General features: G+C 68.9%; 47 protein-coding genes, 3 tRNA genes and 3 pseudogenes (1 of these 53 only partly in view). 11 read left to right on the top strand and 42 right to left on the bottom strand.

Features of this window, described 5'->3' with window-relative positions:
• The 4 genes in view from AC1PK7_RS14455 to AC1PK7_RS14470 are tightly spaced (each overlapping or abutting the next) and all read right to left on the bottom strand, a layout consistent with a single transcriptional unit that may run on beyond the window.
• Nucleotides 1-1152, bottom strand: the 5' portion of a protein-coding gene (locus AC1PK7_RS14455) for an FAD-dependent oxidoreductase (protein WP_481098592.1). 219 nt of this gene lie to the left of the window's left edge; 1152 of the gene's 1371 nt are visible here — the first part of the coding sequence; it begins with the start codon at nt 1150-1152; its stop codon lies beyond the left edge, outside the window.
• Nucleotides 1145-1393 carry a (2Fe-2S)-binding protein gene (locus AC1PK7_RS14460; RefSeq protein WP_481098593.1) on the bottom strand — a complete coding sequence of 83 codons (249 nt, stop codon included), beginning with the start codon at nt 1391-1393 and terminating at the stop codon, nt 1145-1147. The genes AC1PK7_RS14455 and AC1PK7_RS14460 overlap by 8 nt, the downstream gene beginning before the upstream one ends.
• A complete protein-coding gene (locus AC1PK7_RS14465) occupies nt 1390-2490 on the bottom strand; it encodes an NAD(P)/FAD-dependent oxidoreductase (RefSeq protein ID WP_295861505.1) in 1101 nt (366 codons plus the stop codon). Before AC1PK7_RS14465 ends, AC1PK7_RS14460 begins: the two co-directional genes overlap by 4 nt.
• Nucleotides 2487-3428 carry a 4-hydroxyproline epimerase gene (locus AC1PK7_RS14470; RefSeq protein WP_481098594.1) on the bottom strand — a complete coding sequence of 314 codons (942 nt, stop codon included), beginning with the start codon at nt 3426-3428 and terminating at the stop codon, nt 2487-2489. The genes AC1PK7_RS14465 and AC1PK7_RS14470 overlap by 4 nt, the downstream gene beginning before the upstream one ends.
• Before the next feature lie 172 nt (nt 3429-3600).
• Between AC1PK7_RS14470 and AC1PK7_RS14475 the strand changes: the two genes are divergently transcribed.
• The 6 genes from AC1PK7_RS14475 (at nt 3601) to AC1PK7_RS14500 (ending at nt 8435) form a co-directional block, all read left to right on the top strand.
• The gene (locus AC1PK7_RS14475; protein ID WP_017911046.1) at nt 3601-4308 is read left to right on the top strand and encodes an AraC family transcriptional regulator; all 708 of its coding nucleotides are present in this window, start codon (nt 3601-3603) and stop codon (nt 4306-4308) included.
• Nucleotides 4309-4724: 416 nt separating this feature from the next.
• A complete protein-coding gene (gene ftsY / locus AC1PK7_RS14480; protein WP_481098595.1) occupies nt 4725-6092 on the top strand; it encodes a signal recognition particle-docking protein FtsY in 1368 nt (455 codons plus the stop codon).
• A 207-nt stretch (nt 6093-6299) separates the two neighbouring features.
• Nucleotides 6300-7358: an A/G-specific adenine glycosylase gene (mutY, locus tag AC1PK7_RS14485; RefSeq protein WP_481098596.1), complete on the top strand. Its 1059-nt coding sequence runs from the start codon at nt 6300-6302 to the stop codon at nt 7356-7358.
• Nucleotides 7359-7399: 41 nt separating this feature from the next.
• Complete coding sequence (locus AC1PK7_RS14490) at nt 7400-7678, top strand: oxidative damage protection protein (RefSeq protein ID WP_010344222.1); 279 nt, start codon at nt 7400-7402, stop codon at nt 7676-7678.
• A gap of 142 nt (nt 7679-7820) precedes the next feature.
• The gene (locus AC1PK7_RS14495; RefSeq protein WP_010344221.1) at nt 7821-8027 is read left to right on the top strand and encodes a CopG family transcriptional regulator; all 207 of its coding nucleotides are present in this window, start codon (nt 7821-7823) and stop codon (nt 8025-8027) included.
• 42 nt (nt 8028-8069) lie between these two features.
• Nucleotides 8070-8435, top strand: coding sequence for a hypothetical protein (locus AC1PK7_RS14500; protein ID WP_481098597.1), 366 nt, complete (start codon nt 8070-8072; stop codon nt 8433-8435).
• 27 nt (nt 8436-8462) lie between these two features.
• Here the strand turns inward: AC1PK7_RS14500 and AC1PK7_RS14505 are convergent, their stop codons facing one another.
• The 3 genes from AC1PK7_RS14505 to AC1PK7_RS14515 all read right to left on the bottom strand — a co-directional run bounded on the left by AC1PK7_RS14505 (nt 8463) and on the right by AC1PK7_RS14515 (nt 11847).
• Entirely contained in the window at nt 8463-8909 is a 447-nt protein-coding gene (locus AC1PK7_RS14505) for a DUF6491 family protein (protein ID WP_010344219.1), read from the bottom strand.
• Nucleotides 8910-9028: 119 nt separating this feature from the next.
• Nucleotides 9029-9937: a M48 family metallopeptidase gene (locus AC1PK7_RS14510; RefSeq protein ID WP_481098598.1), complete on the bottom strand. Its 909-nt coding sequence runs from the start codon at nt 9935-9937 to the stop codon at nt 9029-9031.
• A gap of 56 nt (nt 9938-9993) precedes the next feature.
• Complete coding sequence (locus AC1PK7_RS14515; protein WP_481100901.1) at nt 9994-11847, bottom strand: formylglycine-generating enzyme family protein; 1854 nt, start codon at nt 11845-11847, stop codon at nt 9994-9996.
• Nucleotides 11848-11998: 151 nt separating this feature from the next.
• On the opposite strand from AC1PK7_RS14515, the gene rnd reads away from it, so the two are divergent.
• A complete protein-coding gene (gene rnd / locus AC1PK7_RS14520; protein ID WP_481098599.1) occupies nt 11999-13084 on the top strand; it encodes a ribonuclease D in 1086 nt (361 codons plus the stop codon).
• Nucleotides 13085-13150: 66 nt separating this feature from the next.
• Here the strand turns inward: rnd and AC1PK7_RS14525 are convergent, their stop codons facing one another.
• A complete protein-coding gene (locus tag AC1PK7_RS14525; RefSeq protein WP_371184562.1) occupies nt 13151-13555 on the bottom strand; it encodes an H-NS histone family protein in 405 nt (134 codons plus the stop codon).
• A 235-nt stretch (nt 13556-13790) separates the two neighbouring features.
• On the opposite strand from AC1PK7_RS14525, the gene AC1PK7_RS14530 reads away from it, so the two are divergent.
• A tRNA-Ala gene (locus AC1PK7_RS14530) sits at nt 13791-13866 on the top strand.
• Between the two features lie 189 nt (nt 13867-14055).
• Here AC1PK7_RS14530 and AC1PK7_RS14535 read toward each other — a convergent pair.
• From AC1PK7_RS14535 to AC1PK7_RS14560, 6 genes and pseudogenes are all read right to left on the bottom strand, one after another.
• Nucleotides 14056-14238, bottom strand: a complete 183-nt coding sequence (locus tag AC1PK7_RS14535) for a hypothetical protein (RefSeq protein WP_010344214.1) — start codon at nt 14236-14238, stop codon at nt 14056-14058.
• Between the two features lie 84 nt (nt 14239-14322).
• Nucleotides 14323-14844 carry a chemotaxis protein CheW gene (locus AC1PK7_RS14540; protein WP_420007436.1) on the bottom strand — a complete coding sequence of 174 codons (522 nt, stop codon included), beginning with the start codon at nt 14842-14844 and terminating at the stop codon, nt 14323-14325.
• Nucleotides 14845-14855: 11 nt separating this feature from the next.
• Nucleotides 14856-15773 (bottom strand): annotated as a pseudogene (locus tag AC1PK7_RS14545) (methyl-accepting chemotaxis protein); the annotation flags it as partial.
• A gap of 279 nt (nt 15774-16052) precedes the next feature.
• Nucleotides 16053-16697 (bottom strand): annotated as a pseudogene (locus tag AC1PK7_RS14550) (CHASE3 domain-containing protein); the annotation flags it as partial.
• Nucleotides 16621-18288: a methyl-accepting chemotaxis protein gene (locus tag AC1PK7_RS14555; RefSeq protein WP_481098600.1), complete on the bottom strand. Its 1668-nt coding sequence runs from the start codon at nt 18286-18288 to the stop codon at nt 16621-16623. The pseudogene AC1PK7_RS14550 and the gene AC1PK7_RS14555, both read right to left, overlap by 77 nt.
• 465 nt (nt 18289-18753) lie before the next feature.
• Nucleotides 18754-23067 (bottom strand): annotated as a pseudogene (locus tag AC1PK7_RS14560) (DEAD/DEAH box helicase); the annotation flags it as partial.
• 541 nt (nt 23068-23608) lie between these two features.
• Between AC1PK7_RS14560 and AC1PK7_RS14565 the strand changes: the two are divergent.
• On the top strand, nt 23609-23929 hold the full coding sequence (locus AC1PK7_RS14565; protein WP_481098601.1) for a DUF3175 domain-containing protein: 321 nt from the start codon (nt 23609-23611) through the stop codon (nt 23927-23929).
• Between the two features lie 108 nt (nt 23930-24037).
• Nucleotides 24038-25381: a sensor domain-containing phosphodiesterase gene (locus AC1PK7_RS14570; protein ID WP_481098602.1), complete on the top strand. Its 1344-nt coding sequence runs from the start codon at nt 24038-24040 to the stop codon at nt 25379-25381.
• 363 nt (nt 25382-25744) lie between these two features.
• Here the strand turns inward: AC1PK7_RS14570 and pnp are convergent, their stop codons facing one another.
• The 25 genes from pnp to tpiA all read right to left on the bottom strand — a co-directional run bounded on the left by pnp (nt 25745) and on the right by tpiA (nt 51938).
• Complete coding sequence (gene pnp / locus AC1PK7_RS14575) at nt 25745-27853, bottom strand: polyribonucleotide nucleotidyltransferase (protein ID WP_019799235.1); 2109 nt, start codon at nt 27851-27853, stop codon at nt 25745-25747.
• Nucleotides 27854-28017: 164 nt separating this feature from the next.
• On the bottom strand, nt 28018-28278 hold the full coding sequence (gene rpsO / locus AC1PK7_RS14580; protein ID WP_003467392.1) for a 30S ribosomal protein S15: 261 nt from the start codon (nt 28276-28278) through the stop codon (nt 28018-28020).
• A gap of 203 nt (nt 28279-28481) precedes the next feature.
• Nucleotides 28482-29408 (bottom strand): tRNA pseudouridine(55) synthase TruB, encoded by a 927-nt coding sequence (gene truB, locus AC1PK7_RS14585; RefSeq protein ID WP_010344205.1) that lies wholly within the window; start codon nt 29406-29408, stop codon nt 28482-28484.
• 209 nt (nt 29409-29617) lie between these two features.
• Complete coding sequence (gene rbfA, locus AC1PK7_RS14590; protein ID WP_481098603.1) at nt 29618-30043, bottom strand: 30S ribosome-binding factor RbfA; 426 nt, start codon at nt 30041-30043, stop codon at nt 29618-29620.
• A gap of 112 nt (nt 30044-30155) precedes the next feature.
• On the bottom strand, nt 30156-32864 hold the full coding sequence (gene infB / locus AC1PK7_RS14595) for a translation initiation factor IF-2 (RefSeq protein WP_481098604.1): 2709 nt from the start codon (nt 32862-32864) through the stop codon (nt 30156-30158).
• 95 nt (nt 32865-32959) lie between these two features.
• A complete protein-coding gene (nusA, locus tag AC1PK7_RS14600; RefSeq protein ID WP_010343021.1) occupies nt 32960-34471 on the bottom strand; it encodes a transcription termination factor NusA in 1512 nt (503 codons plus the stop codon).
• A complete protein-coding gene (gene rimP / locus AC1PK7_RS14605) occupies nt 34468-35073 on the bottom strand; it encodes a ribosome maturation factor RimP (RefSeq protein WP_019799025.1) in 606 nt (201 codons plus the stop codon). Before rimP ends, nusA begins: the two co-directional genes overlap by 4 nt.
• A gap of 206 nt (nt 35074-35279) precedes the next feature.
• Nucleotides 35280-35356 (bottom strand) — tRNA-Met (locus AC1PK7_RS14610).
• A 208-nt stretch (nt 35357-35564) separates the two neighbouring features.
• Nucleotides 35565-37040, bottom strand: a complete 1476-nt coding sequence (gene nuoN, locus AC1PK7_RS14615; RefSeq protein ID WP_019799026.1) for an NADH-quinone oxidoreductase subunit NuoN — start codon at nt 37038-37040, stop codon at nt 35565-35567.
• Nucleotides 37041-37076: 36 nt separating this feature from the next.
• Entirely contained in the window at nt 37077-38579 is a 1503-nt protein-coding gene (locus tag AC1PK7_RS14620; protein WP_010343018.1) for an NADH-quinone oxidoreductase subunit M, read from the bottom strand.
• 20 nt (nt 38580-38599) lie between these two features.
• Nucleotides 38600-40792: an NADH-quinone oxidoreductase subunit L gene (gene nuoL, locus AC1PK7_RS14625; RefSeq protein WP_481098605.1), complete on the bottom strand. Its 2193-nt coding sequence runs from the start codon at nt 40790-40792 to the stop codon at nt 38600-38602.
• Nucleotides 40793-40799: 7 nt separating this feature from the next.
• Nucleotides 40800-41105, bottom strand: coding sequence for an NADH-quinone oxidoreductase subunit NuoK (gene nuoK, locus AC1PK7_RS14630; protein WP_017908131.1), 306 nt, complete (start codon nt 41103-41105; stop codon nt 40800-40802).
• Nucleotides 41102-41749: an NADH-quinone oxidoreductase subunit J gene (locus tag AC1PK7_RS14635; RefSeq protein WP_019799028.1), complete on the bottom strand. Its 648-nt coding sequence runs from the start codon at nt 41747-41749 to the stop codon at nt 41102-41104. The genes nuoK and AC1PK7_RS14635 overlap by 4 nt, the downstream gene beginning before the upstream one ends.
• Nucleotides 41750-41758: 9 nt before the next feature.
• Nucleotides 41759-42247: an NADH-quinone oxidoreductase subunit NuoI gene (gene nuoI, locus AC1PK7_RS14640; protein ID WP_010343013.1), complete on the bottom strand. Its 489-nt coding sequence runs from the start codon at nt 42245-42247 to the stop codon at nt 41759-41761.
• 3 nt (nt 42248-42250) lie between these two features.
• On the bottom strand, nt 42251-43342 hold the full coding sequence (gene nuoH / locus AC1PK7_RS14645; RefSeq protein WP_010343012.1) for an NADH-quinone oxidoreductase subunit NuoH: 1092 nt from the start codon (nt 43340-43342) through the stop codon (nt 42251-42253).
• Nucleotides 43339-45588 (bottom strand): NADH-quinone oxidoreductase subunit NuoG, encoded by a 2250-nt coding sequence (nuoG, locus tag AC1PK7_RS14650; protein ID WP_481098606.1) that lies wholly within the window; start codon nt 45586-45588, stop codon nt 43339-43341. The genes nuoH and nuoG overlap by 4 nt, the downstream gene beginning before the upstream one ends.
• Complete coding sequence (nuoF, locus tag AC1PK7_RS14655; protein WP_481098607.1) at nt 45585-46928, bottom strand: NADH-quinone oxidoreductase subunit NuoF; 1344 nt, start codon at nt 46926-46928, stop codon at nt 45585-45587. Before nuoF ends, nuoG begins: the two co-directional genes overlap by 4 nt.
• A gap of 5 nt (nt 46929-46933) precedes the next feature.
• Nucleotides 46934-47461, bottom strand: a complete 528-nt coding sequence (nuoE, locus tag AC1PK7_RS14660; protein ID WP_010343009.1) for an NADH-quinone oxidoreductase subunit NuoE — start codon at nt 47459-47461, stop codon at nt 46934-46936.
• Complete coding sequence (locus tag AC1PK7_RS14665) at nt 47458-48765, bottom strand: NADH-quinone oxidoreductase subunit D (protein WP_481098608.1); 1308 nt, start codon at nt 48763-48765, stop codon at nt 47458-47460. Before AC1PK7_RS14665 ends, nuoE begins: the two co-directional genes overlap by 4 nt.
• Nucleotides 48762-49511, bottom strand: coding sequence for an NADH-quinone oxidoreductase subunit C (locus AC1PK7_RS14670; RefSeq protein WP_481098609.1), 750 nt, complete (start codon nt 49509-49511; stop codon nt 48762-48764). Before AC1PK7_RS14670 ends, AC1PK7_RS14665 begins: the two co-directional genes overlap by 4 nt.
• Before the next feature lie 33 nt (nt 49512-49544).
• Entirely contained in the window at nt 49545-50099 is a 555-nt protein-coding gene (locus AC1PK7_RS14675) for a NuoB/complex I 20 kDa subunit family protein (protein ID WP_010343006.1), read from the bottom strand.
• Nucleotides 50090-50446: an NADH-quinone oxidoreductase subunit A gene (locus tag AC1PK7_RS14680; RefSeq protein ID WP_010343005.1), complete on the bottom strand. Its 357-nt coding sequence runs from the start codon at nt 50444-50446 to the stop codon at nt 50090-50092. The genes AC1PK7_RS14675 and AC1PK7_RS14680 overlap by 10 nt, the downstream gene beginning before the upstream one ends.
• Before the next feature lie 107 nt (nt 50447-50553).
• Nucleotides 50554-50638: transfer RNA gene (locus tag AC1PK7_RS14685), tRNA-Leu, on the bottom strand.
• Between the two features lie 50 nt (nt 50639-50688).
• A complete protein-coding gene (gene secG / locus AC1PK7_RS14690) occupies nt 50689-51114 on the bottom strand; it encodes a preprotein translocase subunit SecG (RefSeq protein WP_010343004.1) in 426 nt (141 codons plus the stop codon).
• A gap of 62 nt (nt 51115-51176) precedes the next feature.
• On the bottom strand, nt 51177-51938 hold the full coding sequence (tpiA, locus tag AC1PK7_RS14695) for a triose-phosphate isomerase (protein WP_481098610.1): 762 nt from the start codon (nt 51936-51938) through the stop codon (nt 51177-51179).
• A 112-nt stretch (nt 51939-52050) separates the two neighbouring features.
• Here tpiA and AC1PK7_RS14700 point away from each other — a divergent pair, with 112 nt between their 5' ends.
• Nucleotides 52051-52860, top strand: coding sequence for an SDR family NAD(P)-dependent oxidoreductase (locus AC1PK7_RS14700; protein ID WP_481098611.1), 810 nt, complete (start codon nt 52051-52053; stop codon nt 52858-52860).
• A 97-nt stretch (nt 52861-52957) separates the two neighbouring features.
• Here the strand turns inward: AC1PK7_RS14700 and AC1PK7_RS14705 are convergent, their stop codons facing one another.
• The 3 genes from AC1PK7_RS14705 to accD form a co-directional block, all read right to left on the bottom strand.
• Complete coding sequence (locus AC1PK7_RS14705) at nt 52958-53896, bottom strand: isopenicillin N synthase family dioxygenase (protein WP_152239671.1); 939 nt, start codon at nt 53894-53896, stop codon at nt 52958-52960.
• 117 nt (nt 53897-54013) lie between these two features.
• Nucleotides 54014-55357, bottom strand: a complete 1344-nt coding sequence (glmM, locus tag AC1PK7_RS14710) for a phosphoglucosamine mutase (RefSeq protein WP_152239672.1) — start codon at nt 55355-55357, stop codon at nt 54014-54016.
• Between the two features lie 145 nt (nt 55358-55502).
• A complete protein-coding gene (gene accD, locus AC1PK7_RS14715) occupies nt 55503-56393 on the bottom strand; it encodes an acetyl-CoA carboxylase, carboxyltransferase subunit beta (protein ID WP_010342997.1) in 891 nt (296 codons plus the stop codon).
• Between the last annotated feature and the right edge of the window lie 219 nt (nt 56394-56612).

A 56612-nucleotide genomic window follows, 5' to 3' on the forward strand; every position in this document is an offset into this window, starting at 1 on the left:
CATGCCGCAGCGCGAGGCCAGCTTGGCGTCGCGCAGGTCGGCATGGCCCTGCAGCGCGGACAGCGGCACGTCCTCGCAGCGGCACACCAGCGTGTCCGGCGTGGCCAGCGCATGGATGCGTGGGTCCAGCGCGAACTGCCGCTGCAGCAGCGCGGCGAAGGCACGCGCGCGGCGTCGCTGCGGTTGCAGCGCCTGCGCAGCTGCGTCCTGGCCGGCGGCCAGGTGGCCGGCGATGGCGCCTTCCACCCGCGCGCAATCGCGCCCGCCGATGCCCAGCGCCTCGCCCGCGGCGTACACGCCGTCGACGCTGGTGCGCAGTTGGGCATCCACCGCCACGCACGGATGCGCGCCGCTGCGGCCCAGCCGGCAGCCCAGCAGTTGCGCCAGTTCCACGTTCGGCACCAGGCCGTAGCCCACCGCCAGTTGATCGCAGGCGAGACGGCGGCGGCCGCGAGGGCCGTCGATCTCCACCTCTTGCACGCGGCCCTCGCCATACGCGGCCAGCACCACGCTGCCGGCGTGGTAGCCGACCCCGGCCAGTTGCGTGCGCAACGCCAGCGCCTGCAGCGCCTTGTCCGGCCAACGCAGCGGCAGCTGCGCGGTGAACGCGGCCAGCGCGCGCCACGGCGCCTGTTCGACGATGCCCAGCACCTGCGCGCCGTGGCGATGCAGCGTCGCCGCCGAGGCCAGCAGCAGCGGCCCGCTGCCGGCGACCAGCACGCGCCGCCCGGTCAGCGGCCAGCCCTGCTTGGCCAGCGCCTGGGCGCCGCCGGCGCCGGTGACTCCGGGCAGGGTCCAGCCCGGGAACGGCAACAGCAATTCGCGCGCGCCGGTGGCCAGCACCAGCGCGTCGTAGCCCAGCCAGCGCGGGCCATCGGAGCCATCGGTGAGCAGTTGCCGGTCCTGCGCCAGCAGCACCTGGGTCTGCGGCAGGAAGGTCACCGCGCTCGCTGCCAGTTGCGCCAGCGTGCGCGCGGCCAGGCGCGGCGGCGCCTGGGCGACGTCGTGGCGCCAGATCTGCCCGCCGGCACGCGCCTGCAGATCGACCAGGCCGACCCGGCGGCCATGCCCTGCCGCGGCCAGCGCCGCCGCCAGCCCGGCCGGGCCGGCGCCGATCACCAGCACGTCGTAATGGGCGCGCGACTCAACCATCGGTCCACACCTGCATGCCCTCGCGCGCCGGCGTGATGCAGGCGCGCAACTGGCCGACGCGGTCGATGCGCACCCGGCACTCGGCGCACACGCCCATGCCGCACAGCGGCGCGCGCGGTTGACCGCTGCGCGAGCGGCGGAAATGCGTGGCGACCTGCGCCACCGCCGCGGCCACGCTGCTGCCGTCGAGCACCTCGACATCGCGGCCGTCGACCTGCAGGCGCAGCATGCGCGCGCTCATGCCAGCGCCCGCGCCGGCGCGTACGGCGCCGGGTCGATGGCCGCAGGCCGCTGCAGCAACTGGTCCAGCAGCAGGCGCGCACTGCCGAGCGCGGTGGTCACGCCCAGGCCCTCGTGGCCGGCCGCGACCCACACGTCGCGCCGCTCCGGCACCGCGCCCAGATATGGGCGCCCGTCCGGCGTGGCCGGGCGCAGGCCGGTCCACACCCGGATCGCCTGCAGTTGCCGCAGGCCCGGCAGGAACGCGAAGGCGCGCTCCAGCATCCGCTGCAGCATCGGCATCGACACCGTACGGTCGGTCGCATCGAATTCGCGCGAGGAGCCGATCAGGATCTGCCCGGTCGGCCGCGGCTGCACGTTGAACGCCACGCTGCTGCCGTCGCTGCCATGCGCGCTGTCGGCATAACCCAATTCCAGCAATTGATGGGCGACGAAACCCGGATAGCGGTCGGTGATCACCAGTTGCCCCTTGCGCGCGCGCATCGGCAGTTCCGGCAACAGCTCCGGCACCGCGCAGCCGGTGGCGACCAATACCGGGCCATGCAGCGCGCTGCCGTCGTCCAGGCGCACGCCGGCATCGGCCAGCGCAGTGGCGCGACGCCCGGCGTACAGCTGCGCGCCGGCGGCGCAGGCGCGCTCGACAAGGTAGCGCGCCATCCGCGGCGGATACACCACCGCCTCGGCGGCCACGCGCATGCCGCCGGCCAGGCCCGGCACCAGCGCCGGCTCCAATTGATACAAGCGCTGCGCATCGAGCGCTTCGGCGTGCACGCCGGCCGCGGCCAGGCGCTGGATCTTGGCCGGAATCGCCTCCAGTTCGCGCGCCTCGCGCGCCACCCACAGCGTGCCGCAGCGGCTGAACTCGGCCTCCGGCAGCGGCGCGAATTCTTCCCACAACCGCAGCGAGTACGCCGACAGCGCCAGTTCCGCCGGATCGTCGTCCATCGCCACCAGATGCCCCATCGCCGCGGCGGTGGAACCGCCGCCGATGCTGCCCGACTCGACGATCGCCACGCGCAGGCCGGCGGCCGCCGCCGCATCGGCGCAGGCCGCGCCGACGATGCCGGCGCCGACGACGATCAGGTCGAAACCGCTCATGCGGCGCCGATGCCCCAGGCGAACGGATCCTGCGGATCGATCAGCAACTGCGCGCGCGCAGTGATGTAGGCCTGCCCGGTGATGCGCGGCAGTACCCCGCGCGCACCGGCCGTGTAGCTGCCCTCGAACGCGCTGCCGAGGATGCCCTGCTGGCGCCACACCTGTCCCGGCGCCAGCTTGCCGTCGGCGGCCAGGCACGCCAGCTTGGCGCTGGTGCCGGTGCCGCAGGGCGACCGGTCGTAGGCCAGGCCCGGACACAGCACGAAGTTGCGCGCATCGGCGCTGGCGTCCGGCGCCGGCCCGTTGATCTCGATGTGATCGATCTCGCCACCGTCGGCGCCGCGGATGCCCGCCGCCTCCAGCGCCAGCCGCACCGCCTCGGTGTAGGCGGTCAGCGCGCGCTGGTGGCACAGTTCCAGCGCGCACGGCGTCTGTTCGGTGATGAAGAACCAGTTGCCGCCCCAGGCCACGTCGCCACGCACACGCCCGTACTCGGGCACCTGCACTTCGACGCCGGTGGCATGGCGGTAGCTCTCGACGTTGTCGACCGAGACGCGGCCGTCGGCATGCAGTTCCACGCCGACCGTGCCCACCGGCGTCTCGATGCGGTGCGTGCCCGCGCTCAGCCGACCCAGCTCGGCCAGCGTGCGTACCAGGCCGATGGTGCCGTGGCCGCACATGCCCAGGTAGCCGACGTTGTTGAAGAAGATCACCGCCGCGCAGGCATCGGCGGCCACCGGCGGCAGCAGCAGCGCGCCGACCATGGTGTCCGAGCCGCGCGGCTCGCAGGCGATGGCGCTGCGCCAGGCGTCGAAGCGCGTGCGGAACAGCTCCCGGCGCTCGGCCAGGGAACCGGTTCCCAGATCGGGGAAGCCGGAGACGACGACACGGGTCGGTTCGCCGGCGCTGTGCGAGTCGATGACATCGAGTGTATGCATGGAGCCATGCTCACATTCGGCACCGCCGCCGGCTAGCAGCGTTTGCCTGTCGCCAATGCGGAAGTTCGCACAACCCGGCGACGCCCGCCGGTGCCGACTTAGGCTAGCATCGGCATTCGGGGGACGCGCGGCGGCGCGCCCGCACCGCCGCCCACTTCCGCAGGTGAACGCCATGGACACTCTGATTTCGGCACTGGAACTGCAGACGCTGTTCGACGCCCTGCCGGACGTGGTGTTCTTCGTGAAGGACCGCGACGGCCGCTACACCCATGTCAACCTGACCCTGGTGCGGCGGCTGGGCAAGAAATACCGCGCCGACCTGATCGGCAAGTCGGCCGCGGACGTGTTCCCGCTGCCGCTGGGCGGCAGCTACCTGATGCAGGACCGGCGCGTGCTGTGCGGCGAGGTGATCGAGAACCAACTGGAAGTGCACCTGTTCCCGAACCGCACCCCCGGCTGGTGCCTGACCTTCAAGCGCCCGCTGTGCGAGGGCGAGGAGGTGATCGGCGTGGTCGGCATCTCCCGCGACCTGGGCCAGCCGGACAGCCGCCATTCCGCCTACGAGCGCATCAGCCGCGCCATGGAACACATGCAGGCGCACTACGGCGACAACCTGCGCGTGCAGACCCTGGCCGACCTGGCCGAGCTGTCGGTGGCGCAACTGGAGCGGCACTTCCGCCGCGTGTTCCAGCTGACCCCGCAGCAACTGCTGACCAAGATGCGCATCGAAGCGGCGATGCGCCTGCTGCACGGCGACGACAGCATCGCCAGCATCGGCCAGCTTTGCGGCTTCGCCGACCAGAGCGCCTTCGCCCGCCAGTTCAAGGCCACCGTCGGCATGACCCCGCGCGACTACCGGTCGATGAAGGGCAAGCTGTGAAAGGCCGGGATTGGGGATTCGGGATTGGGGATTCGTTTTTTGCTGAATGCGGGCGTTGGGATCGCGACGCTGCGGATGCGGAGCCCCTCTCCCTTCGGGGCGAAAGGGCACGGTTTGCGCGCCACTGGCGCGCGTGCCCTTGAGCGCCCGCGCCGCAAGCGCGGGCCGGGGCGCGGAGCGGGGGTTGGGGTGAGGGTCCGGCGCAGCCATTGCCTCGAAACACCATGACAAATCCGCGCTTGCCCTGAGAGGGTGGCTTCACCGGGAGCGCCCGATCGCGACTGAAGAAACGCGCCTACCTGCACGCGTTCACGACCCACAAATCCCACCCCGCCAACCATCCCGGCCCGCCCCTCTGCACCGGCCGCTCAGGTCGCAAGTGGTAGCATTCTTCGTTTCCGGTCCACGCGTCATCCATGGTCAGCCTATTCCGCCGCAACAAGCCCCAGGACAACGCCGGCGAGAGCCGCACCCAGCGCTACAGCATCGAGGAACTGGCGGCCGCCTTCCCCAAGCCGGCAAGCGCCGAGCCCGCTGCGCCTGCGCCGTCGGCGCCGCCTGCCGCTGAGGCCGCACCCGCCGCTCCCGTACCCGCCGCCCCCCCGGAGCCGACGCCCGCGCCGGTCGCCGAACATCCCGTGCAGGCGCCGGCCCCGGTCGCGGTCCCGCAGCCGCAACCGACGCCGCTGCCGCCCGCAGCGCCCACGCCGCCGCCGCAGGCCTATGTGCCGGCGCCGGCCTCCGCGCCGGCACCGAGCGTGCCGACGCCAACGCCCTCTCCGGCGGCTCCAGCACCGGCCACCGCGTCCGTGCCCGCGGCCGACGCCGACCTGGTCCGCAGCGACGCGCTGCCCGCCGCGCCGGCCGGCAAGCCCGGTTGGCGCGAGCGGCTGCGCAACAGCAGCTTCGCGCGCAGCGTCGGCAGCCTTTTCTCGCGCAATCCCAAGCTCGACGACGACCTGCTCGACGAGATCGAGACCGCACTGATCACCGCCGACGTCGGCATTCCCGCCACCACCGCGCTGATCGAGAGCCTGCGCAAGCGTATGAAGGCGCGCGAGTTCGCCGATGCCAGGGCGCTGCAGCAGGCGCTGCGCGCCGACCTGCTGGCGATCCTGCAGCCGGTGGCCAGGCCGCTGCAGATCGACCGCAACGCCAAGCCCTTCGTGGTGCTGACCGTCGGCGTCAACGGCGTCGGCAAGACCACCACCATCGGCAAGCTGGCCAAGCGCTTCAAGGACGAGGGCCACAGCCTGATGCTGGCCGCCGGCGACACCTTCCGCGCCGCCGCGGTGGCGCAGTTGCAGGCCTGGGGCGAGCGCAACGGCGTCACCGTGATCGCGCAGGGCCAGAACGCCGACGCCGCCTCGGTGGCCTTCGATGCGCTGCAGGCCGGCAAGGCGCGCGGCACCGAGGTGCTGATCGCCGACACCGCCGGCCGCCTGCACACCCAGACCGGGCTGATGAACGAGTTGGGCAAGATCCGCCGCGTGCTCGGCAAGCTCGACCCCAGCGCCCCGCACGAAGTGCTGATGGTCATCGACGGCACCACCGGCCAGAACGCGCTGTCGCAGTTGCGCCAGTTCCACGCCGCGGTCGGCGTCACCGGCCTGGTGGTGACCAAGCTCGATGGCACCGCCAAGGGCGGCGTGGTGTTCGCCCTGGCCCGCGAGTTCGGCATCCCGATCCGCTTCGCCGGCATCGGCGAGCGCCCCGAAGACCTGCGCGTGTTCGACGCCGAGGCCTTCGTCGACGCGTTGCTGCCAGAGGCGCTGGGCGGCTGAGATTGAAGCCCCTCTCCCTCCGGGAGAGGGGTTGGGGTGAGGGTGCGGCGCGAAGCGTCTCGCGGAATCAGGTTCCCGAGGCTTCGGCCGTACCCTCATCCGCCCCTCCGGGGCACCTTCTCCCGGTGGGAGAAGGAACAACCTTACCCTCATCCGCCCCTTCGGGGCACCTTCTCCCGGAGGGAGAAGGAACGAGTTCCTGCCAGCATGCGCCAGCCCGACACCTTCCCCGCCCGCCTGCTCGCCTGGTTCGACCGCCACGGGCGCCATGACCTGCCCTGGCAGCATCCGCGCAGTCCGTACCGGGTGTGGCTGTCGGAGATCATGCTGCAGCAGACCCAGGTGGCGGTGGTCATCCCCTACTTCCTGCGTTTCCTGCAGCACTTTCCGACCCTGCCGGCACTGGCCGCCGCCGACAACGACGCGGTGATGGCGCAATGGGCCGGGCTGGGCTACTACGCCCGTGCGCGCAACCTGCATGCCGCCGCCAAGCGCTGCGTGGAACTGCACGATGGCGACCTGCCGCGCGATTTCGATGCCCTGCACGCGCTGCCCGGCATCGGCCGCAGCACCGCCGGCGCGATCCTCAGCCAGGCCTGGAACGATCGCTTCCCGATCCTCGACGGCAACGTCAAGCGCGTGCTGACCCGCTACCACGGCATCGCCGGCTATCCCGGCCTGCCGGCGGTGGAAAAGCCGCTGTGGGCGCTCGCGCACGACCACGTGGCCGCCGTGCCGGACGGGCGCATGGCCGACTACACCCAGGCGCAGATGGATTTCGGCGCCACCCTGTGCACCCGCGCCAACCCGGCCTGCGTGCTGTGCCCGCTGCAGGACGACTGCGTGGCGCGCCGCGAGGGCCTGGTCGAGGCGCTGCCCACGCCCAAGCCGGGCAAGACCCTGCCCGAGCGCGAAGCACTGGCGCTGTTGCTGGAGAACGCCGCCGGCGAGTTGCTGCTGCAGCGGCGACCGCCGACCGGCATCTGGGCCTCGCTGTGGACCCTGCCGCAGGCCGAGACCGACAGCGAACTGCGCGCCTGGTACGCGCGCTGGATGCGCGGGCGCGCCTACGACGACGCCGAAGCGCTGCCGCCGATCGTGCACACCTTCAGCCATTACCGCCTGCACCTGCAGCCGCTGCGCCTGCGCAAGGTCGCCATGGGCGATGCCCTGGGCGACAATGCCGACCTGCGCTGGGTGGCGCGCGCCGACCTGTCGGCGCTGGGCCTGCCCGCACCGATCCGCAAACTGCTCGACGGCCTCTAGCGCGCCAGCGCGCGCCGTCGCACGCACCGCCAGGAATTGCCATGTCCCGCACCGTCTTCTGCCAGTACCAGCAACGCGACGCCGAAGGGCTCGATTACGTGCCGTATCCCGGCGAGCTCGGCAAGCGCGTGTTCGCGCACATCGGCAAGGCCGGCTGGCAGGCCTGGCTGGCGCACCAGACCATGCTGATCAACGAGAACCGGCTGTCGCCGCGCGATCCCAAGCACCGTGCGTTCCTGGAAACGGAACTGGAGAAGTTCCTGTTCCAGGGCGGCGCCGACAAGCCCGACGGCTACGTGGCGCCCGACCCGCAGGGCTGAACGAGCGCCGCGCAAGGCCCGACGCGGTGACCCGCGGCCAGGCCGGCGTCCCCGCTCCCCGTTCATGCCGCATATGGTTGAAATACGGCATTTCGCCACCTACGATGTCCGGGACACCCCGTCATCGGCGTGCGGAACGACCATGAGCGACTTCAAGAAAATCACCGTCAACCTGCCGACCGAGCAGGTCGAGTTCCTGCAGCAGCTCGCGACCAAGGAAAAAGTCTCCGTGGTGGACGTGCTGCGCCGGGCGATCAACGCGGAGAAGTTCTTCGCCGACAACGAGGCGGCCAACCGCAAAATCCTGATCGAGGACGGCAGCCGGATCCGGGAAGTCATCCGCAGATAGGCCCCACGCGACCATCGCTGACGCCGCACAAGGAAGCGCACCATGTCAGACCCGCAACGCCAGGACGCGGCAGCGCAAGACCGTCCTTCCGCACAGGCGGTCCCGGCCATGCCGGAGGCCAGCAGCGACACGCTGGATCTGACCGATCCCGACGCAGGCGACACCGCGGTCGTGGCGCCACGACTGGGCAACGACTACGACCCGCGCCCGCACGAGGACCAGGCCAGGCGCCACATCGCCTACCTGCTGATCGGCCTGCTGTGGATCGTGGTCGCCGGCCTGCTGATCCTGGTCGCCTGGGGCGGCATCCAGGTGCAGGACATCAAGGACTTCGCCGTGCTGCTCGGCCCGGTGGTCACCCTGGTCTCGGCCGCCACCGGCTTCTACTACGGCACCAAGTCGAAATAGGGCCAGGCCGGCGCAGCCGCGCCCAGCTCATCCACCGGCGCGCTCCTGCACCTTGGCCTCGCGCAGCTCCTTCTCCGAGGTGCGCAGCGCCTTGACGTCGAGCGGGCGAATGCTGTCGATGCGGCACGGCAGGCGAATCGCGCCGGGGCCGCCGCCGAGCACCAGCACGTCGTCGAACTTCGCCGAGACCTGGCTGCCGAAATGGGTGATGGCGATGCTGGGGGCGAAATCCAGGTCCTGGCACGGGCCGGCGAATTCCAGCAGATAGGCCTGGTTCGGCCGCGTCCATACCGCCAGTGCGCTGTCGCCGAGCGCAGTCCAGCCGCTGAGCCGGTTGAAGTACTGGAAGTCGCGCACCGGCGCACCGGCGTGGGCGCGGTACAGGGTCAGGCGTTCGTCGTCGCTGAGGCGATTGGTGGCGCAGCCGGCCAGCATGGCCGTGGCGAGGAGAGAGGACAGCAGCAGGCGTTTCATGACAGCGCTCCTGATGGTGTGGAGCGCATCATGCGCCCGCTGCCGTGCACGCGAGCACACGCGCACGCACGGCGTTCAGCGCCAAGGCAGCCAACGCCGCGTAGTGACGGCGCGCACCGTCACTGCGCGGCGCTGCGCGCCGATTCGCAGAAGCGCTGCCGGTACTCCAGCGCCTTGGGCATCAGCGCCTGCAGGTTCTGGATGCGGGTGCCCGGATTGGGATGGGTGGAGGCGAACTCCGGCGGCGCCTGGCCGCCGCTGCTGGCGCTCATCCGTTCCCACAACGGCACCGCCTCGCGCGGGTCGAAACAGGCCGCCGCGGCCAGCATCAAGCCCACTTCGTCGGCCTGGGTCTCGTGGCTGCGCGCGTAGGGCAGCAGGTAGCCGTAGCCCATCGCCGCCATCGCCATCTGCTGCTGTTGCGGGTCCAGGCCGCCGGCGGCGCCGGCCATCTGCCCGATCCGGGTCAGCTTCTGCTGGGCCATGCGCTGCGCGCCATGCCGCAACAATGCGTGCGCGATCTCGTGGCCCATCACCACCGCCATCGCATCGGCGTTGCCGGCGACCGGGAACAGGCCGGTGTAGACCGCCATCTTGCCGCCGGGCAGGCAGAACGCGTTGGCCTGTTCGGACGGGATCACGTTGACGTCCCAGTCGAAGCTGCGCGCCGCATGCTGCGCCTGCATGCCGTGTTCGGCAGCCAGCGCGTCTTCCACCACATCGACCTTGGCGATCAGCCGTTGCGCGATCGCCCGCACCTGCTGCGCCTGCGGCGCCTGCGGGTCCAATGGCCGTTCCTGCGCCAGGATCTCCCGATAGGCCTGCAGGCCGAGTGCTTTCTCGTCCTCCACGTTCAACGAGCGGTCGATCAGCACCTGCTCGCCGGTGTACGGATCCTCGCTGCGGTTGGAGAACCAGTAGTACCCCGCATAGACCGCAAAGCCCAGCAGCACCAGCCAGCGCACCCCACCCAGCGGCCCACGGCGGCCGCCCGGTTCGCCGCCCTGGCGGCCGAAGACGTCATTCATCCCACTCCCCTCGCTGACTGGTGAGGCAATCTAGCGTCGGCGCCGACGCGGCCGCGTCAAATGCCGCGGACCAGGCGGAAACCGACACGCGCGCTGGTGCTGTCCGAATCCTGCATCAGCCGCCACGCCGCGCGGGTCTGCTCGGGCGCGTTGGCCCAGTTGCCGCCGCGCACCACCCGCGAGCGGCAGCCCGGGTTGTACCAGGCCGCGCCGTCGGCCGGCGCGCGCCGGTAGCTGGCATGCCAGCAGTCGGCGACCCATTCGCTGAGGTTGCCGGCCATGTCGTGCAGGCCCCAGGCGTTGGCGGAAAAACTGGCGACCGGGGCCGGCCCCCAGAAGCCGTCGGTGTAGCCGACGAAGGCATTGCGCCAGTGCCGACCGCTGGGCGAGACGTCGCCGCCGCCGGTGAAGTTGCCGCTGCCGCGCGGCGGCGTACCGGCATTGCCCCAGGGATAACGGCCACGGCTGCCGGCGCGCAGGGCGTACTCGAACTCGGCCTCGCTGGGCAGCCGGTAATGGCGCCCGGTCTGCTGCGACAGCCAGGCCGCATAGGCCTCGGCGTCGCGCACGCTGACGTGCATGACCGGGCTGTTCGGCGCCGCCCGCGCGCCCTGGTAGTCGGACTGCCAGTCCACCCCGTTGCGGCGCACGAAGTTGCCGCTGCGCTCGTCGTAGACGGTGGAATGGCCGCGCCGGGTGGCGCGCGGACGCGCATTGGTGGCCTCCACGAAGCGGCGGAACTCGGCCACGGTGACTTCGGTGATCGACATGGCGAAACCGCGGTCGAAGCGCACGTAATGCTGCGGCATCTCCGCCGGCGAGGCGCCGGGCTCGGTCTCGGCCGCGCCCATGCGGAAGCCGCCGTGCGGCACCACGATCATCTGCGGGCCGCGCCCGCCGTCGTGCATGCCGTCGGTGAACACCTGGCCGGGGCGGAAACTGCCGTAGTGGGTGGCCAGGTCGATGCGTTCGCGCAGCATCGCCGCCACCGGGTCGCCGGGATCGGCGATGCGCAGCACGTCGCCCAGGCGCTCGCGCGCCGATTTCAATCCCGCCGGCGTGGCCAGATCGCGCAACCCTGCATCGCGCAAGGCGGCGATGCGCGCCACCCGCACCTGCTCCACCCGCACGCGCGCATCGCGCACCGTGGGCGCGTCCTCGCGAACCCGCGCCGCGCGTGCCAGCCAGCTGCCGGCAGCGGCGAAATCCGAGGCCGCCGCGGCCGTCTCGGCGCGGCGGATCAACGCGCTCTCCACCGCCGCCACGCCCTGCCGCGCGCGGTCGTCGTCCGCATCCAACTGCAGCGCATCGCGGAAATCGGCCAGGGCGCCGTTGCCGTCCTCGCCCAGGCGACCGCCACGCAGGTCTTCCTCGCCGGCGCGGTTGTAGGCCAGTACCCGCGCGGCGGTCTCCACCCGCTGCTGCAGGCGTCGCACCGCAGGATCCTCGGCATCCAGCCACAGCGCCACCATCGCGATGCGCGTGGCCCGCTCGAGCGTGCGTTCGGAAAGATCCGGATCGCCCAACGCCTGCGCACCGAGCTGCAGCAACCGCCGCCGCGCCTTGCGCAGGCCGTCCTGGGCGGCGCGATCGTTCGGCGCCAGGCTGCGGATCGCCAGGTACAGCGGAATCGCCGACTGCGCATCCTCGAACAGGCGATCCTCGGCCAGCGCGCGCGCCGCCTCGCGTCGTGCCTGCGGCAGGCCGCTGCGGCTCAGGCTCGGCAACGGCGGCTGCCAGTGCGCCACGGTCTCGGCCGCATCTTCGCCGCCGATGGTGACGCTGGGCGCCTGCACCGGCCTGGCCGGTGTCGACTGCGCCGGGGCGATGGCCGCGGCGGTCGCCGGCGCGGTCTCGGCGGCCGGCGCCGGCGGCTGCCGCGCACAGCCGACCAGCGCCGCCGCGAGCATGCTCCAGACCATCACAACGCCGCTGCTGCGCACTTTTCCTCCGAATCACGGCCCTGGCGACGTCGCCCCAGCCGGCGCGCCGTGCGGCCGGCGGAGCGACGTTAGGCTATTCTCGCCTGCCTGAGCAAACCCTGCAGTCAACGGAAATCACGTGCCTTATTGGATCAAGCAACCCGCCGAACTGAGCGAACGGCTGGCGCAGCGGCCGGCCCGCATCGGCCTGGATACCGAATTCGTCCGCGAACGGACCTACTGGCCGCAACTGGCGCTGGTGCAGATGGCGGTGGGCGACGAAATCCTGCTGATCGACCCGCTGATCCCGGGCATGCCGCAGGCGCTGGCGCCGTGGCTGAGCGATCCGGGCATCCTCAAGATCATGCACAGCGCCAGCGAAGACCTGGTCGCCTTCAAGTGCGCCTGCGGCACCCTGCCGCGGCCGCTGTTCGACACCCAGATCGCCGCCGGCCTGGCCGGGCTCGGCGCCGGCATGGGCTACCAGAAGCTGGTGCTGGAGATCACCGGCGTGCACCTGACCAAGGGCGAGACCCGCTCGGACTGGCTGCGCCGCCCGCTGTCGCCGGCGCAACTCGAATATGCCGCCGACGACGTGCGCCACCTGTTCGCCCTGCACGACGCGCTGCAGGCGCGGCTGCAGACCCTGGAGCGCAGCGACTGGCTGCACGAGGACGGCGAACGCCTGCTCGGCACCGTCGAACAGGACGACGGCGAGCGCTGGCCGCACCTGGGCATGCGCTCGGCGCAGTTCATGGACCGCCCGGCGCAACTGCGCCTGCTGCGTCTGTTGCGCTGGCGCGACGCGCAGGCCCGGCACAGCGACAAGCCGCGCAGCTGGATCCTGGACAACGAACTGGCCGCCACCCTGGCGCGGTTCCCGCCGCAGGACCCGCCGGCCATGCTGACGCTGTTCGACAAGCACCCCAAGGCGCCGCGCAAGCTCAGCGATGCGCTGTGGCAGGCGCTGACCACGCCGCTGGCCGACGAAGCCGACGCGCCGCAGGCGCTGGCCGCCAGCGACGACAACAAGGCCGCGCTGAAGCGGCTGCAGGACGCGGTGGCCGCACGCAGCGCCGAACTCGGCCTGCCCGACGGCCTGCTGGCCTCGCGCAAGCACCTGGAAGCCCTGCTGGAAAGCGCGCAATGGCCGCAGCCGCTGGCCGGCTGGCGCAGGCGCGAACTGGAACCGCGGCTGCAACCGCTGCTGGCGGCCGCGCGCTGAGCGGGTGAGCCCGGGCCGCGATCGGAAATGAAAAAAGGCCAGGAATTCCTGGCCTTTTTCGTTCGCTCAGTACTTGAAGAGCGGGAACTTCAGATCCGGGTGGCGCGCCTTCCATTCGTTGTAGGCGGCGGTGCCTTCCCAGGCGGCGAACGCCTTCGGGGTGCGACCGCGGCCGGACCAGGTTTCGCCGGTATGCGGCAACTGGTACTTCGGCTTGACCTCGCTGCGGCCACCGGCGGACTTGCTGCTGGCCTGCTTCGGCGCCGCGCTGGTCACGTAGGCGGCGATCTCGTTGCGCTGCTTGGCGCTGAAGAACTCGGCGAACTGCTCCAGCAGCGACAGCACGTTGGCATGCGCCGCATTGGTTTCGCCCTCGCGCGCCTGCCGCTCCTGCTCTTCCAGCTTGCGCATTTCTTCCTGCAGCTTGGCCTTGGCTTCGGCGATCTGTTGCAAGTTGCGAACTTCCGTCATGTGTAAAAGACCTGTCTTTAAGTAAAAAGTATGAGGCGGACGGTATATCGCGTCCGGAACGAAATCACTGCGGGAGATTTCGGCCGCCGAGTATATCGACTCCATGCGAGCGCTGTAGACAGCATGCTGAGCGCGTTTTCGATGGCGCCCGACCGGCAACTGCCCCGGCGCCGCCGATGTTGCATTGCCCCCTTGGCACGCGGCCCCGTGCCCAGTTACACTACGCGTCTGATGTGGGGCGGTAGCTCAGCTGGGAGAGCGTCGCGTTCGCAATGCGAAGGTCGAGGGTTCGATCCCCTTCCGCTCCACCATCTTGCCGTCTTCGACGGTGCAAACGAGGTCAGACAGCCATCAGGCTCTCTGGCCTTTTTTGTTGGCCGGTCCTGCACTTGGATGCGCTCGATCGCGCGGCGTCGGCCATGCGTCGTGTGGCCGGGAATCCCGAGCCTTCGTCCTGACGGACGGGAAGCGGGAGCACTGCGCTCCCGCCGCCACTTCGCTCAGTCCTGCGCGCCCTGCCCCGGCTCATCCTGGCCGGAACGCGGGCCGCGCTCGTGCGCCTCGCGCAGCTTCTGGTCTTCCAGGCCGGGCCGCTGCTTGGCGGTGTCGTCCTGGGCACGGTCCTGCCGGCCCTCGTGGATGCCCTGCTGCTTGCCGGACTGGGTGGTTTCGTCTTTTGCCATGGTCTGCACCTCGCTGGGGCGGATGCCCGTTTCAGGCCACCCTAACGAGGCCGCCGTGATGCATGGATCACGGCGTGGCGGGCGTCACGCCGCCAGCGCCGCTGTGCCGGCCTCGACGATGTCGTCGCTGCGCAGCAGCCGCGCCCGGTCCAGCAGGATCACCAGCCGATCCTCCAGCTTGCCCATGCCCTGCAGCAGGTCGCGGCGGATATCGCTGCCGAAGGCCGGCGGCGCCTCGATCTGCTGCGGCGGCAGTTCCAGCACCTCGTTGACCGCGTCCACCAGCAGGCCGAAGGACTGCGCGCCGCCGCCCTCGTCGGTGGCGGCGGTGGCGATGACGATGCAACTGCGCCGGGTGACCTGGCTGGGCGCGCGGCCGAGCCGCGACTGCAGGTCCACTACCGGCACCACCGCCCCACGCAGGTTGATCACCCCGCGCACGCAGGCCGGCATGGTCGGCACCGGGGTCGGCGTGCGGTACTCGATGATCTCGTGGATGCCGGCGATATTGAGCCCGAACAGCTCGCGATCCAGCTGGAAGGTCAGGAACTGGCAGCCGCCATGCGGCGAGTCCGCGGCCGCGCTCTCGTAGCGATCGTTGTGCATGGTGTTCCCCTTCAGAAGTTGACGAACTGGCCTTCGTCCGGCGCATCCGCCAGCGCGTAGGCCGGAACCGGCCGCGCGCGCGGGCGCAGGCCCTTGCCGGCGTTGCGCAGCGGCCGGGTGGCGGCCGGCCTGGGCGTCACCGGCGCAGCGCGGCGTGGCGCGGCCAGGTCCTGTTCGCGGTTGAGGCGGAAGAAGCCCATCGCCTGCTGCAACGATTCGGCCTGGGTGCTCATCTGTTCGGCGGTCGCCGCCAGTTGCTCGGAGGCCGCGGCGTTCTGCTGCGTGGCCTGGCTGAGCTGGGACACCGCCAGGTTGATCTGGGTGACGCCGGAGGACTGCTCCTGCGAGGCCGAGGCGATCTCCTGCACCAGATCCGAGGTCTTCTTGATGCTGGGCACGATGGTGCCGAGCAGGTTGCCGGCGCGATCGGCCAGGCCCACGCTGCTGGCGGCGACTTCGCCGATCTCCTGCGCAGCGACCTGGCTGCGCTCGGCCAGCTTGCGCACTTCCGCGGCGACCACGGCGAAACCCTTGCCGTGCTCGCCAGCGCGCGCGGCCTCGATCGCCGCGTTCAACGCCAGCAGATTGGTCTGGTAGGCGATGTCGTCGATGATGCTGATCTTCTGCGCGATCTGCTTCATCGCATGGGTCGAGGCCAGTACCGCCTCACCACCCTCCACCGCTTCCTTGGCCGCCTGCGCCGACATGCCCTCGGTGACCTTGGCATTGTCGGTGTTCTGCGCGATGGACGCGGTCATCTGCTCCAGCGACGCGCTGGTTTCCTCCACGCCCGAGGCCTGCTCGGTGGCGGCCTGGCTCAGCGACTGCGCGGTGGCGCTGACTTCCTCGGACGAACCGGCCAGCGACTGCGCACTGGCATTGACCTCGCCCACCACGTCCGCCAGGCGCTCGACCATCGTCTGCAGCGCCACCATCGCGCTGGTGCTGTCGTTGGGGCGGGTCGGCACCTGCACGGTGAGATCGCCGCGGGCGATCCGCGAGGCCACTTCCATCACCGTGCTCGGCTCGCCGCCGAGTTCGCTCATCAGCGACCGCGCGATCAGGAAACCGATCGCCGACGCGCACAGCGCCGCGATCAGGCTGCCGACGATCAGGGTGAGGTTGGTGCGCTGCTGCAGTTGCTCGGCCTCGGCCGCGCGCACGGCCAGCAACTCGCTCTCGGCGCGGCGCACTTCGGCCATGCGGTCGCGCATCGCGTCCATGTAGGCCTTGCCCTTGGAAGCGCGCACCGAGGCGGCCAAGGCCTCCATCGTCGCCTGGCCCTGGTTGACGTCCTTGCGCAGCGCGATCTGCGGATGCACCGCCTGGCTGAGCCATTGCGCCTGGGTCTGCTTCAGCGCATTCAGACGCTCCTGCTGCTTGGGATTGTCCGCGGTCAGTTCCTGGGCGGTGCGCAGGTGGCTGTCGAAGCTGGCGACGCCGTCGCGGTAGGGCTGCAGGAACGCGTCCTCGCCGGTCAGCGAGAAGCCGCGCGTGCCGGTCTCGATGTTGATCAGGCTGCTCAGCGCAGCATCGACTTCGGCGATCACCTTGTAGGTGTGGGTGTTCCAGTAATTGGCTTGCGACAACGCGGACACGTTGAAGTAGGCCACGCCGGCCAACGCCAGCAGGATGCACAGGACCACGGCGAAACCGCCGTAGAGTTTGGTGGCGATCTTGAGATTCTTCAGCACGGCACTCTCCCGACAATGGGGCAGTTGTGACAACGACAGCGACACGGAACTGGCGGCGCAACCGGCGCCGCCAGGGAATGGATCAGGCGCGGCCCAGCAGCGCTTCGCTGCGGTCGCGATTGCCTGCACCGGGACGGCGCGCGGCAGCGGAGGTGGCACGCGGCGCCCAGCGCGAACCGGCAGCGCGCAGCGGCAGCGGCGCTTCGCTTTCGTCCAGCGTCTGCGTGGCGCGGCGCGCGGCGGCGGACAACTGGAAGAAGGCCATGCTTTCCTGCAACTGCACGGCCTGCGTGCTCATCGATTCGGCGGTGGCGGCCAACTCTTCGGAGGCGGTGGCGTTCTGCTGGGTGATCTGGCTCAGCTGCACCACCGCCACATTGATCTGGGTGACGCCGGAGGACTGCTCCTGCGAAGCGGCAGCGATTTCCTGCACCAGGTCCGAGGTCTTCTTGATGCTCGGCACGATGGTCTCCAGCAAGTGCCCGGCGCGCTCGGCCAGCTCCACGCTGGAACCGGCGACCTCGCCGATCTCCTGCGCGGCGACCTGGCTGCGCTCGGCCAGCTTGCGCACTTCCGCGGCGACCACCGCAAAGCCCTTGCCGTGCTCGCCGGCGCGCGCGGCCTCGATCGCCGCATTCAACGCCAACAGGTTGGTCTGGTAGGCGATGTCGTCGATGATGCCGATCTTGTGCGCGATCTGCTTCATCGCCGCCACCGTGGCCACCACCGCCTCGCCGCCTTCCAGGGTCTCGCGGGCCGCCTGCGCGGCCATGCCGTCGGTGACCTTGGCGTTGTCGGTGTTCTGCGCGATCGAGGCGGTCATCTGCTCCAGCGAGGCGCTGGTCTCTTCGACGCTGGCCGCCTGCTCGGTCGAGGCCTGGCTCAGCGACTGCGCGGTGGCGCTGACTTCCTCCGACGCGCCAGCCAGGCTCTGCGCACTGGCGTTGACCTCGCCGACCACCTGCTGCAGTTTCTCGACCATGCGCTGCATCGCCAGCAGCAACTGCGCGGTCTCGTCGCGGCCGCGCACATCGATCGACATGCTCAGGTCGCCCTCGGACAGCGCATTGGCCACGCTGACCGCTTTGCCGATCGGCCGGGTCACGCTGCGGCTGATGAACACGCCCAGGCCCACGCCGAGCAGCACGCCGCCGATCACAATGGCGAGCATGGTGCGGGTGCTGCTGGCATAGATTTCGTCGGTGGCGTCGTTGGCCTTGGAGGCATTGGCCTCCTTGATCTCGCTCAGTTCCGACATCAGCGCATCCAGTTCGTCGGAGCTGCTGCGCACGCTCTTGGACAGTTCCGCCAGCTGCGCGTTGCCTTCCGGCAGCGGCTCGCGCATCACCGACTCGACGAACTGGCCGCGTCGCTCCAGGTAGGTCTTCCACACCTGGTCGAAGCGCGCCAGCTTGGCTTGCGTCGCTGGCTCGTCCAGCGACGTCTTGGCCTTGTCCATGTGCTCGACCACCTTGGCGGTGTACTTGTCGAGGCTGGCGACATGCTTGGCGCGGTCTTCCGCGGTGCTGGCCAACTGCAGGTTGGCACGCGCGCGGCCGGCATTGATCAGATTGATGTTGGCCTCTTTCAGGTGCGACAGGCCGAGCAGCTCGCGCTCGTACAGCGCGGTGGCGTAGTCGTTGATCCGGCCCGAGTTGCGGATGCCGACCCAGCCGATGCAGGCGCCGATCGCCGCCACGATCAGGAATGCCGCCGTCAGCCTGACCCCGATTTTCATATTGCCCAACATGGTGTGTACCCCGATTTGTGTGTGTCCGCCTGCGCCGGGCGATGCGTCCGGCTGCGTGTCGCGGCGCCTCGCGGAGCGATGCCTCTGGCTGAAGTCGCCAGAGGAACGCTGCGCTGCAACGTCATGCGTGAGGGCTATCGGCGCAATCGAGGGCGCCTTTAAATCGCGTGAAAATTGCGGAATCCCGCATAAGACAAGCGCTTTCGCGACATTCGTGAATGCGCAAGAGGCGTTGCGCTGCGGTGCTCGACGCGCAGCGGAGCAGGCGCGGCTCGCACCGCACCGATGCCGCACTTGTTCTGCAATGGCAGAACACCCCGGTTTTGCACCGGAGCCAAAGTGGGATACCAACCCCTTTAATTTGTAGACAGAATGTGAAAGCGGCGCCGATATGTCACAAGCACAATGGCGGCGGGCGGGCGCGGCGCATTGCCTTCACGCCATCTGTGGCGCCACAAGCGTGCGCCGTTCCGCGGCAGCGCCACCGCGCAACAGCCGCTGCGCATGCGCATGCTCCTCGGCATTCATGTCCTGCAGCGGCTCGAAGCGCTCGCCGACCCAGCTCGCCATCGGCACGCCATCGCGGTACAGCACGCGCGCACCCGCCACCCGTGGCACCCGCGTGCCGGGCAACACGCTGCCGAGCAGATTGGCCGGATCGGCGGCGGCCACGCACAGCCACTGGCCGTCACCGGGCTGGCGGCGGATCTGCCGCAGCAGGCCGATCGCCTCGGGCAGGGCGAACTGTTCGCCGGACAGGCCGTCGATGAAGCGCCCACCGCGGATCTCGCCGCGCGCCTCCAGCCGATGGTAGACGCGCAGCAGTTCGCGCCATGGCGGCAGCCACGCCGCCTCGCGCTCAAGCAGGCGCCAGCAGACCACACCGTAGCGGCGCAGCAGGGTCCGCGCGACGTGCTCGACCGCCTCGCTGCGTGCGGCCGGGTCGTCGGCCTCGGTGTCGGCACGCAGCACCGCCCAGCGTCCGGCGTCCTGGATGCCGCCGTACAGCGCCATGCGCGGCCGCCGCCGCGACAGCGCCGAGGGACGCTTCGAGGGCGGCACCAGCAGAGCGCGCAGGCCAGCGTAGCTGTCGCAATGGACCCGGCCTGCGGCGACCAGCTCGGCCAGCGCCGCCTCCAGTTCGGTGGACAGCAGGCGCGTCGCCTCGGCGATCTCGTCGAAGAACGAGGCGCCGTGCGCCTCGAGATGGTCGGCCACCTTGCGCGCGCGCGAGCCCAGCGCGCCGGCTTCCGGCGCTGGCGACAGCCGCGACCAGTGGCCGGCGCTGCGCCGCGGCAGCAGCAGGATCGGCGTGCTGCGCAAGGTCGGCGCCGCACCACCGGCGCCGGGGCGCAGCCGCGTCCACAGCGTGCGGCCGGCGCTGCAGGCCTCGTCCAGCCACGCCGGGCGGTAGTCGCGCACCCGCGCCGGCAACAGCTCCGCCTCCCACAGCGGCGCCGCGACCTCCACGCCCTCCAACTGTGCCAGTACCGCGCCCAGGGCCTCGGCGCCGGCGACCTGCCCCTCCGCGTCCAGATGCTGCCAGCGGAACAGGAAGCGCGCGTAGTCGCGCGGCGCCACCGGCTCGATCTCGCGGCGCAGGCGGCCAAGGGTGTAGCGGTGGATGCGCGCCAGCAGATGGCGCTCGCACCATTCCTCGGCGTCGGCATCGGCGCTGAAGCGCCCGCCCAACACATAGCCATCCTGCTGCAGCGCCAGCAATCCCGCCTGCACCTCGCGCAGCGGCAGCTGCAGTGGCGCTGTCAGCGCCGCCGCGGTGACCGGCCCCAGCCCCGCCAGGCGCCAGCGCAGCAGTTCGCGCACCGCGCTGTCGCGGTCCCAGTCGTCGACCGCATAGCCCGCGGGAACGGCGATGGCCGGCTGCGCACTGGCCTGCGGGTACAGCGGCGCCACCGCCGCCAGCGCCTCGGCCGCCACCCACAGCGCCGCCGTGGCGCCGTCGACGCCGTGCAGGCAGGTGGCGCGCGCGTCGGCGGCCAGTTCCTCCAGCCACTGCCGCCACTGCGGCTGCGTGGCGGCTTCGTCCGCGCTCACCACGCCGAGCGTGAGCAGCGCTTCGTGCATCTCGTCGCGGCTGCGCGGCTGCGGCCAGGCCTCCTCGCGCACCGCGGCGATCGCTTGCGGGTCCAACTGGCCGAGATCGTCGGCGCTGTCCGGATCCTGGTAGCGGCGGTTCTGCACCGCCTGGGTCCGTCGTTCCTCCAGCGGTGCGTCGTCGAGGAAGGCGTAGGGCCGCGCCTCCAGGGCCTCGGCCGCCAGCGGCGATGGCGCGGTCAGCTCGCGCGCCAGCACGCGCACGGCGCCGGCCTCGATGCCGTGCAGCAGCTGCAGCCAACCGGCGCTGTCCATCGCCTCGTCCAGGCAATCGCGCAGGGTCTGCGCCACCAGCGGATGCTCGGGAATCTCGCGCTCGCCGACCAGGTTCTCCGCGCAGGCCACCTGGTCGGGGAACACCGTGGCCAGCAAGTCCTCGGACTTCATCCGCTGCAGTTGCGGCGCGACCTTGCGCCCGCCGGTGAAGCGCGGCAGCGCCAGCGCGTTGGTGGCGTTCCAACGCCAGCGCACGCCGAACAACGGCGCGTCCAGCAGCGCCTGCACCAGCACGTCCAGCGCCGAGGCGGCGCGCAGGTAACGCGCCACCTCGTCCAGGGCGAAGCTGTGCCGGGTCGACAGCGACAGCACGATCGCGTCCTCGGTCGCCGCCGCCTGCAGTTCGAAATTGAAGGTACGGCAGAAGCGCTTGCGCAGGGCCAGGCCCCAGGCGCGGTTGATGCGGCTGCCGTAGACGCTGTGGATCACCAGCTGGGTGCCGCCGGTGGCATCGAAAAAGCGTTCCAGCACGATGCATTGCTGGGTCGGCAAGGCGCCCAGCGCCGCATGCGCGCGGCCCAGGTAATCGACGATCTGCTGCGCAGCGGCCGCGTCCAGCGCCAGCGGACCACACAGCCACTGCAGCGCCTGGGTCGCCCCGCCCTGCTGCAGCGCCTGTTCGAGTTCGGCACGCAGCCGCGACACGCCCAGCGACAGCGCGTCGCTGCGCCCGGGCGCTTCGCCGATCCAGAACGGGATATTGGGCGGCGCGCCGCGCGCGTCCTCCACCCGCACCCGCCCCGCTTCCACGCGCAGGATGCGGTAGCTGGCGTTGCCGAGCTGGAACACGTCGCCGCCCAGGCTCTCCACCGCGAAATCCTCGTTGACCGTGCCGATGGTCTGCGCCTGCGGCTCCAACACCACGCTGTAGTCGCCAGTCTCGGGAATGGTGCCGCCGGAAGTGAGCGCGGCCATCCGCGCACCGCGGCGCTGGCGCACGCGGCGATGCACCGCATCGCGATGCAGGTAGCCGGCGCGCGGCCCCAGGCGCGTGCTGAAGCCTTCGCTGAGCATGCGCAGCACCGCGTCGAACTGCGCGCGCGGCAGCGCCGCATACGGCCAGGCGCCACGCACCAGGGCGTACAGCGTGTCTTCTTCCCACTCCTGGCAGGCGACCTCGGCCACCAGTTGCTGGGCGAGCACGTCCAACGGCGCATCGAGCATGCGCAGCGCATCCAGTTCGCCGCGACGCACGCAATCCAGCAAGGCCGCGCACTCGACCAGGTCGTCGCGCGACTGCGGGAACAGCCGCGCCTTCGGCGTGCCGCCCACCGCATGTCCGGAGCGGCCGGCACGCTGCAGGAACGCGGCGATGGAGCGCGGCGAGCCGAGCTGGCAGACCAGGTCGACGTCGCCGATATCCAGCCCCAGTTCCAGCGACGCCGTGGCCACCAGCACCTGCAATTCGCCGGCCTTGAGCCGACGCTCGGCGAGCAGCCGGGTCTCGCGCGCCAGGCTGCCGTGATGCGCCGCCACCGCCTGCGTGCCGAGCAGTTCGCCGAGGTGCCGGGCGGTGCGCTCGGCCATGCGCCGGGTGTTGACGAACACCAGGGTGGTGCGGTGCGCGCGCACCAGCTCGGACAGGCGCGTATACACCTGCTGCCACTGGTCGGCGGACATGGTCGCGCTGAGCGGCGTCGGCGGCACCTCCAGCGCCAGGTCGCGGGCGCGCGCATAGCCGATGTCGACGATGGCGCAGTCGGCAACGCCGTCGTGCACCGCGGCGCTGCCGACCAGGAAACGCGCGACCGCCTCGATCGGCTTCTGCGTCGCCGAAAGGCCGATGCGCAGCGGCGGTACCTCGCACAGCTGCTGCAGGCGCTGCAGCGACAGCGCCAGGTGGCTGCCGCGCTTGTTCGCCGCCAGCGCGTGGATCTCGTCGACGATCACCGTGCGCACGTGGCGCAGCGTCTCGCGTCCGGACACCGAGCCAAGCAGCACGTACAGCGACTCCGGCGTGGTCACCAGCACGTGCGGTGGGCGCCGCCGCGCCTGCGCACGCTCGCGCTGCGGCGTGTCGCCGGTGCGCACCGCGGTGCGAATGGACACATCCGGCAAACCCAGCGCCGCCAGTTCGGCGCGGATGCCCTGCAGCGGCGCCTCGAGATTGAGCTGGATATCGTTTGAAAGCGCTTTCAGTGGCGATACGTACAGCACCTGGGTGCGGTCGGGCAGGCCACCTTCACGCAGGCCTTCGCGCACCAGCGCATCCAGCGCAGCGAGAAATGCAGTGAGGGTCTTGCCGGAGCCGGTCGGCGCAGCCACCAACGTATGCCGACCGGCCTGGATCGCCGGCCACGCCTGTTCCTGCGCCGGCGTGGGCGCAGCGAAACGCTGCTCGAACCAGCGTGCCACGGCGGGATGGAAGCGCGTTTGCGCCAACGACATGCGATCTCCTGGGCCACCGCCGCAACGCATGCGGGGCGAGCCGACGATGCCACCGCTGCATATTGTCCACGCGAATGTCTCGCGCCAGCGGCTCGACAAAGAAAATGGTGACGTTATCTGGGCAATCAAGCGCATTCACACGCGAGCGCTGTTTTTACGGGCTTTTCTATTAAGCGTTCATCGAACGACATAATGTCTACCACTCGCTCCGCAGAGCGCGGTTATGTTGTCGACGGCATCACGTATCCCGGCCTAGCGTTTGCGCATGACGCACGAGCTTCGCTTCTGGGAACGGAATGCGGCACGGCAACACCAACGAACAACGGCATCGCCCATCGCGCGCGCGGGACGCTCCACACCCCGCACACGCGATCGCGGCGGCGCGTGTTCGCGTCGCCTCCGCCTCCTTCCCTTCGATGTCGATCTGTCGTCGCCTTGCGGCGCGCGGCAGCGATGGCGGCGGCATCCGCCATCGGGTCCGGCCCTGCCGGATCGCGCATGCCTTGTCCCTTTCCATCGCCATCGCCAAGGAGCATCACCAATGGCACAGAGCAGCCAGTCCCTCTCCAGCAACGACCTCGGCCAGCGCCGCGGCAGCGACGCGCAACCGTCGCTCGGCGTTTCGCCGAACGTGTTCGAAGGCAACGACCCGGCCGCGATCGCACGCGCGCTCAAGCAGTCGGCCGACCTGCACGCACGCCGCCGCACCGGTCCGTATCGCTCGGCCATGTCGATGCTGACCTTCTACATCAATCGCGCCGGCGATCAGTTGCCGGAGCAGCGCCGCAAGATCCTGGAGCAGGCCAAGGACGAGCTGCGCAGCCTGTACGGCAAGCCGCGCAAGGATGGCGCCAGCGATTGAGCGCAGGCACGCGCGCAGCGTGATGGAGCGAGCAGTTCCGCACGCTGCCTACGCGAGGCGCGTGCCGCCCGATTGCCGTCCTCCAACGCAGTGCCACATGATGCGGACATGGCCAAGGCATCCGACATCTCGGACCTCATCCAGCACACTGCCGCCGCGACGCAGGACGACGCGGCGCTGCTGTCGCGCATCATCCTGGCGCAGGGCGAGATCGCCGCGGCCGGCGGCGATCCGCTGCAGGTGGTCGACGTGGTCACCCGCCGCGCACAGGAGCTGACCCGCTCCAACGGCGCGGTGGTGGAAATGTGCGACGGCAACGACATGCTGTACTGGTCGGCCAGCGGCGTCGCCGAGCGCCACCTTGGCCTGCGCCTGCCCAGCAACGGCAGCCTGTCCGGCCTGTGCATGCGCAGCGGCCAGGTATTGCGCTGCGACGATTCGGAAATCGATCCGCGCGTGGACCGCGAGGCCTGCCGCCGCATCGGCCTGCGCTCGATGCTGGTGGTGCCGCTGCGCTACGGCGACCGCAGCATCGGCGTACTCAAGGTGCTGGCGCCGCAACCCAACGCCTACAGCGCGCAGGACGTGCGCACGCTGGAACTGCTGGCGACCCTGGTCGGGGCCACGCTGGCGCTGGCGATGGACCGCGCCGCGCTGCAGACCGACATCGCGCGCCGCCAGGACGTGGAAAAGCATGCCTTCCGCGAGAAGGCGGCGATCGCCACCCGCATCCGCGAGACCATCGCCGGTGCACGCCTGCAGATCGTCACCCAGCCGGTACTGGCGCTGACCTCGCAGCGCATCGTCGGCGTGGAGGCGCTGTCGCGCTTTCCGGCCAATCCGGCCCTGCCGCCGCTGCGCTGGTTCGACGACGCCAGCCGGGTCGGGCTGGCGCTGGACCTGGAACTGGCCGCCGCGCGCCAGGCGCTGGAGCTTCTGGCGCAGTTGCCGGCGCCGCTGTACCTGGCGATCAACGTGTCCGCGCAGACGCTGCTGCATCCGCAGTTGCAGGCGCTGCTGCACGGCCACGACCTGTCGCGGATCGTGCTGGAAATCACCGAGCAATTGCAGGCGCCGGACTATCCGCGCCTGTCCGAACACATCGGCCTGCTGCAGCGGCAGGGCCTGCGCATCGCCCTCGACGATGCCGGCACCGGCTTCGCCAGCCTGCGCCACCTGCTGCACCTGGCGCCGGACATCATCAAGCTGGATCTGACCCTGACCCGCGGCATCGACGCCGAACCGCGCCGGCAGCGGCTGGCGCTGGCGATCCTTTCCTTCGCCGCCGAAACCAATGCGGACGTGGTCGTCGAAGGCATCGAGACCGAGAGCGAACTGGCGACGCTGCAGGCGCTGGGCGCGCGCTACGGCCAGGGCTACCAGCTCGCCCATCCCGGGCCGCTGTCTGCGCATCTGGCGCGCTATCCGGCGATTGGCGACGGCAGCGGCTGAAGAACGTCGACCGCGGACGCGGCGCTGGTCCCTGGTTCGGGATCACCTCCCAGGCATTCCCAATAGATCATCATGCCGGGCTGGTCGCGGCTGAAGCCGCTCCTACGGAAGCGTGCGCTACAGACGCACGGCACCGCTCTCGCCGACCCTGGGCCGCTGTCAGCGTATCTGCAGACGCTCTCCAGCGATCGCTGACCGCTTCGGCTGAGCCGCGGGCCAGGCGCTCCATCATCCTGTGCAGGAGTGGCTTCAGCCGCGGTGGGGCGTCAGCGTTGACGCCGCGTCGCGCCGGCGCAAACGCCAGGCAAGAAAAAAGCGGGCCGAAGCCCGCTTTTTCCTGGAACGACGCTGGCAGCGTGCGGCTTACTCGGCCGACGCGCCCTCGCCTTCTTCCACGGCCTTCATCGACAGGCGGATGCGGCCCTGCTTGTCGACTTCCAGCACCTTGACCTTGACCACGTCGCCTTCCTTCAGCTTGTCGCCGACCTTCTCCACGCGCTCGCTTGAGATCTGCGAGACGTGCACCAGGCCGTCCTTGCCCGGCAGGATGGTCACGAACGCGCCGAAGTCCATGATCTTGGCGACCTTGCCTTCGTAGATGCGGCCCGGCTCGACGTCCGAGGTGATCTGCTCGATGCGCGACTTGGCCGCCTGCGCGGCGATCGCGTTGACCGAGGCGATGACGATGGTGCCGTCGTCCTGGATGTCGATCTGGGTGCCGGTTTCCTTGGTGATCGCCTGGATGGTCGAACCGCCCTTGCCGATCACTTCGCGGATCTTGTCCGGGTGGATCTTGATCGTCAGCAGGCGCGGCGCGTAGTCGCTCAGCTCCGCACGCGGGGTGGTCAGCGCCTTGGACATCTCGCCGAGGATGTGCAGGCGGCCGGCCTTGGCCTGCGCCAGGGCCTGCTTCATGATCTCTTCGGTGATGCCTTCGATCTTGATGTCCATCTGCAGCGCGGACACGCCGTCGGCGGTACCGGCGACCTTGAAGTCCATGTCGCCCAGGTGATCTTCATCGCCCAGGATGTCCGACAGCACCACGAAGTCGTTGCCTTCCTTCACCAGGCCCATGGCGATACCGGCCACCGGCGCCTTCACCGGCACGCCGGCGTCCATCAGCGCCAGCGACGAACCACAGACCGAGGCCATCGACGAGGAACCGTTGGATTCGGTGATTTCCGAGACCACGCGGATGGTGTACGGGAACTCTTCCATGGTCGGCATCACCGCCAGCACGCCGCGCTTGGCGAGGCGGCCGTGGCCGATTTCGCGACGCTTGGGCGCGCCGAAGCGGCCGCACTCGCCCACCGAGTAGGGGGGGAAGTTGTAGTGGAACAGGAAGTTTTCCTTGTACTCGCCGGAGACCGCGTCGATCACCTGGCCATCGCGGGCGGTGCCCAGCGTGGTGACCACGATCGCCTGGGTCTCGCCGCGGGTGAACAGCGCCGAGCCGTGGGTACGCGGCAGCACGCCGGCCTGCACGCTGATCGGACGCACGGTGTCCAGCGCACGGCCGTCGATGCGCACCTTGGTGCTCAGCACCGAACCGCGCATGGTCTGGTATTCCAGCTCGCCGAACTCCTTGGCCAGGTCGGCGGCGACCCAGTTCTCGGCGGTGGCGCGCGGCGCCAGCTGCGCCAGCACGTCCTTCTTGATCGCGGCGATGGCGTCGCGGCGCTGCAGCTTGTCGCGCACCTGGAACGCGGCGGCCAGCTGCTCGCCGACGGCTTCCTTCAGCGCGGCGATCATGGCCTCGTTCTTGGACGGGGCGACCCAGTCGGACGGCTTGGTGCCGGCTTCGACGGTCAGCTCGTTGATCGCGTTGATGACCTTCTGCATCTCGCGATGGCCGAAGGTGACCGCGCCCAGCATCACTTCTTCCGACAGCAGCGCGGCTTCGGACTCGACCATCAGCACCGCGTTGGCGGTACCGGCGACGACCAGCTCCAGCTGCGAATCCTTCAGGTCCGACACGGTCGGGTTGAGGATGTATTCGCCGTTCTTGTAGCCGACCTTGGCGGCGCCGATCGGGCCCTTGAACGGGGTGCCGGCCAGCGACAGGGCGGCCGAGGCGCCGATCAGCGCGGCGATGTCGCCGTCGATGTCCGGGTTCATCGACATCACCGTGGCGATGATCTGCACTTCGTTCTTGTAGTCCTCCGGGAACAGCGGACGGATCGGACGGTCGATCAGACGCGAAATCAGCGTCTCCTTCTCGGTCGCACGGCCCTCGCGCTTGAAGAAGCCGCCGGGGATGCGGCCGCCGGCGTAGAACTTCTCCTGATAGTCGACCGTCAGCGGGAAGAAGTCCTGACCTTCGCGCGCGCTCTTGGCGGCGACGGCGGTGACCAGCAGTACGGTGTCGTCCATCTTGACGATGACGGCACCGCCGGCCTGGCGGGCGATCTCGCCGGTTTCGAGGGTGACGGTGTGCTTGCCGTACTGGAAGGTTTTGGTGATTTTTGCCACGGGGTTTCCTTGGATGATGCTGTCTGCAAATGGACCGCTGACGGCCCATGCCGCTGGCGGGTGGCCGGGAGGATCCGGCCGGTGGCGCGGAGCGATCCCCGGGCCACGGTACTACCCAAAACAAAACCGCGGCGCATCGCTGCGCCGCGGTGGGGTTCGTTGACTCAGCGACGCAGGCCGAGCTTCTCGATCAGCGCCTTGTAGCGCTCGCCATCCTTCTTCTTCAGATAGTCGAGCAGGCTGCGGCGGCGGTTGACCATCTGCAGCAGGCCGCGGCGGCTGTGGTGATCCTTCTTGTGGGTCTTGAAGTGGCCGGTCAGCAGCTCGATGCGGGCGGTCAGCAGGGCGACCTGCACTTCCGGCGAACCGGTGTCGGCAGCGCCGCGCTTGTTTTCTTCGATGACTTTCTGGGTGTCGATGGACATGAGGTTTTTCTCTGAGATGCGGGGCCGGCAGGAACGTGCAGAGGACGCACCGCCTGGCTCGCCGATTGCGAAGGATTGCGCCGGAGCGCAGCGTGCCGGAAAGGCCGCGAAATTGTACCGGCCCCGGCGCGGAGGAACAAGGTGTTAAGACAGCGTCATGACTGAACGACAGTCAGGCACGGTCCGCTGCGGACGTCTTGCGGTCACGGATTGAACATGCGCTGCGGCGCCAGCAGCCCGCTCGCATCGACCTGGCCCAGGCCCAGCGGGACGCCGTCGGCGTCGAACACCGCGGCCAGGCCGGGCGCCCAGGCCGGATCGCGCAGGCGCTGGCCCATGCGGAAGCGCTGCGCCGCAGCATGCTCCAGGCGCAGCGGCGGGAAATCGGCCAGGCCGGCGGCCAGCGGCAGCACCAGCGCGTCCAGTGCCGCCGGATCCTGCGTGGCCAGGTGCTGCAGATGCTCCAGGGTGACCATCTGCGGGTTGCGGAACGGTTCCACCCACAGCCGCCGCAGCGCAGCGATATGCGCGCCGCAGCCCAGCGCCTCGCCCAAGTCGCGGGCCAGGCTGCGGATATAGGTGCCGGACCCGCAGGCCACGTGCAGGCGCAGGCGGTCGCCGGCATGCGCGAGCACGTCGATCGCATGCACCTCGACCTCGCGCTCGGGCGCCTCGATCGCCTCGCCGCGGCGCGCCTTGACGTACAGCGGTTCGCCGCCCTGCTTGAGCGCCGAGTAGATCGGCGCGCGCTGGCGGATGCGCCCGCGCAGCGGTGCCAGCGCCGCCTCCAGGGTCGCTGCGTCCAGCGGGGGCACCGGGCGGGTGCGCAGCACCGCGCCCTCGGCATCGTCGCTGTCGGTGGTGACGCCGAGCACGACCTCCGCCTCGTAGGCCTTGGCCGAGCCGAGCAGCAACCCGGCCAGCTTGGTCGCCTCGCCGAAGCACAGCGGCAGCAGGCCGGTGGCGAGCGGATCCAGGCTGCCGGTGTGACCGCCCTTCTCCGCACGGAACAGCCGCCGCGCCGCCTGCAGCGCCGCGTTGGAACTCATGCCGATCGGCTTGTCGAGCAGCACGATGCCGTCGAGGCGACGGAAGACGATACGAGGCAGGCGCGGGCCGAAGACGGGCATGGGGTGCTGGCGGGGATTCGGGATTGGGGATTCGGGATTGGCGGATCCGGCGGCGGCACGATGCTTGCGACCGACACAGGCAGAACGCGCAGGCGCGCGAAACAGCGAGGCGCGGCACGAATGAAGGAGCGCCGCGATCGCGGCTGCGAGGCGGACCCGACCGCCAGCGTTGGAACAGTGGCGCCGATGCCGAGGCGTCGGCGATGGGCTCAGTCCTTGCGCGGCGTCGTGTCGGCGTCGGCGGCGGCGGCGGCGGCGGCATGACCGTCGTCGTCCTGCTCCTGCTGCAGTTCAGGCATGTCGCGCAGCAGATTGTCGATGCGCTCGCCGCGATCGACCGAATCGTCGTAGTGGAAATGCAGTTCGGGCACGTGGCGCAGCTTCATCGCCCGCGCCAGCTCGCTGCGCAGTTGCGGCGCCAGTTCCTTCAGGCCCTTGACCGCCTCGGCCGAGCGTTCCTGCATCAGCGCGGTGACGAACACCTTGGCATGGGCCAGATCGCGGGTGACCTCGACGTCGGACACGCTGACCGACGGCAGGCCGTGATCGCGCACGGCAGCATGCACGATCGTGCCGAGGTCGCGCCGGATCTGCGCGGACACGCGATCGGTACGGTGAAAGGATTTGGTCGGCATGACTGAAGCTCTCTCTTTTGCAAAGACCGGATCGGGAGAGACTCGCAAAAGCGACACGCACATAGCGCACCGCTTTTACGAATCCCCAATCCCGATTCCCGAATCCCAGCTCTTAAAGCGTACGCTGCACTTCGATGCGCTCGAAGCACTCGATCTGGTCGCCGGCCTTGACGTCGTTGTAGGCCTTCACGCCGATACCGCACTCGGTACCGTTACGCACTTCGTCGACGTTCTCCTTGAAGCGACGCAGCGATTCCAGCTCGCCCTCGAACACCACGGTGTTGTCGCGCAGCACGCGGATCGGCTTGTTGCGCTTGACCACGCCCTCCACGACCATGCAGCCGGCGACGGCACCGAACTTGGAGCTGCGGAACACGTCGCGCACCTGGGCGATACCGATGATCTCTTCGCGGATCTCCACGCCCAGCAGGCCGGACGCCACCTGCTTCACCTGGTCGATCACGTCGTAGATGATCGAGAAGTAACGCAGGTCGATGCCGTTGGTCTCGATGATGCGCCGCGCCGAGGCGTCGGCACGCACGTTGAAGCCGATCACCGTGGCCTTGGACGCCAGCGCCGAATTCGCATCGGACTCGGTGATGCCGCCCACGCCGGAGTGGATCACGTTGATGCGGATCTGCTCGTTGGACAGCGCGGTCAGCGACTGCTTCAGCGCTTCCACCGAACCCTGCACGTCGGCCTTGATCACCAGGTTCAGCGACAACTGGCCTTCGCCCTTGCCGAGCTGCGACATGATGTCTTCCATGCGGCTGCCCGCCGAGGACACCAGGCGCGACTCGCGGCGCTTGGTCTCGCGCTGCTGCGCCACGTCCTTGGCCAGGCGCTCGTCGTCGACGACCACGAAGTCGTCGCCGGCATCCGGCACGCCGGACAGGCCCAGCACCTGCACCGGGATCGACGGACCCGCCGAATCGGGCTGCTTGCCGGTCTCGTCGAACAGCGCACGCACGCGGCCGTACTGGATACCGCACACCAGGTAGTCGCCCTTCTTCAGCGCGCCCTGCTGCACCAGCACCGTGGCCACCGGGCCGCGGCCCTTGTCCAGCGAGGACTCGATCACCACGCCGCTGGCGCGGCCTTCGGCCACCGCCCGCAGTTCCAGCACTTCGGCCTGCAGCGAGATCGCGTCCAGCAGCACGTCGATGCCCTGGCCGGTCTTGGCCGAGAGTTCGACGAACTGGGTGTCGCCACCGAATTCTTCGGCGACCACGTCCTGCGCCAGCAGCTCGTTCTTGACCCGCAGCGGATCGGCACCGGACTTGTCGATCTTGTTGACCGCCACGATCAGCGGCACGCCGGCCGCCTTCGCATGCTTGACCGCCTCGACCGTCTGCGGCATCACGCCGTCGTCGGCCGCGACCACCAGCACCACGATGTCGGTGAGCTTGGCGCCGCGCGCGCGCATCGAGGTGAACGCGGCATGGCCCGGGGTATCCAGGAAGCTGATGACGCCGCGGTCGGTCTCGACGTGGTAGGCGCCGATGTGCTGGGTGATGCCGCCGGCTTCGCCGGAGGCGACCTTGGTGCGGCGGATGTAGTCCAGCAGCGAGGTCTTGCCGTGGTCGACGTGGCCCATGATGGTGACCACCGGCGGCCGCGGCAGCTTCTCGCCCTGCGCGTCCTCGGTGTGCGCCAGCAGCGCGTCCTCGGCGTCGGCACTGCCCGCACGCACCGGCTTGTGGCCGAGTTCCTCGGTGACCAGCGCGGCGGTGTCGTGGTCGATGGTCTGGGTGATGGTGGCCATCACGCCCATCTTGAACAGCGCCTTCACCACGTCGCCGCCCTTCAGCGCAAGCTTCTGCGCCAGGTCGGCCACGGTGATGGTGTCGCCGATCGCCACTTCGCGCACCACCGGTGCGGTCGGACGCTCGAAGCCGTGCGCGCCGCCGCCGCTGCGCGACGGTTCGGCCTGGCGACGGCCACCGCTGTGGCTGCCGCCGCGCGGCTTGCCACGCACGTTGGAACGGCGCGCGCGGTCGGCCGCGGACAGGTGCAACTGGCCAGCAAAGCGGCTGGTGCTGTCGTCGTCCTCGACCCCGGCGACCATCACGTGCGAGCCGCGGGTCTTGTGCTTGTTGGCGGCATTGTTGCGATCGTCGCTACGCGGCGCCGCCGGCTTGGCCGGATGCGCGGCACCGGCCGGACGCGGCGCCACCGCCGGGCGCGGCGCGCGCGGCGCAGCGGCGGCGTTGCGGTCGGCGGCAGGCGCGGACGGGGCCGCGGCCGGCGGTGCCGACTCGGCTTCCAGCGCGGCCTGGGCCGCGCGTTGCTCGGCCTCGGCGCGCTCGCGCGCTTCCTGCTCGGCCTTGCGCTTGCGCTCGATTTCCTCGGCGCGCGCCCGGTCCTGCTCGGCGAGCTTCTGCTGCTCGGCCAGGTTGCGCTGCTTGGATTCCTCCAGCTTGCGCAGGATCTCGGCGCGCTCGTCGTCCACCCGTCCGCCCGCGGACGGCGCCGCACGCTCGGCGGCCAGGTCCTCGGCCGACTTCACGTAGGTGCGCTTCTGCCGGACCTCGACGTTGACCGTGGTCTTGCTGCGCCCGGCGCTGACCGTCACTTCCTGCAGCTTGCGCCGGTTCAGGGTGATCTTCTTCGGCGCCGCCTGGGCCTCTTCCTCGACCGGCTTGTCGGTCTTGCCGTGGGTACGGCGCAGGAAGCCCAGCAGCTTCATCTTTTCGGTGCTGGTGACGACCTGGTCGGGACCGCTGAACTTCATCCCGGCGTCGGCCAGTTGAACCAGCAGTTTCTCGACCGGCGTGTTCACCAGTTCGGCCAGCTTGCGGATGGTGGTTTGCTGCGACATTCGGATCCTATGATCTGGTTGGCGCCCCCTCGCCGCGTGCGAAGGTAGCGCGGATTCTAAGCCCTGATCGGGTCAGGGCGGCATTCATCGCTGACTCATTCGCCGCGCTCCAGGCGGGCGATCTCCTCGGCGCGGGCGGCCAGGATCAGGGCCGCGGCGCGGTCCTTGTCCAGGTCCTCGATGCCGAACTCGAGGATTTCGTCGGCAGCCAGATCCGACAGGTCCTCGCTGGTACGCACGCCATGGCTGGCCAACGCGTAGGCGGTGCCCTCGTCCATGCCCGGCAGCGACAGCAGGTCCGCCGCCGGTACGCCGTCGTCGTCGCTCTCCTCGGCGGCCAGCGCCTCGTTGAGCAGCGCGTCGCGGGCACGCGCGCGCAGTTCCTCGACGATGTCCTCGTCGAAGCCTTCCACCGCCAGCAACTCGCCGACCGGCACGTAGGCGATTTCCTCGACCGAGTTGAAGCCCTCGGCGACCAGGATCGCGGCGATCTCCTCGTCCACTTCCAGCTTGTCCATGAACAGCTGGCGGGCCACGGCCTGCTCGGCCTCGGACTTGGCCGCGACCTGCTCGGCGGTCATCACGTTGAGCTGCCAGCCGGTCAGGCGACTGGCCAGGCGCACGTTCTGGCCGCCCTTGCCGATCGCCTGGGCCAGGCGGTCTTCCGCCACCGCCAGGTCCATCGAGTGCTTCTCTTCATCGACGATGATCGACTGCACCTCGGCCGGCGCCATCGCGTTGATGACGAAGTTGGCCGGGTTGTCGTTCCACAGCACGATGTCCACGCGCTCGCCGTTGAGCTCGTTGGACACCGCCTGCACGCGCGACCCACGCATGCCAATGCAGGCGCCGATCGGATCGGTACGGGTGTCGTGCGCCAGCACCGCGATCTTGGCGCGGTCGCCCGGATCGCGCGCGCAGGCCTTGATCTCGACCAGGCCCTGGCCCACTTCCGGCACTTCCAGCTTGAACAGCTCGATCATGAATTCCGGCGCGGCGCGGCTGATGAACAGCTGCGGGCCGCGCGGCTCCGAACGCACTTCGGCCAGGTAGCCGCGCACGCGGTCGCCGGCGCGCAGCACGTCGCGCGGAATGCCCTTGTCCTTGGGGATGAAGGCCTCGGCGTTGCCGCCCAGGTCCACGTAGATGTTGCCGCGCTCGGCGCGCTTGACCACGCCGGTGACCAGCTCGCCGACGCGATCCTTCCACGCGTCGACCACCTGCTGGCGCTCGGCCTCGCGCACGCGCTGCACGATCACCTGCTTGGCGGCCTGCGCGGCGATGCGGCCGAAGTCCGGATTCTCGATCTGCTCTTCGATGTAGTCGCCGACATCCACGCCCTCGGCCTCGTCGACCGCGTCCATCAGGCGGATCTGCCGGTCGGGCGACTCCATCACCACGTCGTCGGCCACCACTTCCCAGCGCCGGAAGGTCTCGTAGGTGCCGTCCTTGTGGTCGATGGTGACGCGCGTCAGCACGTCCTGGTCGGGGTAGCGCTTCTTCGCCGCCGACGCCAAGGCGGCCTCGATCGCGTCGAAGATCACTTCGCGCGGCACGCCCTTCTCGTTGGCCACCGCGTCGACTACCAGCAACAGTTCCTTGCTCATTCTTTCGCTCCGCGCGCAGCCTCGTCGGCCGCCGGTTCGTTGGATGGTTTCTTATTGGATTTTGCGTTCTTGCCGGCCGGCTTCGGACCCTTGCCCGGCTTGGTCGGCGCCAGACCCAGCGCCGCCCAGTCGGGCAGGATCCGCGCCTTGTCGATGTTGTCGAAGTCCACCGCCAGTTCGGCGCCGTCGACCTCGAAGGTGATCCGGCCGGCAGCGGCGTCGGCCTGCACGATGCGCCCCTGCAGGCGACGACGGCCCTGCTGCGGCAGCTTCAGCACCACCTTGGCCGATTCGCCGAGGTGGCGGGAAAACTGTTCGGCGCTGAACAGCGGCCGGTCCACGCCCGGCGAGGACACTTCCAGCGTGTAGTTGCCGCTGATCGGGTCTTCCACGTCCAGTTGCGCAGAGACCTCTCGGCTCACCCGCTCGCAGTCGTCGATGTTGACCACGCGTTCGGGCTGCTCGGCCAGCGGCACGTCGATGTACAGGCGCAGCGTGGCGCCACCGGGGGCCGGCAGGTATTCCGCGCCCAGCAGTTCCAGGCCCAACGCGTCCACGGTCGGGCCCAGCAACGTCGCGATTTCGTTTGCCTTGTCGCTCACAGCCTGCCTTGCATCTGAAAGAGTTGAAGAGTCGTTGCGTGCATTTCCCGGACCCCGGAAACGACAAAGGGCCCTCTGGGCCCCTTGTCCGGTAAAACTCCGGTCACGCTGGATTCCGGTTGCGACGACGGGAACATGCGTCATCGCGAAGCCCAAACTTCCCTGCGGCAGACAACCGATGCACTGGTTGCCGCTGCAGACAAAGATGGTAGCGGGGGCAGGATTTGAACCTGCGACCTTCGGGTTATGAGCCCGACGAGCTGCCAGACTGCTCCACCCCGCAGCAGAAGCGGAATTATGAAGAATCAGTGCGTCGATTGCAAGCCCTGATTTTCATCTCGATGCGGTAGCGACGCTGCCGTTCGAAGGACGCCATGATAACCGCACGCGATGGAAAACGAAACAGCAATCGCATCGCCAAATGCAAAAACGCCAACGCCGCCCTGCGGCGGCGTTGGCGGAAAACAGCGGGAAACCCGCGTGTTTCGCGATCAGGCCAGGTGCGCGAAGGCGCGCTGGCACCACGCCATCAGCGGACTCCAGGCCAGGCCGAAGGCCAGCAGGCCCAGCGCGTTGACGCCCAGCGCCACGCCCAGCACGCGGTCGTCGTTGGCCGGCAGCGGCGTGCCGACCGGCTCGTCGAAATACATCACCTTGATCACGCGCAGGTAATAGAACGCGCCGATCACCGCGCACAGCACCGACAGCACGGCCAGGCCGGTCCACCACAGGTTCTGGTCGGGCACCGCGACCACCGCGCCCAGCACCGCCAGCTTGGCCCAGAAGCCCAGGAACGGCGGCACGCCGGCCAGCGAGGCCATGATGCACAGCACCAGCAGCGCCATCCACGGGTTGCGCGCGTTCAGGCCCTTGAAGTCGTCGATGTTCTCGGCCTCGAAGCCCTTGCGCGACAGCGCGATGATCGCGCCGAACGAGGCGGTGGACATCACCGCGTAGCAGATCGCATAGAACAGCGCCGCCGCGTAACCGCGCTCGCCGCCGCCGGCCACGCCGAGCAGCAGGAAGCCGATGTGCGAGACCGTCGAGTACGCCAGCATGCGCTTGAGGTTGCTCTGCGCCACCGCCATCAGGTTGCCGACCACCAGCGACAGCGCCGCCAGACCGCCGATCACCCAGTGCCACTGCGCCGCCAGCGGACCCACGCCCACTTCCAGCAGGCGGTAGGCCATGCCGAACGCGGCCAGCTTGGACGCCGAGCTGATGAACAGCGCGATCGGCGCGGGAGCGCCCTGGTAGACGTCCGGCAGCCACATGTGGAACGGCGCGGCGCCGAGCTTGAAGGCGACGCCGGCGATCATGAACACGGTGCCGGTCAGCAGCAGCATGTGCTCGCGGCCGTTGCCGATCGCCTCGTGGATGCCGCTCAGGCTCAGGGTGCCGGTGGCGCCGTAGATCAGCGACATGCCGTACAGCAGCAGGCCGGAAGCCAGCGAACCGAGCACGATGTACTTCATCGCCGCTTCGGTGGCCATGCCGTTGTCGCGATTGGAGGCCACCAGCGCGTAGGAGCACAGCGCCAGCAGTTCCAGGCCCAGGTAGACCATCAACAGGCTGCCGGCCGAGACCAGGATCATCATGCCGACCGTGGCGAACAGCACCAGCACCGGGATCTCGCCCTGGTACAGCTTGCGCTCGCGCAGGTAGCTCCAGCCGTAGATCAGGGTCAGCGCGCTGAGGCCGACGATCACCGTCTTCATCACGTCGGCGGCGGCGTCGCGCACGAACATGCCCTGGAACACCTCGCCCTGCCCGCCCACGCCGGCCAGCAGCATCGCGAACACCGCGACCAGGATCGCCACCGACACGATGTGGGTCCAGGCCTTGTTGCGCTCGCTGATGAACAGATCGAGCATCAGCAGGAAGAAGGCACCGGCGGTCAGCACCAGCTCGGGCAGCAGGGGCGGCAGGTCGACGGTGGTCAGAGGCAGCAGCGCAGGGGTGGTCATCATCAAATCTCTGGAATCAATACGCTCGACGGCCGCTTACAGCTTGCTGGTGGCGATCTGCGCCGCCAGCTTCGCGATCGAGGGCTCCATCAGGTCGGTCAACGGCTTCGGATACAGGCCCAGGGCCAGCACGCCGAGCGCGAACACGCCCAGCACCAGCGCCTCGCGGCCGTTGATGTCCTTCAGCTCGGCCACGTGCGCATTGGCGACTTCGCCGAAGAACACGCGCTTGTAGAGCCACAACGTGTAGGCCGCGCCGATCACCAGCGTGGTCGCCGCGCCGAATGCCTGCAGCGGATGCGACTGGAAGCTGGCCAGGATCACCATGAACTCGCCCACGAACCCGCTGGTGCCCGGCAAGCCGGCATTGGCCATGAAGAACAGCATCGCGAACGCGGCGAACCACGGCATCACGTTGGCCACGCCGCCGTAATCGGCGATGCGGCGGGTGTGCATGCGGTCGTACAGCACGCCCACGCACGAGAACATCGCGCCGGAGACGAAGCCGTGCGAAATCATCTGCACCATCGAGCCCTGCAGGGCCAGCTGTGCGGCGTCGCCGCTGCCGGATCCGACCAGGGCGAAGGCGACGAAGGCGCCGAGGGTGACGAAGCCCATGTGCGCGATCGACGAGTACGCGATCAGCTTCTTCATGTCGTCCTGGACCAGGGCGACCAAGCCGACGTAGATCACCGCGATCAGCGACAGCGCGATCACCAGCCACGCCAACTGGTTGCTGGCGTCGGGCAGGATCGGCAGGTTGAAGCGCAGGAAACCGTAACCGCCGATCTTCAGCGCGATCGCCGCCAGGATCACCGAACCGGCGGTCGGCGCTTCCACGTGCGCGTCCGGCAGCCAGGTATGCACCGGGAACATCGGCACCTTGACCGCGAAGGCGATCAGGAAGGCGAAGAACAGCCAGGTCTGCTCCTTGGACGTGAGCGAGAGCTGGTACAGGTCGGCGAGCTGGAAGCTGCCGCCCTTCAGGTACAGGTAGATCAACCCGACCAGCATCAGCACCGAGCCGAGGAAGGTGTACAGGAAGAACTTGACCGCGGCGTAGATGCGGCGCGGGCCGCCCCAGATGCCGATGATCAGGAACATCGGGATCAGCATCGCCTCGAAGAACACGTAGAACAGCATCGCGTCGGTGGCGGCGAAGATGCCGACGGTGACGCCTTCCAGGATCAGGAACGCCGCCACGTACTGGTTGACGCGCTTGTCGATCGAGGCCCAGGCGCCGATCAGCGCCAGCACCGTGATCAGCGTGGTCAGCACGATCAGCGCCACCGCGATGCCGTCGGCGCCGAGGTTGTAGCCGATGTCGTACGCCGGGATCCAGGCGTGGGTCTCGACGAACTGCAGCGCGCCGCTGGTGTAGTCGAAACCGGTGAGCAGCGGCACGCTGAGCGCGAAGGTCAGCAACGCCACCAGCAACGACGCCCAGCGCGCCGCACGCGCGTCACGCACGGCCAGCACCAGGGCGCCGCCGATGATCGGCAGCCAGATCAGGATGGAGAGTAGAGGCCAGTTCGACACGTGTTCTTATTCCGTACAGGTCAACGCCAGAAATGCATCAGCACGCCCAGCAGGGCAATGAGACCGACGATCATCGCGAAGGCGTAGTGATAGAGGAAACCGGATTGCGTGCGACGCAGCAGGTTGGCCGCCAGGTCGATCACGCGGGCGGTGCCGTTGACCATGACGCCGTCCACGACATGCGTATCCACCGCGCGCGACGCCTTGCCTAGGCGCACGCCGCCGCCGGCGAAACCGCCGATCCAGAGCTTGTCGAAACCGTACTTGTTCTCGAGGATCCACACCGGCACCGAGAAGGTCTTGCGCGCCTTCGCCGCCAGTTCCGGCTTCCACAGGTACAGGATCCAGGCCAGGGCGAAGCCGGCCAGGGTCAGGAAGAACGGCACCTGGTAAAGGCCGTGCAGCGCGAACTTGACCGGCCCGTGGAACTCCTCGGCCAACGCGCCGACGGTGTCGCGCGCCGGATCGTAGAAATCGACGATGCCGGTGAAGAAGCTGACCGCCTGGCCCTTGATCGCCACGGCGGCGTGGTGCCCGGCCCAGTCGGTGCCGAACAGCATCGGGCCGATGGTGAAGAAGCCGATCGCGATCGACGGAATCGCCAGCAGGATCAGCGGCACCGTCACCACCCACGGCGACTCGTGCGGTTCGTGCGCGCCATGATGACCATGGTGGTCGTCATGCGCATGCGCATCGTGCGCATGGGACTGCGCCTCGGCGTCGGTGTGGGCGCTGTCGTGGTGGGCATGCACGTCGTGCGCATGCGCGTCGCGGAAGCGCTCCTTGCCGTGGAAGGTCAGGAACAGCAGGCGGAAGCTGTAGAAGCTGGTGATCAGCACGCCGCCCAGCACGGCCATGTAGCCGTAGTTGGCGATGCTCCAGAACGGGGCACCCTCGGCGTGGAGCTGGGCCGCTTCGATGATCGTGTCCTTGGAATAGAAGCCGGCGAAGAACGGGGTGCCGACCAGCGCCAGGGTGCCGATCACGCTGGTCCAGTAGGTGATCGGCATGTACTTGCGCAGGCCGCCCATCTTGCGCATGTCCTGCTCGTGGTGCATGCCGATGATCACCGAGCCGGCCGCCAGGAACAGCAGCGCCTTGAAGAAGGCATGGGTCATCAGGTGGAACACCGCCGCCGAGTACGCCGACACGCCGAGCGCCACGGTCATGTAGCCAAGCTGCGACAGCGTCGAGTACGCGACCACGCGCTTGATGTCGTTCTGCACGATGCCGATCAGGCCGGTGAAGAAGGCGGTGGTCGCGCCGATGAACAGCACGAAGTTCAGTGCGGTCTGCGACAGCTCGAACAGCGGCGACATGCGCGCCACCATGAAGATGCCCGCGGTGACCATGGTCGCGGCGTGGATCAGTGCCGAGATCGGGGTCGGGCCTTCCATCGAATCAGGCAGCCAGACGTGCAGCGGCACCTGCGCCGACTTGCCCATGGCGCCGATAAACAGGCAGATGCAGATCATCGTCGGCACCGACCAGACCCACGGATCGGTCAGGTGGACGACCTCCGCACTGAACGGGACGGGGATGGAACCGGTCCACACGGTGATGGTGCCGCCGACCATGCCGGTGGCATTGGCGAACACCATCGAGTAGTCGAGGGTGCCGAACACGTACAGCACCAATGCGATGCCGAGCAGGAAGCCGAAGTCGCCGACGCGATTGACCAGGAACGCCTTCATGTTGGCGAACACCGCGGTCGGGCGCTTGAACCAGAAGCCGATCAGCAGGTACGACACCAGGCCCACCGCTTCCCAGCCGAAGAACAGCTGCAGGAAGTTGTTGCTCATCACCAGGCTCAGCATCGAGAAGGTGAACAGCGAGATGTAGCTAAAGAAGCGCTGGTAGCCCGGGTCGTCGGCCATGTAGCCGATGGTGTAGATGTGCACCAGCAGCGACACGAAGGTCACCACCACCATCATCATCGCGGTCAGGCGGTCGACCATGAAGCCGACGTGGGCCGAGTAGTTGCCGACATCGAAGAAGGTGTAGAGGTTCTGGTTGAACGGCGAGGCGCCCTGCCCGACCAGCTGGTACAGGGTCCAGCACGACAGCGCGCAGCTGACCGCGACGCCGAGGATGGTGGCGAACTGCGCGCCCTTGCGGCCGACCTGACGGCCGAACAGGCCGGCGATGATGCTGCCGACCAGCGGGGCCAGCACCACCGCGATCAGCAGACTCTTGGAGAGCGTAATTTCCATCTGCAGGTCAGCCCTTCAGCGAATCGACTTCGGCCACGTTGATCGTGTGGCGGGTACGGAACAGCGTCACCAGGATCGCGAGGCCGATGGCGGCTTCGGCCGCGGCCACGGTCAGGATGAAGAACACGAACAACTGGCCGGCGGCGTCGCCGAGCTCGCGCGAGAAGGCGACGAAGTTGATGTTGACCGACAGCAGCATCAGCTCGATCGACATCAGCAGCACGATGACGTTCTTGCGGTTGAGGAAGATGCCGGCCAGGGCGATGCAGAACAGCACCGCACCGAGCGCCAGCAGATGGCCTAGGGAGATCATGGCTGGCCCTCCTGCGATGCCGGCGGGGTGTGGAGCGTGGGCTTCTCTGCGTCCATCTTGACCATGCGCAGGCGATCGCTGGCCTTGACCCGCGACTGGTCGCCGGGGTTCTGGGTCTTGATGCCGGTGCGCTTGCGCAGGGTCAGCATCACCGCGGCCACGACCGCCACGGTCAGGATGATCGCGGCGAACTCGAACGGCAGCAGGAACTGGGTGAACAGGGTCTTGGCCAGCCAGGTGATGTTGGAGGTGTCGGCGGCCTGGGCCGCGGCGTTGTCGGCCGGGAACGGCGCGGCGCTACGCGCCTTGACCCCGATCAGGGTGACCATCTGCACCAGCATCGCCACCGCGACCACCAGGCCGACCGGCAGGTAGCGCACCCAGCCCTCGCGCAGGCGGGCGGTGTCGATGTCCAGCATCATCACCACGAACAGGAACAGCACCATGACCGCGCCGACGTAGACCAGCACCAGCGTCACGCCGAGGAACTCGGCGCCCACCAGCAGCCATACACAGGCGATGGAGAAGAACGTCAGGATCAGGCACAGCACCGCATACACGGGGTTGCGCACGCTGATCACCGCGCCGGCGGCGACCGCGGCGATGGTGGCGAAGATCCAGAAAGCGATATTGACCCAATCCATTTCGGAACCTCAGCGGAAGGGAGCGTCGGCAGCGCGGCGCTCGGCGATCTCGGCCTCGAGCCGGTCTCCGATCGCCAGCAACTGCGGCTTGGTGACGATGTTCTCGCCGCGCTTCTCGAAGTGGTACTCCAGCACCTGGGTCTCCACGATCGAATCCACCGGGCAGCTTTCCTCGCAGAAACCGCAGTAGATGCACTTGAACAGGTCGATGTCGTAACGGGTAGTGCGGCGGGTGCCGTCCTCGCGCTTGGTCGAGTCGATGGTGATCGCCAGCGCCGGGCACACCGCCTCGCACAGCTTGCAGGCGATGCAGCGCTCTTCGCCGTTGGGATAGCGGCGCAGCGCGTGCAGGCCGCGGAAGCGCGGCGACTGCGGGAACTTCTCCATCGGGTACAGCACGGTGTACTTGGGACGGAACGTGTACTTCAAGGTCAGCCACAGGCCGCCGAGCAATTCGAGCAGCAGCAGGCTCTTGAAGTAATGGGTGACTTTATTCATCGCTTACACACCCCTGTGGATCACACCGTAGAACACCATCAATGCCGTCACCGCGATCCACACGATCGTCAACGGAATGAACACCTTCCAGCCCAGCCGCATGATCTGGTCGTAGCGGTAGCGCGGGAAGCTGGCGCGGAACCAGATGTACGCGCTGGCGAAGAACAGCACCTTCATCAGCAGCCACGGCCAACCGCCCTTCCACACCCAGTCGATCCACGGCGAGATGTCGGCGTTGACCAGCCCCTGGATCGGACTCAGCCAGCCGCCCAGGAAGAAGATCGAGACCAGGAAGCTGACCAGGATCATGTTGGCGTATTCGGCCAGGAAGAACAGCGCGAACGCACCGCCCGAGTACTCGACCATGTGGCCGGCGACGATTTCCGACTCGCCTTCGACCACGTCGAACGGCGCGCGGTTGGTCTCGGCCACGCCGGACACCCAGTACACGATGAACAGCGGGAACAGCGGGATCAGGAACCAGTTGAGCAGGCCGTGCGAACCCGCCTGCGCCTGCACGATCGTGCTCAGGTTCAGGCTGCCGGCGGCGATCATCACGCCGACCAGGGCGAAGCCCATCGCGATCTCATAGCTGACCACCTGCGCGGCCGAGCGCATCGCGCCGAGGAAGGCGTACTTGGAGTTGGATGCCCAGCCGGCCAGGATGATGCCGTACACGCCCAGCGAGGTCATCGCCAGCAGGTACAGCAGGCCGGCGTTGGCGTTGGACAGCACCAGCTTGGCATCGAACGGCACCACCGCCCAGGCGGCGAACGCCGGCGCCAGGGTGATCAGCGGCGCGATCACGAACATCGCCTTGTGCGAGCTGCTGGGCTGGATGATTTCCTTGAACAGCAGCTTGAAGACGTCGGCGAAGGCCTGGAAGATGCCCATGCCCACGTACATCGGCCCGTGGCGCACGTGCATCCAGCCGATCAGCTTGCGCTCCCAGACCACGTAGAACGCCACCGCGATGATCACCGGCATGGCGATCACCAGGATCTTCAGCACGATCCACAGGACCACGCCGAGGGCGCCCAGGCCGAGGAACCACTGGTGCAGCGGGTCGACCACGTTCAACAGCATCTCGTTCATGCAGCCACCACCGTCACCCGACCGGCACCCAGCGGCGCGGTCGCGCCGTGGCCCGTTTCGATCCAGGCCGCGCCCGGCGCGACCCGCTTGTCCGTCGCCAGCGGCAACGTGGCGCTACCCGCCGCGGTACCGACCTTGACCATCTGCCCGTCGCGCAGGCCCAGCCGCGCCGCCTCGTCCGGATGCACCGCCACGCCCGGCGCGCGGTTCAACGGGTGCTGCTGCAGCGCCTGCGCGCGGCGCACCACCGCATCGGTGCGGTAGATCGCCGGACTGGCGGCCAGTTCCAGGCCCTCGTCCTGGCGTGCCGGCTGCGCCGAGCTCGCCGCAGTGACCTCGCGCGGCTGCAGGCCATCGCGCAGCCCGGCCAGGTCGATGAACTCGAAGCCGGACAGGCCCAGTTCGCCGCCGAGCGCACGCAGCACGCGCCAGCCCTCGCGGGCCTCGCCCGGCAGCTTGCCGCCGGCGCGGGTGCGCTGCTCGCTGCCGTTGAGGTTGGTCAGCGTCGCTTCGATTTCCGGCAGCGCGCCGATCGGCAGGATCACATCGGCCACGTCGCGGGTGGAGGCGCAGGCGAAGTGGCTGAACGCCACCACCTTGGCACCGGCCAGCGCGCTGCGCGCGGCGGCGGCGTCGGCGAAGTCCAGCCCCGGCTCCAGGCCGTACAGCACGTAGGCGCTGCGCGGTTCGGCCAGCATCGCGGCGACGTTGCGGCCGCGCGGCAGCACGCCGTAGCGCGCCAGGCCCAGCGCGTTGGCGCCCTGCGGGATGCGGCACAGCGCCGCACCGGTGGCGGCGGCGAAGTCGCGTGCGGCGGCACGCAGCGCCGCGGCCTGCGGATGGTTCTCGGCCAGCGCGCCGACGATCAGCACCGCACGGCCGGCGCCCTGCACCGCTTCGCGCAGCGCGGCGTCGGCCAGCGCCTCGGCGAACTTCGACGGCGCCACGATCTGGCGGCCGGCCTGGTCGAAGGCCACGTCGAAATCGACCGGGTTGATCGAATACACCTTGGTCTGGCGCTGCATCCGCGCCTTGCGCAGGCGTGCATGCAGCAGCGGCAGTTCATGGCGCAGATTGCTGCCCAGGATCACCACCACGTCGGCCTGCTCGATCTCCGCCAGCGGCAGCGCGAACGGCTCGGCCAGCGCGGCATCGGAGAAGTCGCGGTTGTACACGCGGTGGTCGAGGTTGCCGCTGTCCAGGCCGTCGGCCAGGCGCGCCAGCAGCGCGCCCTCCTCGTTGGAGGTGGACGGATGCGCGAGCACGCCCAGCGCGTCGCCACGGTTGGCCTTGAGGATCTCGCCGGCGGCGGACAACGCTTCCGCCCACGACACCTCGCGCCACTGCCCGTCGACCTTGCGCATCGGCCGCAGTGCGCGGTCCTCGGCATACAGGCCCTGGTGCGAGTAGCGGTCGCGGTCGGACAGCCAGCACTCGTTGACCGCTTCGTTGTCGCGCGGCACGGTGCGCAGCACTTCGCCGCGGCGCACGTGCAGGAACAGGTTGGAGCCCATCGCGTCGTGGTAGCCCAGCGACTCGCGCGCCACCAGTTCCCAGGGCCGCGCGCGGAACTGGAACACCTTGTTGGTCAGCGCGCCGACCGGGCACACGTCGACCACGTTGCCGGACAGCTCGGTGGTCAGCGGCTTGCCGTCGTAGGTGCCGATCTGCAGGTTCTCGCCGCGGTACATGCCGCCCAGCTCGTAGGTGCCGGCGATGTCCGCGGTGAAGCGCACGCAGCGGGTGCACTGGATGCAGCGGGTCATCTCGGTGGCGACCAGCGGGCCGATGTCCTCGTCCGGCACCACCCGCTTGCGCTCGTTGAAGCGGCTGACCGAGCGGCCATAGCCCAGCGACACGTCCTGCAGTTCGCACTCGCCGCCCTGATCGCAGATCGGGCAGTCCAGCGGATGGTTGATCAGCAGGAATTCCATGACGCTGCGCTGGTACTTCAGCGCCTTGTCGCTGCGGGTCTGCACCTTCATGCCATCCATGACCGGCGTGGCGCAGGCCGGCGACGGCTTGGGCGACTTCTCGACGTCGACCAGGCACATGCGGCAGTTGGCCGCGATCGGCAGCTTCTCGTGGTAGCAGAAGCGCGGGATCGGAATGCCGGCCTTGTCGGCCGCCTGGATGATCATCGAGCCCTTCGGCACGACCAGCGACTGGCCGTCGATCTCGACGGTCACATGGCCTTCCGGCACGACCGCGGGGGTCGCGCCGGGATTGTTGGGTTGCGCGCTCATGCGGCGGCTGCCTCCAGCTTCTTGCCGTCAACCATCGAATGACCGTTGACGATGTAGTACTCGAATTCGTCCCAGAACTGGCGCAGGAAGCCCTGGATCGGCCAGGCCGCCGCTTCGCCGAAGGCGCAGATGGTGTGGCCTTCGATCTGCCCGGCGACGGTGCGCAGCTGGTGCAGGTCTTCCATCGTGGCCTTGCCGGCGACGATGCGCTCCAGCACGCGGTGCATCCAGCCGGTGCCTTCGCGGCACGGGGTGCACTGGCCGCAGGACTCCTTGTGGAAGAACTGCGAGATGCGGCAGGCGAACTTCACGCAGCACACGCTGTCGTCCAGCACCACGATCGCGCCCGAGCCCAGGCCGGTGCCCAGCGCACGCAGGGTGTCGTAGTCCATCTGCAGGCCCGCAAGCTGCTCGGCCTTCAGCACCGGCATCGACACGCCGCCCGGGATCGCGCCCTTGAGGGTGCGGCCCGGCTTCAGCCCGCCGGCCATCTCCAGCAGTTCGTCGAAGGTGGTACCCAGCGGCACTTCGAAGTTGCCGCCCTTCTGCACGCAGCCGGAGACCGAGAAGATCTTCGGGCCGCCGTTCTTGGTCTTGCTCAGCCCCAGGAACCATTCCGGGCCGTTGCGGATGATCGCCGGCACCGAGGCGTAGGTCTCGGTGTTGTTGATCGTCGACGGCTTGCCGTACAGGCCGAAGTTGGCCGGGAACGGCGGCTTGTAGCGCGGCTGGCCCTTCTTGCCCTCCAGCGACTCCATCAGCGCGGTCTCTTCGCCGCAGATGTAGGCGCCGGCGCCCAGCGCGCCGTAGATGTCGATGTCGATGCCGCTGCCGAGGATGTCCTTGCCCAGCCAGCCATTGGCGTAGGCATCGGCCAGGGCCTGCTCGAAATGCTCGAACGGCTCGTGGTGGAACTCGCCGCGCAGGTAGTTGTAGCCCACGGTGGAGCCGGTGGCGTAGCAGGCGATGGCCATGCCCTCCACCACCGAATGCGGGTTGTAGCGCAGGATGTCGCGGTCCTTGCAGGTGCCCGGCTCGGACTCGTCCGAGTTGCACAGGATGTACTTCTGCGGCGCGCCCTTGGGCATGAACGACCACTTCAGGCCGGTCGGGAAGCCGGCGCCGCCACGGCCGCGCAGGTTCGACTGCTTGACCATCTCGATCACCTGCTCCGGCGGGATCTTCTCTTCGAGGATCTTGCGCAGCGCGGCGTAGCCACCGGTCTTCAGGTAGCTTTCGTAGGACCACGGGGTGTCGTAGTGCAGCGTGGTGTACACCACCTGGTGCGGCAGCGGCGCGGGACCGACCGGACCGGTGGGGGCGTGGGGATGCTGTGCCATTGCCGTTACTCCAACCCGTCCAGCAATTCGTCGACCTTGTCCTTGGTCAGATGCTCATGGTAGTGGCCGTTGATGACCATCATCGGCGCGCCGGCGCAACCGGCCAAGCACTCTTCCTCGCGCTTGAGGTAGACGCGGCCGTCGGCGGTGGACTGGCCCAGCTTGCAACCGAGCTTCTTCTCGGCATGCGCGACCAGGTCCTCGGCGCCGTTGAGCCAGCAGCTGATGTTGGTGCAGAACGCGACGTTGTTGCGGCCGACTTTCTCGGTCTCGAACATCGAGTAGAAGCTGGCGACCTCGTAAGCCCACACCGGCGGCAGTTCCAGGTACTTGGCCACGCCGGCGATCAGCTCGTCGGTCAGCCAGCCCTGGTTCTGTTCCTGCGCCGCGTGCAGGCCCTGCAGCACTGCCGAACGCTTGCGGTCCGGCGGGAACTTGCTCAGCCAGTGATCGATGTGCGCGCGCGTCTTGTCGCTCAGCACCACCATCGGATCGACGTCGCGCGCCGCTTCGAAATTACCTGTCGCCTTCATCGGTCGACCTCACCAAACACCAGATCATAGGTACCAATCATCGCCACCACGTCGGCCAGCATGTGGCCGCGCACGATCGCGTCCATCGACGACAGATGGGCGAAGCCCGGCGCGCGCAGGTGCACGCGGAACGGCTTGTTGGCGCCGTCGGACATCAGGTAGCAACCGAACTCGCCCTTCGGCGCTTCCACCGCGCAGTAGGTCTCGCCGGCCGGCACGCAGTAGCCTTCGCTGAACAGCTTGAAGTGGTGGATCAGCGCTTCCATGTCGTCCTTCATTTCGGCGCGCTTGGGCGGCGCCACCTTGAAGTTCTCGACCATGACCGGGCCCGGATTGGCCTTCAGCCACTGCACGCACTGCTTGATGATGCGGTTGGACTGGCGCATCTCGGCCACGCGCACCAGGTAACGGTCGTAGCAGTCGCCGTTGGTGCCGAGCGGGATGTCGAAATCGACGCTGTCGTACTTGGCGTACGGCTGCTTCTTGCGCAGGTCCCAGGCGATGCCCGAGCCGCGCAGCATGGCGCCGGTCATGCCCCAGGCATAGGCCTGCTCCGGGGTGACCACGCCGATGCCGACGGTGCGCTGCTTCCAGATGCGGTTGTCGGTGAGCAGGGTCTCGTACTCGTCCACGCGCGCCGGGAAGGTGTCGGTGAACGCCTCCAGGAAGTCCAGCATCGAACCTTCGCGCGCGGCGTTGAGCCGCTTCAGCGCGTTGCCCTTGTGCCAGCGCGATTCCTGGTACTTGGGCATGCGGTCCGGCAGGTCGCGGTAGACGCCGCCCGGGCGATAGTAGGTCGCGTGCATGCGCGCGCCCGACACCGCCTCGTACACGTCCATCAGCTCTTCGCGCTCGCGGAACGCGTACAGCATCACCGCCATCGCGCCCAGGTCGAGCGCGTTAGAGCCGACCCACATCAGGTGGTTCAGGATGCGGGTGATCTCGTCGAACATGGTGCGGATGTACTGCGCACGCTCCGGCGCCTCGATCCCCATCAGGGTTTCGATCGCGCGCACGTAGGCGTGCTCGTTGCACATCATCGACACGTAGTCCAGGCGATCCATGTAGCCGATCGACTGGTTGAACGGCTTGGACTCGGCCAGCTTCTCGGTGCCACGGTGCAGCAGGCCGATGTGCGGATCGGCGCGGACCACGGTCTCGCCGTCCATCTCCAGGATCAGGCGCAGCACGCCGTGCGCGGCCGGATGCTGCGGGCCGAAGTTCATCGTGTAGTTGCGGATTTCCTGCTTGGCTTCGACAGGATTGCTGGCGAACCCGTCGTGCGCCTGGTGGTACTCGCTCACTTGGCGGACTCCTTCTGTGCTTCGCCCGCCGCGGTCTGGTAGCGCGCATCGTGGCGGATCACGCGCGGCACGCCCACGCGCGGTTCCACCGAGGTGACCGGCTCGTAGATCACGCGCTGCTTCTCTTCGTCGTAGCGCACTTCGACGTTGCCGATCAGCGGGAAATCCTTGCGGAACGGATGGCCGACGAAGCCGTAGTCGGTGAGGATGCGGCGCAGGTCCGGGTGGCCGGAGAACACCACGCCGAACAGGTCGAACGCCTCGCGCTCGAACCAGTTCGCGCCCGGCCAGATGTCGGTGACCGAGGCCACCACCGGCAGGTCTTCGTTCGGCGCGTAGCAGCGCACGCGCAGGCGCTGGTTGTGGCGGTAGGAAATCAACTGCGCCAGCACCGCGAAACGCTGCTGCGGCACCGGCATCGGCTGCACGCCGGCACTGGTCTCGGCGCTGGGGAACTCGCCCCAGGCGAAACGGCCCACGGCCTTGCCTTCGACACCGCGGCTGAAGCCGTGCGAGGACACGTCCGAGGTATCCCACTCGTCGCTGCCGTAGCCCAGGTAGTCCACGCCGCACAGGTCGGACAGCTGTTCGAAGCCGAACTCGTCGCGCAGCGCCAGGCAGGTGGCGTGCCAGGCGTCGGCCGGCACTTCCAGGGTGACTTCGCCGCGCGGAAGGGCCACGAAGACCTGGCTGCCGGGGAAGCGGGCGCCGAGTCGGTCGCTAAAGGAAGATGCTTGCTCTGCCATGGGGGCTTGGCGTGCTCTCTGAGGAAAGAGGAATCAGCGCGCGATGGTCTGGGTTCGCCAGATCTTCTTCTGCAACTGCAGGATGCCGTAGACCAGGGCCTCGGCGGTCGGCGGGCAACCGGGGACGTAGACGTCCACCGGCACGATGCGGTCGCAACCGCGCACCACCGAATACGAGTAATGGTAGTAGCCGCCGCCGTTGGCGCAGCTGCCCATCGAGATGACCCACTTCGGGTCCGGCATCTGGTCGTAGACCTTGCGCAGCGCCGGGGCCATCTTGTTGACCAGGGTGCCGGCGACGATCATCACGTCGGACTGGCGCGGCGACGGGCGGAACACCACGCCGTAGCGGTCCAGGTCCAGGCGCGCGGCGCCGGCATGCATCATCTCGACCGCGCAGCAGGCCAGGCCGAAGGTCATCGGCCACATCGAGCCGGTGCGCGCCCAGTTCAGCAGCGCATCGACGCTGGTGGTGACGTAACCCTTCTCCAGCAGCGGGTTCTCGCCTTCGGGACGCAGGATGTCGTCCACCCGCCCTTCCGGGATCGGGTTGGTCATCAGGCGATCCAGGGTCTGAATCACTCCCATTCCAGCGCTCCCTTCTTCCACACGTAGACAAAACCGAGGAACAACATGCCGACGAACAGGCCCATGGTGACCAGGGAGCGAGCGCCCAGGTCCATGAACACCTGCGTCCACGGCACGATGAAGATGATTTCCAGATCGAAGACGATGAACTGGATGGCGATCAGGTAGTAGCGCACGTCGAACTTCATGCGCGCGTCCTCGAAGGCCTCGAAGCCGCACTCGTACGGCGAGAGCTTCTTCAGGTCGGGACGCCGGGGACCGAGGAACCGCCCCACCAGCATCAGCGCGACGCCGATACCGGTGGCCACGATCAGAAACAGCAGGGTCGGCAAATATTCGGCCAGCACTCGCGATTCTCTCTTGCCTGTGCCCGCGCGCGTGCCGCGCAGGCATGGGATAGACGATTCTCCAGGCGAGGGCGTGATGCCTTCGCGCAGAAACCGTAGCCAAACAATGGTGCCCAAGAGGGGACTCGAACCCCTACGACCTAAGTCGCTACCACCTCAAGGTAGTGCGTCTACCAATTCCGCCACCTGGGCTTGCGTAAAACCGCGCGGCAATCCCGCCGCGCAGCATATTGTAACCGCCTTCAGTCTTTCTGCGACGGGGCAGGCGACTTTTCTTGCGCTTTTTCTGGCGCCTGCTGGGCGGCCGGGGCGGCGGCGGGCGCAGCCGGGGTGGCCGACGGCGCCTGCGGCACCTGCAGCTCGCCGGCCGGCGCGGCCGGCGCCGGGGTGGCGGATTGCGACATCACACCCAGATTGGCGTCGGCCGGACGCGCGCTGTGGCCGGCGTACCAGGCCATGAACAGGCTGATGGCGAAGAACACCACCGCCAGCCACTTGGTCGACTTGGACAGAAAGTTGGACGCGCCACGCGATCCGAACACGGTGCCGGACGCACCCGCGCCGAACCCGGAACCCGCCGCCGCACCGGCGCCGCGCTGCATCAGGATCAGCGCGATCATCGCGATCGCCACCAGCACGTAGACCACATTGAGGATGACCATCAGCATTTCGAAATCCGTCCGGACAGTACGACTTGGGGGACGAGCGGCCGCCAGCTGCAGCCGTTCGCTCAACAGGTGGCCGCCGCTCGCACGATGGCCAGGAATTCCGCGGCGACCAGCGAGGCGCCGCCCACCAGCCCGCCATCGACATCCGGCTGCGCGAACAGCTCGGCGGCGTTGTCGGGCTTGACGCTGCCGCCATACAGGATCGGCAACGAATCCGCGATTCTAGCATCGCGCGCCGCCACTTCGCCACGGATGAACGCGTGCACCGCCTGCGCCTGCGCCGGGCTGGCGGTGCGGCCGGTGCCGATCGCCCAGACCGGCTCGTAGGCCACCACCGCCCGGGCGAAGCCGTCGGCGCCGACCAGGTCCAGCACCGGCGCCAGCTGCGCGGCGATCACCGCCTCGGTCCGCCCGGCCTCGCGCTGCTCCAGGGTCTCGCCCACGCACAGGATCGGGACCAGCCCGGCGTGCAGGGCGGCGGCGAACTTGCGCGCGACCAGCTCGCTGCTTTCCTGGTGGTACTGGCGCCGCTCCGAATGCCCGACCAGGCCATAGTCGGCGCCCACATCGACCAGCATCGCCGCCGACACCTCGCCGGTGTAGGCGCCCTTCTCGTTGCTGCTGACGTCCTGCGCGCCGAAGCGCAGCAGCCGGTCCTCGAAATGCTCGATCAGGTCGCCCAGGTACGGCAGCGGCGGCAGGATCACCACCTCCACGTCGTGATCGGCTTCGTGCAGCCCGGTGACGATCTCCCGCACCAGGTCGGCGGCGAAGTGGCGGGTTCCATGCAATTTCCAGTTTCCGGCTACGATCTTGCGTCGCATCGGCGCATCTCCGGCGAAAAAGTGCCGAGAGGATAGCCGATGCGCCGCCAAGGGCCGGCATCGTCCCTGCCGTTCCACCCTCCCCCGCCCCGCTCCACGCGCAGAGACCGCCATGACCCAGCTCCCCGGCTACGCCCTGATCACCGGCGCCTCCAGCGGCATCGGCCGCGAGATCGCCCGCGAGTACGCCCGCCGCGGCGTGCCGCTGATCCTGACCGCGCGCCGCGAGGCACAGCTGCAGGCGCTGGCCGCCGAGCTGCGGCCGCAGGTGCCGGTGGAGGTGCTGGTCGCCGACCTGGCCGATCCGGCCGCGCCAGCCGCTCTGGTGGCCGAGATCGAACGGCGCGGGCTGGCGGTGCGGATCTTGGTCAACAACGCCGGCTATGGCGTGCCCGGCCGCTACATCGCCCAGGACTGGGCGGTGCACGCGGCGTTTCTGCAGGTGATGGTCGGCGCCGTGTGCGAACTGACCTGGCGGCTGCTGCCGGCGCTGCGCGCCAGCGGCCACGGCCGCATCCTCAACGTCGCCTCGTTCGCCGCCCTGGTGCCCGGCGCGGACGGCCACACCCTGTACGCGGCGGCGAAGAGTTTCATGCTGCGCTTCAGCGAATCGCTGGCGCTGGAGAACGCCGACCGCGGCGTCGGCGTCTGCGCGCTATGCCCAGGCTTCACCTGGTCCGAGTTCCACGACGTCACCGGCACCCGCGAACAGATGGACGCCCTGCCGCGCTGGATCTGGCTGCAGACCGCCGCGGTGGCCCGCGCCGGCATCGACGGCGCCGAACGCGGCAAGGTACGGGTGGTCCCCGGCGCGGTCTACCGCGCCCTGCTCGGCCTCACGGCGCTGCTGCCCAATGCCTTGCTGCTGCGGATGATGGGCCGGGGCTCGGGACGGATTAGAAGTACTGGGATTGGGGATTAGGGATTGGGGATTCGTAAAAGCGGGATTCTGCGCGGGGGTGACAGATCACGGGCATGCCGCTTTTGCCAATCCCCAATCCCGACTCCCCAATCCCGCCTCACTTCAACTTGATCTCCCGCAACCGCTCCTCCAGATACCCCTGCGCGGTGATCGGCTCGGGATAGCGGCTGGGGTTGTCGGCGCTGACGCAGGACGGCAGCACGTCGATCACGAAGTCCGGGTTCGGGTGCAGGAAGAACGGCACCGAGTAGCGCGGCTGGCGCGCCTGCTCGCCCGGGGGGTTGACCACGCGGTGGGTGGTCGAGGGATACACGTGGTTGGTCAGGCGCTGCAGCATGTCGCCGATGTTGACCACGATGGTGTCGGCGTCGGAGGTGAACGGCACCCATTCGCCCTGCTTGGACTTCACTTCCAGGCCGGCGGCGCTGGCGCCGACCAGCAGGGTGATCAGGTTGATGTCCTCGTGGGCGCCGGCGCGCACGTTGGGGATGTCGTCGGCGGTGATCGGCGGGTAGTGGATCGGGCGCAGGATCGAGTTGCCCGAATCGGTCTTGTCGACGAAGTAGTGCTCGGGCAGGCCGATGTGCAGGGCCAGCGCCGACAGCACACGCGCGCCGAGCTGGTCCAGCGCCTGGTACAGGCCGTAGCCGTGGGCGCGGAAGCCAGGCACTTCGCTCGGCCACAGGTTCGGCGGCATCACCGCGCGGTACGGGGAGTCGTCGGAAATCTCGCGGCCGATGTGCCAGAACTCCTTCAGGTCGAAGTGCTTGGAGTCCTTGGCGGTCTCCACGCCGAAGGCGGTATAGCCGCGCGCGCCGCCGCTGCCGGGCAGGTGGTACTTGCGCTTGGTCTCCTCGGGCAGGGCGAAGAACGCCTTGAACACGTCGTAGGCCGCGTCGATCTGCGCCTGGGCGATGCCGTGGTTGCGGATGCCGGCGAAGCCCCACTCGCGGTAGGCCGCGCCCAGCTCGGCGACGAAGGCCTCGCGGTCGGTGTCGAAACGGGTGATGTCGAGGGTGGGAATGCGCGCAGTCATGGCAGGAACCGTCATCTCGTGAGAGGAAGCAAACGCCGCGCTCAGCGCAGCAGGCGATACAGCAGGTAGAACGTGATCGCCTTGGCGACGATCACGAAGAGGGCAATGGCGATCGACTCACGCCGCGTCACGGACCGCCTCGGCCAGGGCGTCGAGGGTCTGCCGCATCAATGCGGCATCGTCGGCCTCGACCGTGACCCGCACCACCGGTTCGGTGCCGGAGGCGCGCAGGAAGGCGCGCCCGCGCCCCTGCACCGCCGCCTGCGCCGCGGCCAGCGCGGCCTTCACGGAATCGGCCTCGAGCGGGCGCACGCCCGGCTGCAGGCGCACGTTGACCGTCTGCTGCGGCACCTTCTGCAGCCCGGCCAGCGCCTGACGCAGGGTCTGCCGCGAGCGCTTGAGTACTTCCAGCACCTGCAGCGCGCTGACGATGGCGTCGCCGGTGGTGGCGCGGTCCAGGCACAGCATGTGCCCGGAGGCTTCGCCGCCGAGCACCCCGCCCTGTTCGACCAGCGCCTGGTGCACGTAGCGGTCGCCGACCTTGGCGCGCAGGAACGGCACCTGCAACGCGGCCAGCGCCCGCTCCAGGCCGTAGTTGGTCATCAGCGTGCCGACCACCGGGCCGTGCAGGCGGCCACTGGCCTGCCAGCCGCAAGCCAGCACGTACAGCAGGCCATCGCCGTCCACCGGGTTGCCCTGGTCGTCGGCCATCAGCACGCGGTCGCCGTCGCCGTCGAAGGCGATGCCCAAGTGCGCACCGTGCTCGCGCACGTTGGCGGCGAGGTTGTCGATGTGCATCGAGCCGACGCCGGCGTTGATGTTGAGCCCGTCCGGCGCCGCACCGATCGCGATCACCTCCGCGCCCAGTTCGCGGAACAGCAGCGGCGCGATGTGGTAGGTCGCGCCGTGCGCGCAGTCCAGCACCAGTTTCAGCCCGCGCAGATCGAAGCCGCGCGGCACGCTGGCCTTGCAGAACTCGATGTAGCGGCCGATCGCCTCGCGCGCGCGCATCGCCTTGCCCAGCCGCTCGGACTCGACGGTGGCGAACGGCGCGTCCAGCGCGGCCTCGATCGCCTGCTCGGTGGCGTCGTCGAGCTTCTCGCCGTGCGCGGAGAAGAACTTGATGCCGTTGTCGTAGTGCGGGTTGTGCGAGGCGCTGATGACGATGCCGGCGTCGGCGCCGAGGGTGCGGGTGAGGAACGCCACCGCCGGGGTCGGCATCGGCCCGAGCAGTTGCACGTTGGCGCCGGCCGCGACCAGTCCGGCCTCCAGCGCCGACTCGAACATGTAGCCGGAGATGCGCGTGTCCTTGCCGATCACCACGGTCGGCCGCGCGGTGCCGCCGGCGACCAGCACGCGGCCCAGCGCATTGCCCAGGCGCATCACGAAATCGGCGGAAATCGCCCCCTGCCCGACCCGGCCACGGATGCCGTCGGTGCCGAAGTATTTGCGTTGGCTCATTGGAACGGGATTCGGGATTCAGAATTCGGGATTCGGGAAACGCCGGAGGCAGACGGGGATCGCCAGACGTACGCGCCTTCCACGCAATGCATGCGCCGCGCAGTAGCGCGCATCCCGAATCCCGAATCCCGAATCCCGGCGCTGGTCACGCCAGCGCCTCGCTCTTCGCCGGGGCCGGCTGCCGCATCATCAACGCCAGCAGCTCGGAGAGACGATCGCGCAGTTCGCGGCGGTCGCAGATCTGGTCGATGGCGCCGTGTTCGAGCAGGAATTCCGAACGCTGGAAGCCTTCCGGCAGGGTCTCGCGCACGGTCTGCTCGATCACGCGCGGGCCGGCGAAGCCGATCAGCGCGTACGGCTCGGCGATGTTGATGTCGCCGAGCATGGCGAAGCTGGCCGAGACGCCGCCGGTGGTGGGATGGGTCAGCACCGACACGTACGGCAGGCCGGCCTCGCGCAGGCGGCCGAGCGCGGCCGAGGTCTTGGCCATCTGCATCAGCGAGAACAGGCCTTCCTGCATGCGCGCGCCGCCGCTGGCGGAGAAGCACACGAACGGCGCGCCGATCTTCAGCGCGGTCTCCGCGGCCAGGGCGAACCGCTCGCCGACCACCGAGCCCATCGAACCGCCCATGAAGGCGAAATCGAACGAGGCCGCGACCAGCGGCTGGCCCTTGAGCAGGCCCTGCATCGCCACCAGCGCGTCGTATTCGCCGGTGCTCTTCTGCGAGGCCTTGATGCGCTCGCCGTACTTCTTCTGGTCCTTGAACTTGAGCGCGTCGGTCGGGCCCAGGCGCGCGCCGATCTCGGTCGGCGCGGTGTCGGCGTCGAACAGCGCGGCCAGGCGCGCGCGCGCGCGGATCGCCATGTGGTGGCCGCACTTCGGGCACACCTCCAGGTTCTCCTCCAGCTCCGGCCGGTACAGCACGGCGCTGCAGTTGGGGCACTTCTCCCACAGGCCTTCGGGAACGCTGCGCTTCTTGCTGGGCGTGCTGTCGGTGCGAATGCCCGAAGGCATCAATTTGCTGAGCCAACTCATGCGATGTGACGATCCATTGGGCGGCCGCGAGAGCCGCAGAGGGGCGACAGTCTAACTCGGTCCCCCGGTGGCCTGCAGACGGTGGCGCATGGAGCGGCCGGGCCGGCCGGTACCGCGCGGCCGCCGCCAGGACGCCTGCTGCGGCCGCGCAACGCGGGACATGCGGCATCGCCGCCACCCCGCATCGCCGACACGCAAGCGGGGCAGCGACGGCGCGCG

Source organism: Xanthomonas sp. NCPPB 3174, from assembly GCF_056725205.1.

Bases quoted from the DNA above. Each gene is read 5' to 3' on its own strand.
- accD (WP_010342997.1), bottom strand. From the start codon at position 56,393: ATGAGTTGGCTCAGCAAATTGATGCCTTCGGGCATTCGCACCGACAGC.
- AC1PK7_RS14540 (WP_420007436.1), bottom strand. From the start codon at position 14,844: ATGCACAACGATCGCTACGAGAGCGCGGCCGCGGACTCGCCGCATGGC.
- AC1PK7_RS14565 (WP_481098601.1), top strand. From the start codon at position 23,609: ATGGCACAGAGCAGCCAGTCCCTCTCCAGCAACGACCTCGGCCAGCGC.
- AC1PK7_RS14500 (WP_481098597.1), top strand. From the start codon at position 8,070: ATGTCAGACCCGCAACGCCAGGACGCGGCAGCGCAAGACCGTCCTTCC.
- nuoL (WP_481098605.1), bottom strand. From the start codon at position 40,792: ATGGAAATTACGCTCTCCAAGAGTCTGCTGATCGCGGTGGTGCTGGCC.
- AC1PK7_RS14570 (WP_481098602.1), top strand. From the start codon at position 24,038: ATGGCCAAGGCATCCGACATCTCGGACCTCATCCAGCACACTGCCGCC.
- AC1PK7_RS14510 (WP_481098598.1), bottom strand. From the start codon at position 9,937: ATGAATGACGTCTTCGGCCGCCAGGGCGGCGAACCGGGCGGCCGCCGT.
- nuoN (WP_019799026.1), bottom strand. From the start codon at position 37,040: ATGACCACCCCTGCGCTGCTGCCTCTGACCACCGTCGACCTGCCGCCC.
- nuoG (WP_481098606.1), bottom strand. From the start codon at position 45,588: ATGAGCGCGCAACCCAACAATCCCGGCGCGACCCCCGCGGTCGTGCCG.
- glmM (WP_152239672.1), bottom strand. From the start codon at position 55,357: ATGAGCCAACGCAAATACTTCGGCACCGACGGCATCCGTGGCCGGGTC.
- AC1PK7_RS14525 (WP_371184562.1), bottom strand. From the start codon at position 13,555: ATGACGGAAGTTCGCAACTTGCAACAGATCGCCGAAGCCAAGGCCAAG.
- nuoH (WP_010343012.1), bottom strand. From the start codon at position 43,342: ATGAACGAGATGCTGTTGAACGTGGTCGACCCGCTGCACCAGTGGTTC.
- mutY (WP_481098596.1), top strand. From the start codon at position 6,300: ATGCGCCAGCCCGACACCTTCCCCGCCCGCCTGCTCGCCTGGTTCGAC.
- AC1PK7_RS14700 (WP_481098611.1), top strand. From the start codon at position 52,051: ATGACCCAGCTCCCCGGCTACGCCCTGATCACCGGCGCCTCCAGCGGC.
- secG (WP_010343004.1), bottom strand. From the start codon at position 51,114: ATGCTGATGGTCATCCTCAATGTGGTCTACGTGCTGGTGGCGATCGCG.
- AC1PK7_RS14670 (WP_481098609.1), bottom strand. From the start codon at position 49,511: ATGGCAGAGCAAGCATCTTCCTTTAGCGACCGACTCGGCGCCCGCTTC.
- AC1PK7_RS14470 (WP_481098594.1), bottom strand. From the start codon at position 3,428: ATGCATACACTCGATGTCATCGACTCGCACAGCGCCGGCGAACCGACC.
- nusA (WP_010343021.1), bottom strand. From the start codon at position 34,471: ATGAGCAAGGAACTGTTGCTGGTAGTCGACGCGGTGGCCAACGAGAAG.
- ftsY (WP_481098595.1), top strand. From the start codon at position 4,725: ATGGTCAGCCTATTCCGCCGCAACAAGCCCCAGGACAACGCCGGCGAG.
- AC1PK7_RS14635 (WP_019799028.1), bottom strand. From the start codon at position 41,749: ATGGATTGGGTCAATATCGCTTTCTGGATCTTCGCCACCATCGCCGCG.
- AC1PK7_RS14515 (WP_481100901.1), bottom strand. From the start codon at position 11,847: ATGCTCGCGGCGGCGCTGGTCGGCTGTGCGCGGCAGCCGCCGGCGCCG.
- AC1PK7_RS14460 (WP_481098593.1), bottom strand. From the start codon at position 1,393: ATGAGCGCGCGCATGCTGCGCCTGCAGGTCGACGGCCGCGATGTCGAG.
- AC1PK7_RS14465 (WP_295861505.1), bottom strand. From the start codon at position 2,490: ATGAGCGGTTTCGACCTGATCGTCGTCGGCGCCGGCATCGTCGGCGCG.
- truB (WP_010344205.1), bottom strand. From the start codon at position 29,408: ATGCCCGTCTTCGGCCCGCGCCTGCCTCGTATCGTCTTCCGTCGCCTC.
- AC1PK7_RS14475 (WP_017911046.1), top strand. From the start codon at position 3,601: ATGGACACTCTGATTTCGGCACTGGAACTGCAGACGCTGTTCGACGCC.
- AC1PK7_RS14505 (WP_010344219.1), bottom strand. From the start codon at position 8,909: ATGAAACGCCTGCTGCTGTCCTCTCTCCTCGCCACGGCCATGCTGGCC.
- infB (WP_481098604.1), bottom strand. From the start codon at position 32,864: ATGTCGCAGCAAACCACCATCCGCAAGCTGGCCGAACTGGTGAACACG.
- nuoE (WP_010343009.1), bottom strand. From the start codon at position 47,461: ATGAAGGCGACAGGTAATTTCGAAGCGGCGCGCGACGTCGATCCGATG.
- AC1PK7_RS14705 (WP_152239671.1), bottom strand. From the start codon at position 53,896: ATGACTGCGCGCATTCCCACCCTCGACATCACCCGTTTCGACACCGAC.
- rpsO (WP_003467392.1), bottom strand. From the start codon at position 28,278: ATGTCCATCGACACCCAGAAAGTCATCGAAGAAAACAAGCGCGGCGCT.
- tpiA (WP_481098610.1), bottom strand. From the start codon at position 51,938: ATGCGACGCAAGATCGTAGCCGGAAACTGGAAATTGCATGGAACCCGC.
- rbfA (WP_481098603.1), bottom strand. From the start codon at position 30,043: ATGCCGACCAAATCCTTTCACCGTACCGATCGCGTGTCCGCGCAGATC.
- nuoI (WP_010343013.1), bottom strand. From the start codon at position 42,247: ATGAATAAAGTCACCCATTACTTCAAGAGCCTGCTGCTGCTCGAATTG.
- AC1PK7_RS14555 (WP_481098600.1), bottom strand. From the start codon at position 18,288: ATGTTGGGCAATATGAAAATCGGGGTCAGGCTGACGGCGGCATTCCTG.
- nuoF (WP_481098607.1), bottom strand. From the start codon at position 46,928: ATGGCACAGCATCCCCACGCCCCCACCGGTCCGGTCGGTCCCGCGCCG.
- AC1PK7_RS14495 (WP_010344221.1), top strand. From the start codon at position 7,821: ATGAGCGACTTCAAGAAAATCACCGTCAACCTGCCGACCGAGCAGGTC.
- AC1PK7_RS14490 (WP_010344222.1), top strand. From the start codon at position 7,400: ATGTCCCGCACCGTCTTCTGCCAGTACCAGCAACGCGACGCCGAAGGG.
- nuoK (WP_017908131.1), bottom strand. From the start codon at position 41,105: ATGATCTCCCTAGGCCATCTGCTGGCGCTCGGTGCGGTGCTGTTCTGC.
- AC1PK7_RS14535 (WP_010344214.1), bottom strand. From the start codon at position 14,238: ATGGCAAAAGACGAAACCACCCAGTCCGGCAAGCAGCAGGGCATCCAC.
- AC1PK7_RS14675 (WP_010343006.1), bottom strand. From the start codon at position 50,099: ATGGGAGTGATTCAGACCCTGGATCGCCTGATGACCAACCCGATCCCG.